At 68.3% G+C, this 57,671-nt stretch carries 42 protein-coding genes and 3 pseudogenes (1 of these 45 running past the window's edge); 28 read left to right on the plus strand and 17 right to left on the minus strand.

Annotated features, from left to right (window positions below; translation table 11 throughout):
* From AB0N02_RS38960 to AB0N02_RS38970, 3 genes and pseudogenes are all read right to left on the minus strand, one after another.
* The coding region (locus AB0N02_RS38960) for a type I polyketide synthase (RefSeq protein WP_363957670.1) at nucleotides 1–4,874 on the minus strand (4,874 nt) is incomplete at its 3' end.
* A 672-nt stretch (nucleotides 4,875–5,546) separates the two neighbouring features.
* A pseudogene (locus AB0N02_RS38965) lies at nucleotides 5,547–5,717 on the minus strand (5,10-methylene tetrahydromethanopterin reductase); the annotation flags it as partial.
* A gap of 16 nt (nucleotides 5,718–5,733) precedes the next feature.
* Complete coding sequence (locus AB0N02_RS38970) at nucleotides 5,734–6,204, minus strand: hypothetical protein (RefSeq protein WP_363957673.1); 471 nt, start codon at nucleotides 6,202–6,204, stop codon at nucleotides 5,734–5,736.
* 374 nt (nucleotides 6,205–6,578) lie between these two features.
* Between AB0N02_RS38970 and AB0N02_RS38975 the strand changes: the two genes are divergently transcribed.
* The 5 genes from AB0N02_RS38975 to AB0N02_RS38995 all read left to right on the plus strand — a co-directional run bounded on the left by AB0N02_RS38975 (nucleotide 6,579) and on the right by AB0N02_RS38995 (nucleotide 11,313).
* Entirely contained in the window at nucleotides 6,579–7,436 is an 858-nt protein-coding gene (locus tag AB0N02_RS38975; protein ID WP_363957676.1) for a universal stress protein, read from the plus strand.
* Between the two features lie 245 nt (nucleotides 7,437–7,681).
* Entirely contained in the window at nucleotides 7,682–9,067 is a 1,386-nt protein-coding gene (locus AB0N02_RS38980; protein ID WP_363957679.1) for a cytochrome ubiquinol oxidase subunit I, read from the plus strand.
* 154 nt (nucleotides 9,068–9,221) lie between these two features.
* Entirely contained in the window at nucleotides 9,222–10,199 is a 978-nt protein-coding gene (gene cydB / locus AB0N02_RS38985) for a cytochrome d ubiquinol oxidase subunit II (RefSeq protein WP_363957682.1), read from the plus strand.
* Nucleotides 10,200–10,319: 120 nt separating this feature from the next.
* The gene (locus tag AB0N02_RS38990) at nucleotides 10,320–10,517 is read left to right on the plus strand and encodes a hypothetical protein (protein WP_363957685.1); all 198 of its coding nucleotides are present in this window, start codon (nucleotides 10,320–10,322) and stop codon (nucleotides 10,515–10,517) included.
* 25 nt (nucleotides 10,518–10,542) lie between these two features.
* A complete protein-coding gene (locus AB0N02_RS38995; RefSeq protein ID WP_363957688.1) occupies nucleotides 10,543–11,313 on the plus strand; it encodes a pirin family protein in 771 nt (256 codons plus the stop codon).
* Between the two features lie 114 nt (nucleotides 11,314–11,427).
* Here the strand turns inward: AB0N02_RS38995 and AB0N02_RS39000 are convergent, their stop codons facing one another.
* The 5 genes from AB0N02_RS39000 to AB0N02_RS39020 all read right to left on the minus strand — a co-directional run bounded on the left by AB0N02_RS39000 (nucleotide 11,428) and on the right by AB0N02_RS39020 (nucleotide 16,431).
* Nucleotides 11,428–11,850, minus strand: a complete 423-nt coding sequence (locus AB0N02_RS39000) for a pyridoxamine 5'-phosphate oxidase family protein (protein ID WP_363957691.1) — start codon at nucleotides 11,848–11,850, stop codon at nucleotides 11,428–11,430.
* Nucleotides 11,851–11,902: 52 nt separating this feature from the next.
* Entirely contained in the window at nucleotides 11,903–12,544 is a 642-nt protein-coding gene (locus AB0N02_RS39005; protein WP_363957694.1) for a response regulator transcription factor, read from the minus strand.
* A 78-nt stretch (nucleotides 12,545–12,622) separates the two neighbouring features.
* Nucleotides 12,623–14,686, minus strand: coding sequence for a phosphocholine-specific phospholipase C (locus AB0N02_RS39010; RefSeq protein WP_363957697.1), 2,064 nt, complete (start codon nucleotides 14,684–14,686; stop codon nucleotides 12,623–12,625).
* A 517-nt stretch (nucleotides 14,687–15,203) separates the two neighbouring features.
* The gene (locus AB0N02_RS39015) at nucleotides 15,204–15,524 is read right to left on the minus strand and encodes a hypothetical protein (RefSeq protein ID WP_363957700.1); all 321 of its coding nucleotides are present in this window, start codon (nucleotides 15,522–15,524) and stop codon (nucleotides 15,204–15,206) included.
* A 448-nt stretch (nucleotides 15,525–15,972) separates the two neighbouring features.
* Nucleotides 15,973–16,431, minus strand: coding sequence for a hypothetical protein (locus AB0N02_RS39020; RefSeq protein ID WP_363957703.1), 459 nt, complete (start codon nucleotides 16,429–16,431; stop codon nucleotides 15,973–15,975).
* Nucleotides 16,432–16,727: 296 nt separating this feature from the next.
* On the opposite strand from AB0N02_RS39020, the gene AB0N02_RS39025 reads away from it, so the two are divergent.
* From AB0N02_RS39025 to AB0N02_RS39070, 10 genes and pseudogenes are all read left to right on the plus strand, one after another.
* On the plus strand, nucleotides 16,728–18,440 hold the full coding sequence (locus AB0N02_RS39025) for a helix-turn-helix domain-containing protein (protein ID WP_363957706.1): 1,713 nt from the start codon (nucleotides 16,728–16,730) through the stop codon (nucleotides 18,438–18,440).
* 648 nt (nucleotides 18,441–19,088) lie between these two features.
* Complete coding sequence (locus AB0N02_RS39030) at nucleotides 19,089–19,631, plus strand: hypothetical protein (RefSeq protein ID WP_363957709.1); 543 nt, start codon at nucleotides 19,089–19,091, stop codon at nucleotides 19,629–19,631.
* 505 nt (nucleotides 19,632–20,136) lie between these two features.
* On the plus strand, nucleotides 20,137–20,775 hold the full coding sequence (locus AB0N02_RS39035) for an AfsR/SARP family transcriptional regulator (protein WP_363957886.1): 639 nt from the start codon (nucleotides 20,137–20,139) through the stop codon (nucleotides 20,773–20,775).
* Between the two features lie 417 nt (nucleotides 20,776–21,192).
* Complete coding sequence (locus tag AB0N02_RS39040) at nucleotides 21,193–21,729, plus strand: MauE/DoxX family redox-associated membrane protein (RefSeq protein WP_363957712.1); 537 nt, start codon at nucleotides 21,193–21,195, stop codon at nucleotides 21,727–21,729.
* 196 nt (nucleotides 21,730–21,925) lie between these two features.
* Nucleotides 21,926–22,315 (plus strand): thioredoxin-like domain-containing protein, encoded by a 390-nt coding sequence (locus AB0N02_RS39045; protein WP_363957715.1) that lies wholly within the window; start codon nucleotides 21,926–21,928, stop codon nucleotides 22,313–22,315.
* A complete protein-coding gene (locus AB0N02_RS39050; RefSeq protein WP_363957718.1) occupies nucleotides 22,312–24,195 on the plus strand; it encodes an ABC transporter ATP-binding protein in 1,884 nt (627 codons plus the stop codon). Before AB0N02_RS39045 ends, AB0N02_RS39050 begins: the two co-directional genes overlap by 4 nt.
* 71 nt (nucleotides 24,196–24,266) lie before the next feature.
* Nucleotides 24,267–24,785 carry a S26 family signal peptidase gene (locus tag AB0N02_RS39055; protein WP_363957887.1) on the plus strand — a complete coding sequence of 173 codons (519 nt, stop codon included), beginning with the start codon at nucleotides 24,267–24,269 and terminating at the stop codon, nucleotides 24,783–24,785.
* A 161-nt stretch (nucleotides 24,786–24,946) separates the two neighbouring features.
* Nucleotides 24,947–25,324: a transposase gene (locus tag AB0N02_RS39060; RefSeq protein ID WP_363957721.1), complete on the plus strand. Its 378-nt coding sequence runs from the start codon at nucleotides 24,947–24,949 to the stop codon at nucleotides 25,322–25,324.
* Nucleotides 25,325–25,395: 71 nt separating this feature from the next.
* Nucleotides 25,396–25,509 (plus strand): annotated as a pseudogene (locus tag AB0N02_RS39065) (IS5/IS1182 family transposase); the annotation flags it as partial.
* 827 nt (nucleotides 25,510–26,336) lie between these two features.
* Nucleotides 26,337–26,762, plus strand: a complete 426-nt coding sequence (locus tag AB0N02_RS39070; protein WP_363957724.1) for a hypothetical protein — start codon at nucleotides 26,337–26,339, stop codon at nucleotides 26,760–26,762.
* Between the two features lie 18 nt (nucleotides 26,763–26,780).
* Here the strand turns inward: AB0N02_RS39070 and AB0N02_RS39075 are convergent, their stop codons facing one another.
* Nucleotides 26,781–26,963 (minus strand): hypothetical protein, encoded by a 183-nt coding sequence (locus AB0N02_RS39075; protein WP_363957727.1) that lies wholly within the window; start codon nucleotides 26,961–26,963, stop codon nucleotides 26,781–26,783.
* 383 nt (nucleotides 26,964–27,346) lie between these two features.
* Here AB0N02_RS39075 and AB0N02_RS39080 point away from each other — a divergent pair, with 383 nt between their 5' ends.
* Nucleotides 27,347–28,549 (plus strand): acyltransferase, encoded by a 1,203-nt coding sequence (locus AB0N02_RS39080; RefSeq protein ID WP_363957730.1) that lies wholly within the window; start codon nucleotides 27,347–27,349, stop codon nucleotides 28,547–28,549.
* Between the two features lie 109 nt (nucleotides 28,550–28,658).
* Nucleotides 28,659–30,272, plus strand: a pseudogene (locus tag AB0N02_RS39085) (ISAzo13 family transposase).
* Nucleotides 30,273–30,358: 86 nt separating this feature from the next.
* Here the strand turns inward: AB0N02_RS39085 and AB0N02_RS39090 are convergent.
* The 4 genes from AB0N02_RS39090 to AB0N02_RS39105 form a co-directional block, all read right to left on the minus strand.
* The gene (locus AB0N02_RS39090; RefSeq protein WP_363957733.1) at nucleotides 30,359–30,757 is read right to left on the minus strand and encodes a hypothetical protein; all 399 of its coding nucleotides are present in this window, start codon (nucleotides 30,755–30,757) and stop codon (nucleotides 30,359–30,361) included.
* 51 nt (nucleotides 30,758–30,808) lie between these two features.
* A complete protein-coding gene (locus AB0N02_RS39095; protein WP_363957736.1) occupies nucleotides 30,809–30,934 on the minus strand; it encodes a hypothetical protein in 126 nt (41 codons plus the stop codon).
* A 516-nt stretch (nucleotides 30,935–31,450) separates the two neighbouring features.
* Nucleotides 31,451–33,241: a serine/threonine-protein kinase gene (locus tag AB0N02_RS39100; RefSeq protein ID WP_363957738.1), complete on the minus strand. Its 1,791-nt coding sequence runs from the start codon at nucleotides 33,239–33,241 to the stop codon at nucleotides 31,451–31,453.
* A 315-nt stretch (nucleotides 33,242–33,556) separates the two neighbouring features.
* Nucleotides 33,557–35,077 (minus strand): FAD-dependent oxidoreductase, encoded by a 1,521-nt coding sequence (locus tag AB0N02_RS39105; protein WP_363957741.1) that lies wholly within the window; start codon nucleotides 35,075–35,077, stop codon nucleotides 33,557–33,559.
* 498 nt (nucleotides 35,078–35,575) lie between these two features.
* Between AB0N02_RS39105 and AB0N02_RS39110 the strand changes: the two genes are divergently transcribed.
* The 4 genes from AB0N02_RS39110 (at nucleotide 35,576) to AB0N02_RS39125 (ending at nucleotide 40,107) form a co-directional block, all read left to right on the plus strand.
* On the plus strand, nucleotides 35,576–36,796 hold the full coding sequence (locus AB0N02_RS39110; RefSeq protein WP_363957744.1) for a low temperature requirement protein A: 1,221 nt from the start codon (nucleotides 35,576–35,578) through the stop codon (nucleotides 36,794–36,796).
* 257 nt (nucleotides 36,797–37,053) lie between these two features.
* Nucleotides 37,054–37,809: an SDR family oxidoreductase gene (locus AB0N02_RS39115; RefSeq protein ID WP_363957747.1), complete on the plus strand. Its 756-nt coding sequence runs from the start codon at nucleotides 37,054–37,056 to the stop codon at nucleotides 37,807–37,809.
* Nucleotides 37,810–37,851: 42 nt separating this feature from the next.
* Nucleotides 37,852–38,289 (plus strand): cupin domain-containing protein, encoded by a 438-nt coding sequence (locus AB0N02_RS39120; RefSeq protein ID WP_363957750.1) that lies wholly within the window; start codon nucleotides 37,852–37,854, stop codon nucleotides 38,287–38,289.
* Between the two features lie 213 nt (nucleotides 38,290–38,502).
* Nucleotides 38,503–40,107, plus strand: coding sequence for an amidase (locus AB0N02_RS39125; RefSeq protein ID WP_363957753.1), 1,605 nt, complete (start codon nucleotides 38,503–38,505; stop codon nucleotides 40,105–40,107).
* Here the strand turns inward: AB0N02_RS39125 and AB0N02_RS39130 are convergent.
* A complete protein-coding gene (locus AB0N02_RS39130; RefSeq protein WP_363957756.1) occupies nucleotides 40,086–40,241 on the minus strand; it encodes a hypothetical protein in 156 nt (51 codons plus the stop codon). The two genes, AB0N02_RS39125 and AB0N02_RS39130, sit on opposite strands and share 22 nt — an antisense overlap.
* Before the next feature lie 18 nt (nucleotides 40,242–40,259).
* Here AB0N02_RS39130 and AB0N02_RS39135 point away from each other — a divergent pair, with 18 nt between their 5' ends.
* On the plus strand, nucleotides 40,260–40,886 hold the full coding sequence (locus AB0N02_RS39135) for a hypothetical protein (protein ID WP_363957759.1): 627 nt from the start codon (nucleotides 40,260–40,262) through the stop codon (nucleotides 40,884–40,886).
* A gap of 83 nt (nucleotides 40,887–40,969) precedes the next feature.
* Here the strand turns inward: AB0N02_RS39135 and AB0N02_RS39140 are convergent, their stop codons facing one another.
* Nucleotides 40,970–43,255, minus strand: a complete 2,286-nt coding sequence (locus AB0N02_RS39140; protein WP_363957762.1) for a polysaccharide lyase 8 family protein — start codon at nucleotides 43,253–43,255, stop codon at nucleotides 40,970–40,972.
* Nucleotides 43,256–43,611: 356 nt separating this feature from the next.
* On the opposite strand from AB0N02_RS39140, the gene AB0N02_RS39145 reads away from it, so the two are divergent.
* Nucleotides 43,612–44,415 carry a siderophore-interacting protein gene (locus AB0N02_RS39145; protein ID WP_363957764.1) on the plus strand — a complete coding sequence of 268 codons (804 nt, stop codon included), beginning with the start codon at nucleotides 43,612–43,614 and terminating at the stop codon, nucleotides 44,413–44,415.
* A gap of 48 nt (nucleotides 44,416–44,463) precedes the next feature.
* Here AB0N02_RS39145 and AB0N02_RS39150 read toward each other — a convergent pair whose 3' ends face one another.
* Nucleotides 44,464–45,423, minus strand: a complete 960-nt coding sequence (locus AB0N02_RS39150; protein ID WP_363957766.1) for a siderophore-interacting protein — start codon at nucleotides 45,421–45,423, stop codon at nucleotides 44,464–44,466.
* Between the two features lie 309 nt (nucleotides 45,424–45,732).
* Here AB0N02_RS39150 and AB0N02_RS39155 point away from each other — a divergent pair, with 309 nt between their 5' ends.
* Entirely contained in the window at nucleotides 45,733–46,131 is a 399-nt protein-coding gene (locus tag AB0N02_RS39155; protein WP_363957768.1) for an SRPBCC family protein, read from the plus strand.
* Between the two features lie 49 nt (nucleotides 46,132–46,180).
* On the opposite strand, the gene AB0N02_RS39160 is transcribed toward AB0N02_RS39155, so the two are convergent.
* Nucleotides 46,181–47,464, minus strand: a complete 1,284-nt coding sequence (locus tag AB0N02_RS39160) for a cytochrome P450 (RefSeq protein ID WP_363957771.1) — start codon at nucleotides 47,462–47,464, stop codon at nucleotides 46,181–46,183.
* Between the two features lie 979 nt (nucleotides 47,465–48,443).
* Between AB0N02_RS39160 and AB0N02_RS39165 the strand changes: the two genes are divergently transcribed.
* The 4 genes from AB0N02_RS39165 to AB0N02_RS39180 form a co-directional block, all read left to right on the plus strand.
* Nucleotides 48,444–49,310: a DUF4132 domain-containing protein gene (locus tag AB0N02_RS39165; protein WP_363957774.1), complete on the plus strand. Its 867-nt coding sequence runs from the start codon at nucleotides 48,444–48,446 to the stop codon at nucleotides 49,308–49,310.
* Nucleotides 49,307–54,376 (plus strand): DNA-binding protein, encoded by a 5,070-nt coding sequence (locus AB0N02_RS39170; RefSeq protein ID WP_363957777.1) that lies wholly within the window; start codon nucleotides 49,307–49,309, stop codon nucleotides 54,374–54,376. Before AB0N02_RS39165 ends, AB0N02_RS39170 begins: the two co-directional genes overlap by 4 nt.
* A gap of 189 nt (nucleotides 54,377–54,565) precedes the next feature.
* On the plus strand, nucleotides 54,566–55,756 hold the full coding sequence (locus AB0N02_RS39175) for an AAA family ATPase (protein ID WP_363957780.1): 1,191 nt from the start codon (nucleotides 54,566–54,568) through the stop codon (nucleotides 55,754–55,756).
* Nucleotides 55,753–57,671 carry the 5' portion of a DUF5682 family protein gene (locus AB0N02_RS39180; RefSeq protein WP_363957783.1) on the plus strand. The gene runs 1,837 nt beyond the window's last position, so only the first 1,919 of its 3,756 coding nucleotides appear in the window; it begins with the start codon at nucleotides 55,753–55,755; the stop codon falls past the right edge of the window. Before AB0N02_RS39175 ends, AB0N02_RS39180 begins: the two co-directional genes overlap by 4 nt.

Raw genomic sequence — 57,671 nt, forward strand, 5'->3', positions numbered from 1 at the left:
ACGTCGTGGAGGGGGATGGTGGTGTGTGCGGCCAGGTGGTGGTCGAAGAGGGTGGTGAGGGTGTCGAAGGCGGTGGTGAAGGCGGGGAAGGTGTCATACAGCTGGCGGCCCATGCCGGTGCGTTGGCTGCCCTGGCCGGTGAACAGGTAGGTCAGGTGGGTTCCGGCGGCGGTTGCGGGGGTGTTGGGGGTGGGGGTGACGATGCCGTTTCCGGTGGTGTTTCCGGTGGCCAGGTCGTGGAGTCGGTGGGTGAGTTGGGTGTGGTCGTGGCCGAGGATGACGGCGCGGTGTTCGAAGGTGGTGCGGGTGGTGGCGAGGGACAGGGCCAGGTCGGTGGGGTCGAGGTCGGGGTGGGTGCGCAGGTGATCGGCCAGGCGGGCGGCCTGGGCGCCCAGCGCGGCGGGTGAGCGGCCCGAGACGACCAGCGGCACCGTCGGCGGCGTCCCCGTTTCGCGTCCCGTTCCAGAGGGGGAAACCGTGGCGGCGCCTGGCTCCGCGTCTTCGGGGGCCTGCTCGACGATGACGTGGGCGTTGGTGCCGCTGATTCCGAACGACGACACACCCGCGCGCCTGACCCGGCCCGTTCGCGGCCAGGGAACGGTCTCGGTCAGCAGTGAGATCCCGCCGTCGGCCCAGTCGATGTGCTCCGACGGACGGTCGGCGTGGAGTGTCCGGGGCAGCATCCCCTGCCGGATGGCCTGCACGATCTTGATGACCCCGCCGACTCCGGCGGCGGCCTGGGTGTGGCCGATGTTGGATTTCAGCGACCCCAGCCACAGGGGGCGGTCGGTCCGCCTGTCCCGGCCGTAGGCGGCCAGCAGCGCCTGGGCCTCGATGGGGTCGCCGAGGGTGGTGCCGGTGCCGTGAGCCTCGACGGCGTCCACGTCGGCGCCGGTCAGCCCCGCGTCCTCCAGCGCCTGCCGGATCACCCGCTGCTGGGCGAGCCCGTTGGGGGCGGTCAGTCCGTTGGAGGCGCCGTCCTGGTTGATGGCGGTGCCGCGGATGACGGCCAGCACCCGGTGGCCGTGACGGCGGGCGTCCGACAGACGTTCGACCAGAAGCAGCCCGGCGCCCTCGGCCCAGCCGGTGCCGTCCGCGGACGAGGAGAACGCCTTGCAGCGGCCGTCGGAGGCCAGCCCGCCCTGCCGGGAGAACTCCGTGAACATTCCCGGGGTGGACATGACGGTCACCCCGCCCGCCAGTGCCAGGTCGGACTCTCCGGAGCGCAGCGACCGTACCGCCAGGTGCAGCGCCACCAGCGACGACGAGCACGCGGTGTCCACCGTCACCGCCGGGCCCTCGAGCCCCAGGATGTAGGAGATCCGTCCGGACGCCACACTCGCCGCGGTACCGGTCAGCGCGTACCCCTCCGCCGCCTGGGACGTCTCGTGCAGGCGCGGGCCGTAGTCCAGCGGCGTCATCCCGACGAACACTCCCGTACGGCTGCCCTTCAGCGACTCCGGCACGATCCCGGCCCGCTCGAAGGTCTCCCACGCCACCTCCAGCAGCAGCCGTTGCTGCGGGTCCATCGCCGCCGCCTCGCGGGGACCGATGCCGAAGAACTCACCGTCGAACCGGTCGGCCTCGTGCAGGAAACCGCCCTGCCCGGTGGTGGAGGTACCGGGCCGTACCGCGTCGGGGTCGTAGAGCGCGTCCACGTCCCATCCCCGGTTGGCGGGGAAGGGCCCGATGGCGTCGGTCCCGCTCAGCACGAGGTCCCAGAGCCTCTCGGGGGTGTCGGCTCCGCCCGGCCACCGCCCGGCCATCGCGACGAGTGCGATCGGCTCGTGCTCCGCCGAGGTCTCGGCACGGGTGACGGCCGTGGCGGGCTCGGTCGTACGGCCCGCCGCCTCGGCGTGCAGGTACCGTGCGAGAGCGGCGGGTGTGGGGTGGTCGAAGGTGACGGTGCTGGAGATCGTCAGGCCGGTCGCGGCGGACAGGCTGTCGCGCAGCTCGACCGCGCCGAGGGAGTCGAGTCCCAGGTCCCTGAACGTACGGCCGGCGGTCACGGTTTCGGGGGCGTCGTGCCCGAGGACCGCGGCGGTGGCGGAGACCACCAGGTCGAGCACGGCCTGTTCCTGCTCCTCCTCGGACAGCCCGGAGATCCAGGTGGCCGGCGCGCCGACGGCCTCTCCCCCCTCGGCTTCCCGCGGCCCCGCCCCGGCCCCGGCCCCCGCCCCGGCCCCGGCCGCGGTGGCGGTAACGGTGTCGCCGGTGGTGTCGAGCCAGTGGCGGTTGCGCTGGAAGGCGTAGGTGGGCAGCGGCAGGCGGCGCGCGCCCTGCCGTACCGCGCGCGTCCAGTCGACCGGCGAGCCGTGCACGTACAGCTGGGCGAGCGCCCGCAGGAACCGGTCGGGCCCGCCGTCGCCGCGTCGTAGCGTTCCGGTCACCAGGCCGTCGAGCGCGCCGGGGACGTCCCCGGCCGCGTCCTCCAGGATCTGCCCGAGTCCCACGGACAGGATCGGATGCGGGCCGACCTCGACGAAGACGTTGTGGCCCGCGCCCAGCGCGCTCCGGACGGCCCGGTCGAAGTCGACGGTCTGCCGGAGGTTGCGGTACCAGTAGCCGGCGTCGAGTTCGGCGGTGTCGAGCAGGCCGCCGGTGACGCTGGAGTAGAACGCGACGTCCGTGCCGCGCGAGCCGTACCGTGGCAGGAACTCCAGCAGCCGGTCCCGTACGGCCTCCGCGTGGGCGGAGTGCGAGGCGTAGTCGATCTGCACGCGCCGTACCGGGACGCCCTCGGCCTGGTAGAGGGCGACGAACTCGTCCAGCGCGTCCGCGTCGCCCGAGACCACGGTGGCCGAGGGGCCGTTGACGGCGCCGATGTTCAGCCGCCCGTCCCAGCGCGCGAGCCTCGGCCTGACCTGTGCGACGGGCAGCGGGACCGACGCCATCCCGCCGCGTCCGGAGATCGCGGCCAGGGCCTGGCTGCGGAGCACCACGATCGCGGCGGCGTCCTCCAGGGTCAGTGCCCCGGCCACGTGGGCGGCGGCGATCTCCCCCTGGGAGTGGCCGATCACGGCGTCGGGACGGACGCCGAACGACTCCCAGAGCCGGGCGAGCGCGACCATGACCGCGAACAGCACGGGCTGGACGACGTCCACCCGGTCCAGCGAGGGCGCGCCGGGAAGGTCGCGCAGCACGTCGGCCGGCGACCAGTCCACGTGCGGTCGCAGGGCGTTCGCGACGGCCTCCAGGTGTCCGGCGAACACCGGTGAGGCCTCGGCCAGTTCGCGGCCCATGCCCGCCCACTGCCCGCCCTGGCCGGGGAAGACGAACACGGTGCGGCCGAGGTCGCGGACCGTGCCCTGGACCAGGCCCGGAACCGGGGTCTGGATCGTCCCCGGAGCCCGCCCGCCCGTGCCGAACGCCAGGAGCCGGTCCCGCAGCTCCTCCCGGTCCGTCCCGACCAGCACCGCCCGGTGTTCGAACGCGGTCCGGGTGGTGGCCAGCGAGAACGCGAGGTCGGACAGATCCCCGTCGAGCGCCGCGGAGCCGTGCAGTCTCCCGGCCTGCTCGCGCAGCGCGGCGGGGTCCCGGGCCGACAGCACCAGGGGTACGGCGGGCGGGACGCCGGGACCGGCGGCCCCCGGCCCGGCGGGAACGCCGGCCACGGATCCGGCGGGGACGTCCGCGGGCGCCTCCCCGAGCACGAGGTGGCAGTTCACGCCTCCGACGCCGAAGGAGCTGACCCCCGCGAGGAGCGGGGCGTCGGGCCGCGGCCAGGGACCCGTCGTCCGGGCCACCCGCAGGTTCAGGGCGTCGAGGTCGATCCGCGGGTTGGGCGTCTCGAAGTTGAGGCTGGCCGGGACCTCGCGGTTGCGGATGCTCAGGACGGTCTTGAGCAGTCCGGCGATGCCCGCCGCGCCTTCCAGGTGCCCGATGTTCGTCTTGACCGAGCCCACGACCAGCGGCTGCCCGGCGGGCCTGGCGGCGCCCAGGGCCGCGCCGAGCCCGGCGGCCTCGACGGGGTCGCCGACCTTCGTCCCGGTGCCGTGCAGCTCGACGACCTGTACGGCCGCGCCGTCGATCCCGGCCCGGCTCACGGCCAGGCGCACGACCTCCTCCTGGGCGGAGGCGTCGGGCACGGTGAGCGCGCTGGTCGCCCCGTCGTTGTTGACCGCGCCGCCGAGGATGACGGCGTACACGTCGTCCCCGTCGGCCAGCGCCCGCGCCAGCGGCTTGAGCACGACGAGGCCGCCCCCCTCGCCCCGGACGTAGCCGTTGGCGCGGGCGTCGAAGGTGAAGCACCGCCCGTCCGGTGACAGACCGCCGAACCGGTCGGCGGTCACTGTGCTCTCCGGGACCAGGTTGAGGTTGATCCCGCCCGCCAGAGCCAGGGCGGACTCACCCGAGCGCAGGCTCTCGCAGGCCAGGTGCACCGCGACCAGCGCCGACGACTGGGCGGTGTCCACCGTGAGGCTGGGACCGCGCAGGCCGAGGAAGTAGGAGATCCGGTTGGCGAGGATCCCGCGGGTAAGCCCCGCGAGGGTGTGCCGGGTGATCGCCTCGTCCCCCCGCTGGTACAGGAGGGTGGCGTAGTCGGAGGCCATGGCGCCGAGGAACACCCCGCCCCCGGCGCCCGCCAGACCGGCGGGCGGCAGCCCGGCGTCCTCCAGGGCCTCCCAGGCCAGCTCCAGGACCAGCCGCTGCTGGGGATCCATGGCCGCGGCCTCGCGGGGGGAGACGCCGAAGAAGGCCGCGTCGAACAGGTCGACGTCGTCGAGGAACCCGCCCCGGTGGCCCGCGATCCGGGGATCGGCGAGCAGCCGTCCCTCCGACGGCTCGCCGATCGCGTCACGTTCCGACCGCAGCAGCTCCCACAGCTCCGCCGGGTTCCGCGCGCCGGGCAGCCGGCAGGCGAGCCCGATCACCGCGATCGCTCCCTCGGCCGTCCCCTGACCCGCTCCGCCCGGTCGGGTCGTTTCCGTTGGCCCGTGTCCTGCCATTGTGAATATCCGCCTCTTGTCGTGCCGTTGTCGCGCCTGAAGCACTTCTCCGGTCGTCTTCGCCGTATGGCCGGTGTCGTGTGATGGAATATCCGTGGCGCCCGCCGTCCCGTGGTCCCCCACTTCCCGGAGTTTCGGCGCAGGCGTGCTCGAATGTCCGTCGAATGCCATGCGGAGGCCGCAATTAAATGGCATGTCAAAGGGAATGCGGTGGGGACGTGTCGTCCGCCGTCGTCCGTCGCCGCAGGAGAACAAGCCTGCCGTCAGGGTCTCTTTCCAGCGGAGGCGGCGCGGCGCGGGCAGGACTCAGGGACAGGCCGGCCCGGCCCGCCTGCCGTCCGGGGGCGGGCACTCGGTTTCAGATAATTCCCTATTCACACCGTCGACGGTCGCATAAATTTCCCGACAAAGTCAAGCGGGATTCTAGGATATCCCCTTAGTCTGGCTGGCCATAAGAGTTTCTTTGCCTTCATTCATTAAGAATCGTAATTGGACGTCCCGACGGGAGGTGCTTAACGTGAAAATAGGCTTCACGGGTTAAAAGGGAAGGTGTGGGAGACGGTTCACGGCCGGGGCGAGGGGGGAGACCGGCCGCGATTTCCGGGAGCCGGGCACGGCCTTCCCGCCGAGGATGTCGAGCCGCTCCAGCACGGTCTTCGGCGGCGGTCCCGCGTGGTCCATCGGGAACAGCCTGCGCCGGTGGTCGCCGAAGGACTCCCGGAAGGTCAGGGTCCTGTCGACGACCTCCTGGGGGCTGCCCGCCGTGAGCGTCCCGGCGGCGCCGTCATCTCCGGCGGACGGGGCGAGGACGGGTCAGGCGCGCGTAGACCAGCGCGGTCGTCAGCCCGTAGGCCAGGTGCGGGAGGACGTCCGAGACCCACGAGGTCGCGTCCCAGCGGCGGGGGTCGGTCACCCCGAGCGCGGCCAGGGGGATGTCGCCCGCGGCCATCGCGGCCGCGGACAGTCCCAGCGCGGCCACCGGCAGGGGAGGGCGCCGGTCGCCGGGAAGCAGGCCGTACAGCGCGCCGACCCCGAGACCGGCCGCGTATCCCAGCAGCGCGCCCAGGCCCGCGCGCCTGTTGTCGCCCTGGTCCCCCGGACCGAGATCGACGCCGGCCCGGCTCGCCAGCTCGTCGGCGGCCTCGGCGGGCACGTCGCTCGCAGGCCGGCCGCGTACGACCATGTCCAGGTAGGAGACGGTGTCCAGTGCGGTGGTGCCCGCCGCCCCGGCGGCGACCCCGGCCCCGATGCTCATGTCCGGCACCCCTGTCTCCGCGACCACGCGTCCCGTGCGGCCGTGCGGGCGTGCCCGGGTGTCCCGGCGATCCCGCCGCCGACGGAACAGGCGATCCTCGCTCCCGGACGCCGTTTCCTGGTGGTCGCACCCCGTCCGTATGACATGCGCGTTCCCCCGAACCTGCTTGCGTGAGCCGGTCTCCAACCGGCTTCCTCGAACCGGTGACCATATGGGTATGCCCGTCCCGGCGGGGCCGTATCCCGCGCCGCGGTCGCGGCGGGGCCGCCCTCCCGGCACGGCCCGGGCCGGAAGTCCCCGGCGCGCGGGTCTTTCGGCCGCTGCGTTTCGGGCAGGGGGGTGATCGTATGAGGGCAGAGACCAAGGAGGCCGATATGGCAGCGCATGTGGTGGTAGGGACAGACGGGTCGTCCTCGGCGGACGCCGCGGTCGAGTGGGCGGCGGACGACGCGGTACGGCGCGGATGCGTGCTGAGGATCGTCCACGTGCGTGAGGAGTGGGGACGTGACGCCCCGGCCGGCTTCGACGACTCCCTGGCGGAACAGGCCCGCGGTGTGCTCGACGCGGCGGCCGAACTGGCGCGGCGGCACGCTCCGGGTGTCACCGTGGAGACCTCGCTTGAGATTGGCAGGGCGGCGGAGGTCCTGCGGCGCGAGGCCGAGGACGCCGAGCAGGTCGTGGTCGGCAGCCGTGGACGCGGAGGGTTCGCCGGGCTGCTGCTCGGCTCCGTCTCCCTCTCGCTGGCCGGGCACGTGGCCACTCCCGTCGTGGTGCTCAGAGGTGAGGGAGTACGGCGGGCGCACGACGAGATCGTCGTCGGTTTCGACGGCTCCCCGGCGTCCGAGGCCGCGCTGGAGTACGCCTTCCAGGAGGCAGCCCGGCGCGGCGCGCGGCTGCGCGCGCTGCACACCTGGCAGCTGCCCTTCATCGCGGCGAGTGCCACCGCCTACACGCCGCTGGTCGAGGACATCTCCGAGGGCGAGCGGCGCCTCGCCGCGGAGACCCTCGCCCCCTGGCAGGACAAATACCCGCAGGTCGAGCTCCAGGAGACGGTGCTCTACGGGCATCCCGTCCTCGCGCTCGGTGAGGCGTCGGCGACCGCGGACCTGGTCGTCGTCGGATCACGGGGGCTGGGCGGGCTCGGCTCGGCCGTGCTCGGCTCGGTCAGTCACGGAGTGCTGCACCACGCCGACTGTCCCGTCGCGGTGGTGCGTGCCCGGGGCGAGGGATGACCCACGCCGATCTCCGGCTGACCGTGGGGATTCTCCGGGGATTCACAGAGGATTCGGCCGGGAGATTTTAGGGATCCCGGGAGGAGTTTGGGGATCCATGGAGATCCGGGGATGAGACCGAGGGTACGAGGAGAGGAACGTTCGGGACGAAAGTCCCTCCTAAGGAGGCCCGCCGGCCCTACGGCGGGCCTTCGGCGTTTCGAGACGCTTGCGGACGACACCACCTGTGAGACGGAGCACCACCCATGGACGTCTTGGACCTGTCGCGCTGGCAGTTCGGGATAACGACGGTCTACCACTTCTTGTTCGTCCCGCTGACGATCGGCCTGTCGGCCATCGTCGCGGGCTTGCAGACCGCGTGGCACCGTACGGGGAATCCCACCTATCTGAGGCTGACGAAGTTCTGGGGAAAGCTCTTTCTGATCAACTTCGCGATGGGCGTGGTCACCGGCATCGTGCAGGAGTTCCAGTTCGGAATGAACTGGAGTGAGTACTCCCGCTTCGTCGGCGACGTGTTCGGCGCCCCGCTGGCGATGGAGGGCCTCATCGCCTTCTTCCTAGAGTCCACCTTCCTCGGTCTGTGGATCTTCGGATGGGACAGGCTGCCGCCCCGGCTGCACCTGGCGTCGATCTGGGCGGTGGCGATCGGCACCACCCTGTCCGGCTACTTCATCCTGGCGGCCAACTCGTGGATGCAGCACCCGGTCGGCTACCGCATCAACCCGCAGACCGGCCGCGCCGAGCTCACCGACATCTGGGCGGTGCTCATCAACTCCACGAACCTGGTCACCTTCCCGCACGTCATCTTCGGCGCGTTCATCGCCGCGGGAATGTTCATCCTCGGGGTGAGTGCCTGGCAGATCCTCAAGAGGAAACACGTCGAGCTGTTCCGCACCTCGGCCCGGGTCGGGATGATCGTCACCCTGGTCGCCGCGGTGGGCGTCGTGGTCAGCGGCCACCTGCAGGCGCAGATCATGACCAGGCAGCAGCCGATGAAGATGGCCGCGGCCGAGGCGCTGTGGGACGACGAGACCTCCGCCGGCTTCTCGATCTTCGCCGTCGGCGACGTCGAGAACGGCCGCAACCACATCAACATCCAGATCCCGTACGGCCTCAGCCTGCTGGCGACCGACACCCTGCACGGCCGCGTCGAGGGCATCAACGACATCCAGACCCGGTACGAGGCCCAGTACGGCCCCGGCGACTACCGTCCCATCATCGGCGTGACCTACTGGTCCTTCCGCCTGATGATCGGCTTCGGGGTGCTCGCCGCGCTGATCGCCTTCGCCGGTCTCTGGTTCCTCCGCGGCAAGCGGCTGCCGAAGAACCCGTGGTTCTACCGGATCGGCATCCTGAGCATCGGCCTGCCGGTCCTCGCCAACTCGCTGGGGTGGATCTTCACGGAGATGGGCCGGCAGCCGTGGATCGTCTTCGGCCTCAAAAAGACGGCGGCGGCGGTCTCACCCGGCGTCTCGGTCACCGAGGCCGCGCTCACCCTGACCGGGTTCACCCTGCTCTACGGGGTGCTCGCGATCATCGAGGTCGGGCTGCTGGTGAAGTTCATCCGGCGCGGCCCGGAGGACGAGCCCGGACCCGAGAAGGCGGACACCGTTCCCGCGCTCTCCTACTGACCGCCCTCCCTCCCGTGGAAACGCCCAAGGGGAACGCCCCGAGGGAACGTCCCACGGGAACCCCTCCTCCTCCGACAACAGACTTCTTCCGAAGATCCGATCTTCCCGGTGAGGATCACGACCTGAGGACGAGGATCCTCACTAAGGACCGCTCATGGAACTCACCACCGTCTGGTTCCTGCTCATCGCCCTACTGTGGACCGGCTACTTCGTTCTGGAGGGGTTCGACTTCGGCGTCGGCATCCTGCTGCCCTTCCTCGGAAAGGACGAGAGCGACCGTAGGACGATCCTGGCCACGATCGGGCCCGTCTGGGACGGCAACGAGGTCTGGCTAATCGTCGCGGGAGGTGCGACCTTCGCAGCCTTCCCCGAGTGGTACGCCACCCTGTTCTCCGGTTTCTACCTGCCGCTGTTCCTCATCCTGGTCGCGCTGATCCTGCGCGGCGTCGCCATCGAGTACCGCGGCAAGAGCGACAGCCCACGCGGCTGGGACCGTGCCATGTTCTTCGGGTCACTGCTGCCCGCCTTCCTGTGGGGCGTGGCGTTCGCCAACATCGTCCGGGGTGTCCCGCTGGACGCCGATCACGAGTACACCGGCACGTTGCTCACCCTGCTCAACCCCTACGCGCTGCTGGGCGGTCTGGCCACGCTCGCGCTGTTCACCCTGCACGGCTCGCTGTTCCTGACCCTGCGCACCACCGGCGACCTGCGGACGCGGGCCGCCGCCCTCACCAGGGCACTGGCCCTGGCCGCGCTCGTCGCGGGCGGCCTCTTCCTGGTGATCACCCAGCTCATCACGGGCAAGCCCGCCACCTGGATCAGCGCCGCCGTGGCCGCCGCCGGGATCGTGATCTCGCTGGCGGCGACTCTGCGCAACCGGGACGGCTGGGCCTTCGCGGCCAGCGCGGTGGCGATCATCGCGGTCACCGTCACGCTGTTCGGCAACCTGTGGCCCAACGTGATGCCCGCCCTGAACCCGGCCAACAGCCTGACCGTCCACAACGCCTCCTCGACGCCCTACACGCTCACGGTGATGACCTGGGTCGCGGTGATCTTCACTCCCGTCGTCCTGGCCTACCAGGGCTGGACCTACTGGGTGTTCCGCCGCCGCATCACGCAGCACAGGGTGTGACCCTCCGGCTGAATCAGGGGATATCGCGGAATTTTTGCGATCGATCCGAATAGCCGCGCCACCGTGCGGGGCAGACCGAGGGAGTACGGGGTTGGGCCGCAAGACGGAAGGGGCGCCGCCGTGGAAGACCTCAGGTATGAAATGATCATGGCGCTCAACGCGGCCGACCTCGGACCTCCCATCTGCGAGCAGGCCGCGGCCATCTGCGCCGAGATCGCCGAGCAGTACTGCGCGAGACTCCACCCCACGACGACCGCGGCCGTCATCTCGATCGAGGCGTTGGAGAACGGGCGACCGGTGCCCGCCGACCACCGATGACCGACCCGGGGGAACGATGAGCGAGATGACCGCGCCCCTGCCGCCGACGGTGGACATCCGCCGCCGTGACGACAGGTTCAAGACCAAGCTGTCATGGCTGGACTCGAAGCACTCGTTCTCCTTCTCCAGGCACTACGACCCGCTCAACACCCACCACGGCCTGCTCCTGGTCAACAACGACGACGTCGTCCTCCCCGGAACCGGCTTCGAGACGCACCCGCACCAGGACATGGAGATCGTCACCTGGGTGCTCGCCGGCTCCCTGGTCCACCAGGACTCGACCGGGCACTCGGGGGTGATCTATCCGGGCCTGGCGCAGCGGATGAGCGCGGGCACCGGGATCCTGCACTCGGAGAAGAACGACTCCTGGCGCCTGCAGGGCGGCTCCGAGCACACCGACCCCGTGCACTTCGTCCAGATGTGGGTGCTGCCCGACGAGGGCGGCATCACCCCCGGCTACGAGCAGCTGGAGATCGACGACGAGCTCATGCGCGGCGGCCTGGTCCCGGTCGCCTCCGGCATGGCCAAGCACGACGGCGCGTCCGCGATCCGCATCAAGAACAAATACGCCGCGCTGTACGCGGCACGGCTCGACGCCGGTGACTCGGTCACGCTTCCCGAGGCGCCCTTCCTGCACCTGTTCGTGCCGCGGGGCACCGTCACCCTGGAGGACGCGGGAGTCCTGGCCGAGGGCGACGCCGTACGGTTCACCGCGACCGGCGGGTACCGGGTCACCGCGACCGAGCCGGCCGAGATCCTCGTCTGGGAGATGCACGCCACCGTCTCCGGCTGGTAGGCCGGGCAACGGGCCGCCTCACCCTCACCCGGCCTCGCCCTCGCCCTCACCCTCACCCGATCCCGTTCGTGACGGCTTCTCGCGTGGCCCTCCTCCCCGCCGGAGACGGCGGGATCAGCCGAGCGGATCCTCGTGCCGCACGCGAAGGCCGCTGATCTGCTCGGTGCGGATCGTGATGAAGTAGTCGCGACCGCCGGGTGACCACGGAGCCAGCGGAAGCCCCTCCAGCCGGAGGATCTCCTCGGGTGCGTAGACCGCTCTCGCGTGGCCGACGACGGTGACCGACCACCCGGTGCGCGTCGCGACGTCGAACTCGTCGGCCTCGAAGGCGACCACGGTGCCGCTCGCCGCCGTCGCGAGCTTCGAGCCCGCCATGACGCGGATGACGATGTCGGCGCCGTCCAGGCAGAAGGCGACGGGCTGTACCGCGGGCAGGGCACGGTCGGTGAACACGATCCGCCCGATTCCGGCGGTGGAGAGCAGCTCCCGGCACTCCTGGCGGGAGAGCGCCCGCGAACCGGGGGAGTCGAGTTTCATGCTCACCACTTTGCGTGAGAGGACACGCTTCCGATCAGAGGCGAAAGTCCCGTCATTGCTGGCGGTCCGCCTTCATCCGCGCCGCCAGCGCCGCCACCTGGGTACGGCGCTGCATGCTGAGCTTGGACAGCAGGTTCGAGACGTAGTTCTTGACGGTCTTCTCGGCCAGGAACATCCGCTCGCCGATCTGCCGGTTCGTCAGTCCCTCACCGATCAGCTCCAGGATCTGCCGCTCCTGGTCCGACAGGGCGGCCAGCGGGTCCTTGACGCTCGTCTGGTCGCGCAGCCGCCGCAGCATGGTGGAGGTGGTCTGCGGATCCAGCAGCGACTGGCCGGAGGCGACCGTCCGCACCGCGCCGATCAGGTCCGAGCCGTGGATCTGCTTCAGGACATAACCGGACGCGCCCGCCATCACCGCGTTGAACAGGGCTTCGTCGTCGGCGAACGAGGTCAGCATCAGGCAGGCCAGCCCCGGAATCGCCGACCGCACCTCGCGGCACACGTCCACCCCGCTGCCGTCGGGCAGCCGTACGTCCAGCACCGCCACGTCCGGCCTGAGCGCCGGAATGCGGGCCACCGCCGACTCCGCGGTTCCCGCCTCACCGATGACCTCGATGTCGTCCTCGGACTCCAGCAGCGCAGCCACGCCCCGCCGTACCACCTCATGATCGTCTACGAGAAACACGCGAATCATGCTCCGACGTTAGTCCCTTTCGGCGCCGGCCGGGTAGGGGCGAAGGTCCCTGCCCGGCCGGTGGGCCGGTCAGCCGGTTCAGCCGGTGACGCTGGGACGGCCGTTCTCGACATGGCCCATCAGGCGGCGCGCGTACGAGGGGTCCTCCTCGCAGGTGATCTGGAGGTCGTACCATCCCTCCGAGGCCTCGACCGGCCAGACGACCTGACGGTACTGGCCCGCCCGCAGCGGCACGGTCTGCTCCTTGTCGCCGTAGGCGTTGGCCCGGACCTTCAGGGTCAGGCGGCTGTCGCCGAGGTTGGTGATCTCGATCCGGACCTTCCGCGGGTCGATGTCGATCACCTGCTGCACCTGGACCCTGGCCGCCTTACCGGACAGGGATCCGGCGAACTCACGGCGGAAGCCGTTCGGCCCGGTCAGGACCAGGTCGTAGCGGTCCTTCACCTCGACGCCGCGGGTGGTGACGCCCAGGACGTCCAGCTGCAGCGGCAGGGCGAACTCACCCGCGTAGGGGTAGAGCGTCAGGTGCGCGCTGTCCCGTCCGGCGTTGGCCAGGGTCACCTCCAGCGAGGTGCCCAGCAGCCTGACCCACGAGTTCAGCTGGTACGGCAGCGGCCTGGCGGGACGGGTGCCCTCCTCCTGGACCGGCAGCCGCTGCTGGGCGGGGGGAGTGGGGCGCCAGCGTCCGCTGAAGGCGGGCACCGGCGCGGGCCTGGCGGGAGCGGGCCGCGGACCGGCGGCACCGAAGTCGAACGCGGAGGTCAGGTCGCCGGAGACCGTGCGCCGCCAGGGGGAGACGTCGGGGAAGCTCACGCCCAGCCAGGTCTCCAGGAACCGTACGGTCGAGGAGTGGTCGAAGATCTGCGAGCAGGTGTACCCGCCGACGGTCCACGGCGAGACGACCGTCATCGGCACCCGGACGCCCAGCCCGATCGGGTTGCCGTTGTAGAACTCCTCGGTCCGCTCGGCGGGCGGCAGCGGCGGCGGCATGTGGTCGAAGAAGCCGTCGTTCTCGTCGTAGGTGATGAACAGCGCCGTCGACTGCCACACCTCGGGGGTCGAGGCGATCGCGTCGAGGATGTCGTAGGTGATCTGCGCGCTCTGGATCGGGGACGACGCCGAGGGGTGCTCCGAGTCGGCCGCCGACGGCACGATGTAGCTCACCCGGGGCAGCCTGCCCGACTCCACGTCGGCCCGGAAGGCCTGCGCCAGCGTCTTGGCCGGCACCCGGCGCAGCGCCCGGTCGAACAGCGAGCGCTCCTGCGGGGTCAGCAGCGCCACCCCCTCCTCCAGGCGGGCCAGCAACCGCTGCCGCTCCGGCTCCGACGCCGACCGCACCGCGCCGTAGAAGGAGTCCATGCTCCGGAAGTCACCGAGCAGCGCCTTACGGGCGATCTGCCGGAACCGTGCGAAGAACTCCAAGTTGCTGTCCTGGTAGTTATCCCATTCGTGGTAGACGCGCCAGGAGTGGCCGGCGGCCTCCAGGACTTCTCCGGCGTTGGCCCAGGTGTAGCCGGTGTGGGTGTCCTCGCTGTAGGCGGCGTTGTCGATGGCGCGTTTGGCGGTGCCGGGTTCGTAGCCGGTGTGGCCGCTGACGTGGTAGTTGCGGTTGGGGCTGGTGGAGGACAGTACCGAGCAGAAGTAGTGGTCGCAGACGGTGAAGGTGTCGGCGAGTTCGTACTGCAGGGGGATGTCCTGGCGTTCGTAGTGGGTCATGGTGGCCGGGGTCTTGGCGCCGATCCAGCCGTTGTGCCAGCCCTTGGCGGCGGCGGCCTGGCCGTCGTTCCAGCCGTGGGCCAGGGCGGAGATCCACTGCAGGTCCTTGCCGACGAGCCCGGCGGCCTCGCGGACCGAGAAGGGCAGTACGTCGCCGCCGGGGGAGGGCTGTTGGAAGACGGTCTTGCCGTTCGGCAGCCGGATCGCGTTGCGGTCGCCGTATCCGCGTACGCCGCGCAGGGTGCCGAAGTAGTGGTCGAACGAGCGGTTCTCCTGCATGAGGAACACCACGTGCTTGATCGCGGACAGGCCGCCCGCGGGCACCCGCATCGCCATCGCCCGGTGAACCGAGGGGGGCAGCATCGAGGCGGCGAGCACTCCTGCGCCGACGGTGAGGAACCGCCGCCGCGAGGGACCTTCGGACATGAGGGACTTCCTTCCAACGAAGAGACCGGGGAAGGCTCTCAACGCGAGGGAACCGGCCCTTTATCGGAGGGTGTCGATCAGATGACGCGAACGACCTGTCGTCCTATGGGGCATATAGAAGACTCGTATCTTGTGCCCCACCCGTGATGCGGAGTCACGGACCGCTGCGCCCACCGGGCCATGTCCGCCCTCCCGTGGTGCTGTCGCTTCGCCGAAGCACCCCGCCCGCACCTGTCCACGTCCCCACCAGCCGAACGCACGACGGATGATCCACTCCCGCTTCGTCCCTGGCGGCCTTTCACGGCACCGGGCCCACACGCTCGGCCGACTCTTGGCCTGCCTGATCCCGCCGGGAATCACGACGATTACTCTCTCCGAGTGGCGCTACGCCGGAAGCGGCCACCGACACGGCGAACCCTTCTGGGCCGAACTGACCCGGCAGCGCATCGACACGGCCCGCAAGTTCGCACGGACAAAGTCGTCGGCGGGGACGGTCGAATCGCCCGGCTGACCTCGCTCAGAGGCTGACGCCGGAACGGCGGGCGAGAGTGCGCAGACCGGAGAGCTTGCTGTGCCTGTCCCGGTGAAGCAGATCAGTGATCACTTGCCGGGGGCCGGTTCGCTGTATCTCCGAGGGGGCGATCTTCTCGGCGATCAGCAACGCGCGCACCGCGCGGTCGGTCTTCCCCCACAGGGTGTATGCCTCCGCTATGCCCGTGTAGTAGCTGGCGCGACGTTCCAGCGTCGGTATCTCGTCGGGGGAGATGGCTCTGGCGTGTTCTACGGAGGTTCCCGCGTCGCCGAGAACGATGGACACGCCGATCTTGTACGTGGCCATGTGCCCCTTGCCGAGCACGAGCTTCGGCGCGGGGCGGCCTCCTCCGCCTCCTTCAGCATCCCGAGAGCGCTTTCACGGTCCTTCAAGTCGACGGCCTCAGCCAACCCGGTCTGCTGGATTTTCCCGAACTGGTTGTCTGCCGTTCCGTTGCTCACCCGAACCTCTCAGGCACCTCGGTAGCCAGCACGCCCGCAGCTACACTGCAGGCCAACGGTCCCCGCCACGCGCCACGGGGGACCGGTCTGGGTCTTGCCGAGGTGCCCGTACACACTCTCGACCGCCTTCAGGAGGCTCCGGGCAACAGCGCGGCACCTAACCGTCTACCGCTCGACGCCGCGAGTGCTGGCCGTCGAACTGTCACCGCCCCCGTTTGTTCACGATCGGTGTGAGCAGAAAGGCACCGCGCCGTCCGGCCAGGACAGACGCGAGGGCCCACACACCGGCCCCGTCAGTAGACCTCACACATGGGGTCGCCGTTGGAATTCTTGAAACAAACTACGTCTTCGTTGCTGTGAATCCTCGTCCAGACGCCTCTTGTCTTCCATCCCACGAGCCTTCCATTCACCTTGACCACGTAGTCGCGGTCGGCGAAAGTGACTGCGTCGACGTCGACGTTCCCGCCGCCCCTGTGCTTGCCAGGAGCCAGCGGCTTCTGATCGCACGTAGCGTGCCACGGGGAGTCGGTCGTGCCGCCGTCCTTGTTCCATACGTCGCACCAGTGTGGGCCTTTGGTGCCCAGCACCTCGGTCGTGAGGATGGTCCACGGGGAGTTGTTCTGCGCCTCGCCGCACGGCGTCAACCAGTTGCACCCGCCGGCCAGAGCAGGCGAGGGCGACGCGAGAACCGTGACGGATGCGACCAGCGTGCCGATCATTGGCATCGCGAGTCGCCTGATCGTGTTGTTCAAACCTTCCTCCTTGATCATCCGTTCTGCTTTTGCCGGCCCGACATGCCGTCAGGGGCTGCGCAAGGCCTGACCGGTCACGGTTGTTACCGGTCAATCCCCTGTCGGCATAGACCTGGTCGGCGCCAACGCTTTCCCGTTGTTGCCGGTGGATTTCGGCGCTTTGAGATTGCTGGGCCACGTGACTCTGGCACAAGCTGTGCGCGTCCCGGCTGGTGCCTGGGATGCGGCGACTGGTTTGACCTGCGCGGCTTCGCCGGGCTGGGACACGAGGATTCTCGACGGGGTTAGGTGAGAAGGTGTCGGAACTGGCCGCGCTCTTGCACTCGCTGAAGGAACACAGCGGCTGCAGCTACGCGGAACTCGCTGGCCGCTGTGGCGTCAGTGCCTCCACATTGCATCGGTACTGCCGGGGTCAGGTCCTGCCGGACAGCTACGGAATGGTGGAGCGGATAGCGCTGTCCTGCGGGGCGAACAAGGCGGAGTTAGCGGAGCTGTACCGGCTGTGGGCCCAAGCCGACGCCGTCCGCCTCGAAGTCGGCCTCGAGCCCATCGCCGACGATCTCTGGACCTCGGCGCCGAGCCCGGCGCCGACTCCTCCACCCGCCGCGGATCCGGCGGCGGGTTTCGCAGCAGCGGTGTCGCGCCCGCAGGACCCGGCATCGGCATTCGCTGTGTACGGCCGGCGCCCTGTCCTCAGCGGCCGCTGGCCGATGCATTTCATCGCCCTTGCCTGTGTCCTGGCCGCCGTGCTGGTCATCAGTGCGGCCGATTCTTCTCCGACTGGGCAGACGGCTGGGCGCCCGACGCCGCAATGGACTCCCGGCCCGGCCTGGTCGCAGCCACCCACCCGGGTAGCCGCAGGGTTCTACGGCGTCACGATCAACAGCAGCAGCGGGGCCATGCCGACCTTCCGGATCGGCGGGATCCGGTTATGGGACAGCGAAACTCTCTGGTCCCTGCTCGAACCGGCGCGCAACCAGTTCGACTGGACCGCCCTGGACCGCCTCGTCGGCTCCGCACACCGTGCGAACCTCCCCGTGCTCTACACCTTCGGTGGCACGCCCCAGTGGGCGGCACCGAGCGCGCCACTCGGCCCCTACCCCGACGGGTCACGCACGGCGCCCCCCGATGACCTGAAGGATTGGGTCCGCTTCGTCAAGGCCGTCGCGACCCGATACGCGGGCCGGATCGACGCCTACGAACTGTGGGCATTCGCGCCCTCACCGCACTTCTACACCGGCGATGCCGCGACGCTGGCCCGCATGACGCAGCAAGCCGCCGCGGTCATCCGCCGAGCCGATCCAGCCGCGACCCTCGTGTGCCCCTCGATCGGGAACCTGTGGGAACCTGCCTCCCAGCAGTTCCTGCGCGACTTCGCCGCAGCCGGCGGGTACCAGGCGTGCGATGCCGCAGGTGTGAAACTCGCCCCGCAGCACGACGGTGACACTCCCGAAAGCCTCGTTCGTCTTGCGGCCGTCATCGATCGCACGTTCCATGAGGCCGGAGTACATCCGCGGCTGTGGAGCACCGGGACCGTCTACCGGATCCCCCAAGATCACAAACTGGACCAGGCGCACGCCATCGCGTACGCGGTGCGCTTCTACCTGATCGGGATGTACGTGCGATACGACCGCATGTACTTCTACAACTGGGGCGGCACGAAGATCCCGCTCGTGCTCCAGGCCGTGGGCGGACCACCAACCGCCGCAGCCCACGCGGTCGACACGCTCCAGCGCTGGCTGACCGGCGCTCGCATCACCTCCTGTGGTCACAGCGCGCCCGACGGGCTACCAGAACAGGTCTGGCAATGCCAGTTCGTGCTGGACAGCGTGGTCGGCCAAGGACCTGTCCGGGCCATCGTCCGCTGGACCGAATCGGGCACCGTCTCAATGCCGGCCGATCGCGGCGCCGACACCGTCCGATTCTTGGACGGACGCTCGATGCCCGCTCCACATACTCTGCAGATCACCGAACAGCCAATACTGATCACGATCCAGCCGGGCCGCTGACACCCCGGCGCGTACCAGTGATCACCGTTCCACAGGTGGTCGAAGGTGGCCGTCGTCGTGTGACGCGCTCTCTTCGCCCGCGTGCGTCAGCAGTTCGCCCTGCGGGCCGGTGCGCGACCGTCATTAGGAGCGGAAGCAGGGCGGCAGGCTGCTTTTCCCGATTCGGCGAAAGTGCATCTTGAGCCTGGTGGAAGCGCGCTGGATACAGGACAGGGCCATGGTGGTACGGATGCGGGTTGGTGAGGTAGCGGTGGGGCCGGTCGCATGGCCGTAGGTCACCCCGGAGGGGCGCCCCGTTCAGGGGCAGTGCAGCCGGCGCCACCGCGGCGGCACGAAGCGCTGCTGCCTCACCACCGGCTAAAGGGCACCCGCCTTAGGAGAGCGATCGTCTTTCCCTGTGCTCATTGGTCTGAGCTGCCAAAACCGCACATGTAGTGATTAATTTTCATTGACCGTTCCGTACATGCTCCATCGAGGTGTATTGACTGTCTTTGCCGCTGTGATGGATCACTCCGGCAGTGGGGCGGCGCCGGTGAATCGCCATCGCCGCACAGGCGATTGGCCATCGCCCAGCCGACGATCCGCCAGGAGAACACGTCCAAGATCACGGCCGGGTAGAAGAAGCCCTGCCCGGCCAGCACACAGGTGATGTCAGCGGCCCGGATCCGGTTCGGCTCGTCCGCCTCGAAGTTCCTGTGGACCAGGCCCCAGGCGGCCCAAGCGCGCCGATCGGTGATCGTGGTGCGGCACCTGGTCGAAGACACCAGTGCGCACTATGTGCTCATCGTCAAGCACAACCAGGACGCGCTCTTGTCTGCCGCGATGGCCCGCCTGGCCATCGGCATCGATGCCGACCACGAACACACGGGCACTGGCCATACCGAGACCGACCGGGGATACGGCCACAGCGAGCGCCGCACCATCCGCACCGCCCCGGCTGGCGGCCTCGACTTCCCTCACGCCGCCCAGGTGATACGCATTGTCCGTCATGTCGGTGATTTGGCCGATCGGGTGTCAGCAAGGAAGTGGTGCACGCCGTCACCAGCCTGCCCGCCGAGTTGGCCGGAGCCGCTCACCTGGGCTGCTACATCCGTCGGCACTGGAGCGTGGAGACCCGGTCGCATTACGTGCGAGACATTACCTTCGGCGAAGACACCGGCCGGGTCCGCACCGGGGCGTTACCGCAGGTGATGGCGACCTGCAGAAACCTCGCTATCGGCGCGTTCCGACAAAAAGGGCACGTCAAAATGGCCCATGCATGGGGGTGTTACCGCAACGACGCTCACTGCCTGCTCACTCTATTCCAGCCATGAACGCAAATCATTCACAGACGAGCACATCTTCAACATGCCGGGGCCGTGGCCATGTCTCAGGCCGTATGAGAATAAAAGTTAACTAGAGTGATCGACAAATCGAAAATACCATGTTACGAAGATGTTGCTCCACCGCTGTGAACCGTATTATGTGCGCGCCAATGCTGGCAAGAGGAGAGAGCATGTCCCGTGATAAGAGCCAGGTCATAATCAGAGTCCTAGGCCCCATTGATGTCGCAGTGCAACCACAGTGGCACGGAAAGTTTCCAAAGCAGACTAAGCGGGTTCTAGCCCTCTTGGCCGTTGCGGGAAAAACGCGTCTGTCAACCGAACGATTGGTGACAGAAGTGTGGCTTGGGCGTTCTCCAGCATCAGCAAGGGATATGATTCATCGCCAGATCATCCGAATCCGCTCCATCCTCAATGACAACGAGCATGCGATACTACGAGCCGACCCCTCTGGCTATTGGCTGGATCGCACCAACTGCAAAGTCGACGCAGAGCAATTCGTTCTACTGATGGACCAAGGTCGCGAAAAGTACGTGATCGGGCACCCTGAGCAAGCAGCAGACGCTCTAGAGAAGGCGTTGAGACTTTGGCGGGATATAAAAGCACTTCGAGACGTACGAGATAACCATATGCTGGATGAGTTCGCCAACTACCTTGAAATGCGACATCTAGAAGCGAGCGAACTGCTGGTGGACAGCTATCTTCGTTCTCAGCGTGTACATCAAGCACTACAGGAGTTGGTGCGTCTGACCACTCGGCACCCCGGGAGGGAGCCATTTTGGGCACGGCTCATGCTAGCCCAGGCTCTTGACGGAAGCTTCGCAGATGCGAGTATGACATTCAAACGGATTCGCAATATCCTCTGTCGCGAATATGGGCTCGACCCTAGTCCATTTCTTTGTCAGGTACATGAAATGATCCTCAGATGTCCCAGTAAGGTCGAGCTCCTCAGTTTTCTGACACCCGGTTACTACAGAACTACACTATGTAAGTCGGTGGCTAGTCCGCCATAGAGTCAGTCTCATACGGCATCGTTCTGAGCAGGAGGCTACTACAAGAGGAAGGATATTCGACGTGTACAAAAGGCTAGAAAGGATGGGGAGCCGTCTGCTCGGTCTGTTCGTTCCACAGATCGACGCGTCAGCTGCGGCCGTGAAGTGCTGGCCAGCCTGCTGGCAGTGCGACACCGACAGCGGCGGCCCTTGTCGATGCAATGCACCCTGCTGCGAGAAGGGTAACGGCAGCGGTTACGACTGCAACTGTCTTGCATGCCCGTGATGTACCGATTGTCCTAATGGCAATCACCTGACAGGCTGTGGGTGCGGTCTTATCAAGCCTACTTCGGCTTCAAAGGCCGCGCCCACAGCTCAAAGTAGTACACCGACGTTGCGAGAGATTCACATGCACGCAAAGTGCACTGTGGAGGTTCAGTGAACTATCTGTTGACTAGTGTCCGCTTCTTGATTGGGCTCATATTCTTAGTGTCCTTTGTAAGCAAGATTGCGGGCCGGCAACGCTTCATGGCCTTCAATTCTTCACTCCGCGACATGGGAATATTGCCTTTACCTGTCGTTCGACCAGTAGCATTCATGGTTCTTGCCGCCGAGGGTTCGGTCTGGGGGCTGCTAGCGATCCCCACGCTGGAATCAGGGGTTTCGGCAGGGCTCATTCTTGCAACGTTGCTGCTGATAATTTTCATGACCGGTATCGCGATTACAAAGTACCGGGGGAAGTCGGCGACCTGTCCATGTTTTGGAATATCTGATGCATCTCTAGGATTGCGACACATAGCACGGAATGGCGTCCTTGCCCTGGTGTCATTGGCAGGTATCTCAGCCAGTCTCATGGAACTCGACGATACATCTGGCTGGAAATTTATGTTAGCAGCACTGGCGGGTCTCTTGTTGGGCACACTCGTCATCATGTTCGATGAAATTATCGAGCTATTTCTGCCAGCAGCTGATTAAAAAACCTTTGTATGCGTGGACAGTAAAGGGGAGTCAAATGTCCGTCATAGTATCCGCGCTTGTGCTCGTAGGAATGATAAGCACCATCAATCTGGTATTGAGCGTAGGGATCATTAAGCGGTTAAGAGAACACACGGAAATCCTCTCCACTCCGGAGGCTTCTAACAGACGAGCCTCGTTAGGGGTCGGGGAGGAGGTGGGAGAGTTTGAGGTCTCAACCGTGGATAACCTGCCTCTGAGTCGCGAGCTCCTCTTCAGTGACACGTTAGTGGGTTTCTTTTCCCCGTCCTGCCAACCCTGTAAGGAGAAGCTTCCGAAATTCATTGACTACGCGCGGAAGATGCCTGAAGGGCGCAATCAGGTAATCGCGGCGGTAGTGGGCAATCACGATAACGCCCACGGCATGGTAGAGCAGCTGCGTGATGTGGCCCAGGTAATCCTGCAAGTCGATAACCAGGACAACTTTGGATCGGCGTTCGAAATTATGGCCTTTCCTACCGTACTCAAGGTACGGCGAGAAGATAATGGACGCCTGGTAATCACAGATGATCAGGTGGATCTTTCTCAGTCAGCCATCTCCGCATGAATTCTGATGATCCGGTATCGGAACGTCAAAGAGGACTTCTGGCCATCCTGCGCGGGATCATCGTAGTATGCTCTATCACTGTCCGGACTACGCCTAGCGCGACCTTGTCTTACATTGCGTTGACATTGATCGGCAGTGTGGCACCAGTGACGGCAGCTTGGCTGTTCAAACTGTTGCTGGATGGCCTCAACCGTGATCATACAGATACGATACTTTGGCTTGCTGTAAGCGTGGCGGCGCTCGGTGTGGTCACGGGGGTGATTCCACAGGCAGCGCGATATGCGCGGGCTACCCTCAACCGCGAGGTTGGGCTGGTTATGCAGGATCGGCTCTTTCTTGCGGTTGAGCACCTCCCTGGTATCGGCTGGTTCGAGAATCCGCTCTTTTTGGACCGGTTGCGGTTGGCCCAACAGGCAGGGCAAGAGTCAGCATCGCAAGCCATGGATGCGACTTTGGGCCTTCTTCGTGCCGGCTTGATTATCACAGGGTTCCTGGGAACACTTTTTGTGATCAGTCCAGTCATGTCGCTGATCGTTATGGCCGCTGGTATTCCGCTGCTCGTGTCTGAGATGATACTGTCTCGCCGACGGGCCAAGATGTTATTAGATATTGGCCCCGTTGAGCGTCGAGAATTCTTCTACATGAATCTACTTTCTAGTGTGGAGGCCGCGAAAGAGGTCCGTCTCTTTGGCATCGGCTCGTTTCTTCGAGAGCGGATGCTGGTTGAGCGGCGCATTGCGAATATCGCAAAGCGGGCTATGGACCGCCGAGAGGGAATGGTGCAGTCGGTCCTCAGTCTGCTCTCTGCTCTGGTAGCCGGCGGAGGTCTGCTCTGGGCGATAGATGCGGTACGTCGAGGAGCTCTGTCGTTGGGGGACATCACCATGTTTGTGGCGGCGATCGCTGGGGTACAGGGAGCGCTGGTGGCATTCGCCGGGGACACCTCACGTGGCAGCCATGCCTTGTTTCTGGTGGATCATTATCTTGCAGTTATAAAGGCTGAACCAGACCTCCCTGTAACACCGAAACTCTGTACTCTGCCGCATTTAAGCCATGGCATCGAGTTGCGCGATGTATGGTTCAGGTACTCTGATAAACATCCCTGGATTCTGTGCGGCGTGAATCTAAACATACCGTACGGTAAAGCACTTGCACTTGTAGGCCTAAATGGGGCTGGTAAATCTACGCTCATTAAACTATTGTGCCGATTCTATGATCCAACCAAAGGTACTATCCTTTGGGATGGAGTAGATATTCGTCAGGTTGACATCGGTGAGTTGCGACAGCGTATCGGAGTTCTGTTCCAGGATTACATGAACTACGATTTGTCGGCGAAGGAGAACGTCGGCCTTGGTGATCTTTCTTCGCTTCGAGAAAAAGATGACGCTCGGATTCGGAGATCAGCGCAGCGGGCTGGTATTCATGAGAAACTTGAAACCCTTCCCAGGGGATATGAAACTCTTCTGACCAGAATATTTTTCAATGAGGCCGACAAGGGCGACTCCTCAACCGGGGTCATACTTTCTGGTGGACAATGGCAGCGCCTTGCATTGGCCCGCGCTTTTCTACGTGATCGACGCGAGTTAATGATACTCGACGAGCCTTCGGCTGGGCTCGATGCCGAAGCAGAGCATGAGATTCACACCAAGCTAAAAGTTCATCGGGCCAACGACACAAGTATTCTCATCTCTCATCGGCTCAGTGCAGTACGTGATGCTGACCTTATAGTTGTGTTGCGTGAGGGGGAAATCGTTGAACGCGGGGATCATAATTCGCTGGTAGCCGCCGGGGGGGCATATTCAAAGCTGTTTAAGCTTCAGGCTTCCGGCTATGAGACATCGACGAGCGTTGGCGATTCCAGCTCGATTAAAATCGATTGAGAGCACGCAAGGGTAATTCCTTGTCTCATCTGGAGGTAGTGCTGATCACAAAGCGATATTTCATATCTATGATGGCAGGAGTTGGCTCGACCGCTGTCATCGCGTTCTTCGCTATGCTTTTGCGTCGATCTCTCCTAGTAGTTACTGTGCGAGGGCGTAGTATGGAGCCAACTTTCCATGATGGTGATCGCATTCTCGTTCGTCGAGGAGGAAATCTCGCTCATGGCAAAATTGTGGTTGCTGAGCGCCATACCCCTTTTTGGCGAGAACGAAAGGGTGATTGCCGGGCATATTCGTCCATGCCTATTGGTGGCGAGGATGCGACGACAAAGATTGGTGACCGTGAATGGATAATCAAACGAATCGCCGCACTGTCTGGGGATACGTTTTCTCGACAGGTGCATCATGAATCTTCTGAATTATCGAGTTCGATCGTCCCTCACGGCATGTTGGTTCTGCTCGGTGACAACCCTGAGGTGAGTATTGATTCACGTCAGCTGGGATATTTTTCTAGTGACCGTGTTCTAGGGACCGTAATACTGCATCGGCGAGGTCGAACTAATCGGCCGCGACAGTTTACTTTAAGGTAGACGCCCGTTTTGAGAATTTTCGCTTAAAGCCGATGCGGTTCTCTGAATGCGTACTAGGGCCTGTTCTGAGTTCGGATCATGAGGTTGTGGATTCTCCCGCGCGATGCCGTCCGGTCCTGGTAGGGCACAGGTATGGCGCGTGGTGACCTCACCGCTGACGAGTGGTCCTTGATCAAGCCCCATCTGCCGCTGGGGGAGCGGGCCCGATCCCGGATCTGCGGCGGCGGTTCAACGGAGTGATGCGGCGATTTCGCACCGGCGGTTCATGGCGGGACCTGCCTGGGGAGTACGGCTCGTGGTCCACCATCTACGACCGGTTCCGGTCGTGGGCGAACGCGGGCGTCTTCCAGAATCTGATGGAGGTCATGATCAGCGAGGCCGCCGCCCGTGGACAGGCAGACCTCGACCTGGTCAGCGTGGACTTCACGGTGGTCCGCGCTCACCACCACGCCGCAGGGATGAGGGGCGACCCGGAACTGCTGCAGGAGCTGGAGAAGGCCGCCGATGAGGAAAAGGGGCTGCGCGAACGGCGCAGGTAGCCGGGCCGGGCGGCCCAGAGGAAGACCGGGCCCAGGCTGATGGCCGCCGACGCCGGCGCAGGGCTCGGCTGCAGGCGGCCGGGCTGGGCCGCTCGCGAGGCGGGCTGACCAGTGAGGTTCACCTGTCCGCCGATCGCCGCTGTCGCCCGTTGTCTTTCCTCCTCACTCCCGGACAGGCCGCCGACAGCCCCTGTTTCACCGCTGTCCTGGCAGGTATCAAGGTTCGCGTCCCTGTCGGCCGGCCCCGTACCCGCCCCGGCGCGATCGCCGCCGACAGCCCACTCCTCCCGCGCTAACCGCGTCTACCTACGCAGACGGGGCATTCGGACGGTCATTCCGGAAAAGACCGACCAGGCGGCCAACCGCGAGAAGCGGGGTTCACACAGAGGCCGTCCCATCCGCTACGACGAGGTTCTGTACAAAGAGCGCAATATGGCCGAGCGCTGCATCAACCGGATCTTCGGGCGCTCGATAACGGTACTTGCTCCCGATACCTTTGGTATGGTGCTGCCCTTCTTATACTCGGCGTGGTGCATCTTTTTGCTCTCCTTATTGCTGCCGCCCACCTCGTCACTCTCATTCTGGTACGAAGGGAACACCTTAGAAAATGCTTTATCGTCACGGTCTCCGTGGGTCTGCTGCTTGCTCCGCTGGCTCTACTTGCGTCCACTCAAGCTTCCTCAATAAGTTATTTGTAGCCCCCCGGATGCGGCGAACTCTTCTATCTTGCTGCTACTTTTAGCGGATCGAAGATGCTCTTGATTCCAATGGGCCTGGCTGTGATAGGAGGAATTCTCTTCACGATCTCCAGGGGGCCCGTGGATGTGCGCGTACTAGTCTTGCCTTGGCTGATATTGCTTGCCGCAGTACTCATATTGATCTCGCAGTTTCATGCGTATTATCAGAATCGGTACGTGATAGTCAGCCTACCTGCGGTCGGACTTTAGCTGCTGCTGGCATCGTTCGGCTCAAGCGTGGAACGTGGTTGATAGCAGTTATCGTAATCATTGTCATGCTGATTACTGTGCAGACCCGCCTACGCAATCCGGAGAACTGGCCTGATCAATTACGGGAAGCCACGGATGTCATCCAGCGAGAGAGCCGATCCTCAGACGCTGTCGTGTGGCTGCCCACCAACCGCCGAGCACTTGCAGTAGTATACCCACATGGCTTTGGCGGGCTGCGTGATATCACTTTGGCTATCTCGCCAATCAAGGCCGAAAATTTCGGTGGGGTGGAAGTAAGCCCCAGTAGTATTTCCATAGGGCTCAATGACCCAGCGGTAACACGTGTCTGGCTTGTCGATGGCGAGATCCCTTGGCGCGGCCCCTCCCTGGATTCGCTGAACCTCTCCAAAATAAATAGCTTAGAGCGGAAATTCCGTCGTATCGGCTTCTGGTGGTTTAATAGTCTGTCTCTCACACTCTATGAAAAGTGATTGGATCTCGTCGTTCGCTCAATGCATTGAATCCACAGCACAAGCTGCAAACCCTACGATCTGCCGCGACCGGTGTTCTCCATCGGAGATCACCTTGGCAGCAGTCAGGTTCCGAATCCGGAAATGCTCATCAGTGGTTCCCGCTGGAGGCGAAAGGACTGCATTAATCACCTCGATCTGTGCTCCCAGTTCGTCGATCATCACCTCCAGATAGTTGAGTCCAGGTGCAAATCTTACTCTTGGCTAGCTCGGCTAGTACCGCGCCGCGGTGTTCCCCCGTCGATCAAATCTTCTATTACAGGCCGAGCAGATTTAGCGGAGATGTTCCAGGCGTGATATCGGTCGGATACGAGCCTGTGGAAGAGTTGGTGGCAGGTTCACTTCCATAGAGGCTCCCTGAGCCAGGTGGGCAGTCCGTCACGAGCGATGTCGCTGCTGTTGCAGGGTGGGTCACTCCCGTCCAAGGGTAGCGAGTGACTGTTTACATCATTCTCGCGGCATGTAAACTGGTTTGCCCGTTTGGAACGGTGTTGCGTTTGTGAGATATCGTCGGATACCCTGCCATTGATTGTTAGAATCGCTGGATGCTGACTATTCGGGAAGTGGAGCAGCAGGTCAGGCGACGTATGGATTGGCTCGATGCCCTCCGTGGTATCGCCGCTGTGGTGGTGGTCTTTGAGCATGCCTTCAAGTTCCTGTTACCTGAGGCGCGATCGCCGGTCAAGGCGGTTTTTGAGCCCGGCTGGTACGGGGTAACGATGTTCTTCTTAGTCAGCGGCTACATCGTGCCGGCATCGCTGGAGCGGCGAGGTAGTGTGCGGGCTTTTTGGATTTCTCGTTTCCTCCGGTTGTATCCACTGTTCGGAGTGTGCGTGGCGGGTGTGGCGCTGCTGATAGCAGTCGGCTGGGACGGCCTGCATATCTGGTGGGGCTCGCGGCCGATCTCCATGGCGCTGGCTCATCTAATGATGATGCAGAACTTGCTGTATGTGCCGAACCTGGTCAACGTGCTGTGGACGCTCTCATACGAGATGGCCTTCTATCTGTTGGTGACTGCGCTGTTCAGTCTCGGCATGCACCATAGGAGCACTGCGAGCGCGCTCAGCTTCACTGTGGTGGCCGTGCTGGGCGTAGGCACGCTACCGGTTGCGCTGCTTTCTTCCGGTGGATCAGGACGGATGCTGACGGTGGTGCTGGTGGTGGCCACGCTGGTAGCGGTGGGCCTGACGGCGGTGCTTGGGGGGTCAGGTGTGATACGGCAAGCGGGCGCGATCGTCATCGGGATCACTGTGCTGGGACTGCTAGCGGTCAACCAAAGTTATCCCGGCCCTGGACAGGGGTTGCTGATCCTAGCCACCATGTTCGCCGGCACGGCGCTGTATCGGGCCGAGCGGGGTGAGATCCCTTGGAGACAAGCGGTATGGGTGGCACTGGTGCCGCTGGCCGGGATCTGGTTGGCGCGCGGTGAGTTCGGTTTTCAGATAGCGATAGCCGCAGCTTGGATCACCTTTATTATCGGGATGACGCTGCGGCACCGTAAGGTACCGCAGGCCCTCACTTGGCTGGGGCTGATCAGCTACTCGATCTATCTGCTTCACCCTCTACTATTGGAAGGTGTCGAGCGGTTCTGGCCTGAGCCGCTAGCGATACCGCTTAGTTTACGGCTACTGGCGCTGGCAGGCGTGATGGGGTTGCTGTTCGGACTCAGCGCGCTGACATGGCGCTTCGTGGAGGCTCCGGCGCAACGGCTAGGCAAGCGCCTCATTTCAGAGAAGCCTTCGCGGTGAGATCATAAGGTCATTCGAAGGCAAGTCGACTCGTACCGCAGGGTCGCTAAGGAATTGCCGATGAATAACCCGTATTGTTCGTGCTCGTATCGAGATGCGATGTCCGGGTATGGGCGTCGTGGTGGAGACACAGGAGGTGCTGGCGGCGAAGTTCGGCGAGATCTTTCCGCATCTGGATGAGCGGCAGCGGCGGTTGCTGATGGGCGCCGAGGCTCGCGCCTTGGGGCACGGCGGGATCCGGGCGGTGGCCCGGGCCGGGGGGCGGGAGGCCACGGTGTCGCAGGGCGTGGTCGAGCTGGCAGCCGGGCAGGCGCCGCTGGGTCGGGTGCGGCATCCCGGCGGCGGTCGCAAGTGGCTGACCGAGATCGATCAGGGGTTGCGTCCGGCGCTGGTGGAGCCGTCCGAACGAGGGGACCTGGTCTCGCCGCTGCGGTGGACAACCAAGTCCACCCGCAAACTGGCCGCCGAACTCACCGGGCAGGGCCGTCGCGTCAGCGCCGACACTGTCGCCGCCCTGCTGCGTGCCGAGGGGTTCAGCCTGCAGGCCAGCGCCAAGACCCTGGAGGGTGCCCAGCACCCCGACCGCGATGCCCAGTTCCGCTATCTCAACGAGCAGGTCCGCGCGTATCGCGCCGCCGGACAGCCGGTGATCAGCGTCGACGCTAAGAAGGAACTGGTGGGGCGTTTCGCAACGGTGGTCGGGAATGGCGACCGGCCGGAGAGCCGGTGCCGGTGAGCGTGTATGACTTCGCCGAGCAGGCCCTGGGCAAGGCGATTCCGTACGGGATCTACGACATCACCGCCGACGCCGGGTGGGTGAGCGTGGGCACCGGTCACGACACCGCCGTGTTCGCGGTGGCCTCGATCCGCCGCTGGTGGCACGGACAGGGCCGGCATGTCTATTCGCGGGCCGACCGGCTGTTGATCACCGCTGACGCGGGGGGCTCCAACGGGTATCGCACCCGGGCATGGAAGAGCGAGCTGGTGGCGTTGGCCGCCGAGATCGGGCTACCGATCACGGTGTGTCACCTGCCGCGGGCACCTCCAAGTGGAACAAGATCGAGCATCGGCTGTTCGCGCACATCACCATGAACTGGCGGGGACGTCCGCTGACCAGCCATCAGGTCGTGATCAACACCATCGCCGCCACCACCACGGTCGGCGGGCTGCGGGTGCACGCCGAACTCGACCCCGGCCCCTACCCGTTGGGAGTGCAGGTCAGTGACGCCGATCCGACCGCCCTGCCGCTGACCCGGCACGCCTTCCACGGTGACTGGAACTACACCCTGCACCCCACCTCCGATCACACGGGCACCGTGTATTCGGCCGAAGGGTGGGACCCTCGGGTCCTGTCCGGTCCCGCCCTGACTGGAATGACCTGCCCTGGTTCGGAGCGGCTGACCGTCGAATTGCCGGCCCTGGACCAGCGGCGGGCCCGGATCCGGCCAGGCCGTCCACCCACCATGGCGTTCACCGACCGGGTCCTGATGATGGTGCTGCACAGGCGGCTGGGCTTGGAACCCGAGCCGCTGGCGTACTGTTCGGCACCAGCCGCACCAGCCGCACCATCGCCTATCGCATCGTCTGCAGCATCGGCGAACTGCTCGACCAACACGGTGCCTACATCCTGCCCGACACCACATCCCCGGCGGCGCTGAAGGCTCTGCATGCCCAGGTCGCGGCGCACGGCGACAAGGCCGCCAACATCAAGACAACGAGTTAATTATCGGCAAGTCCTTAGCTCGGACTTGCCCACCCCACCCATGCCGTACACCACCTGGCGCACCACTACCGGCGCCCCCTCGCCGGTCAGCAGCGTCCGCAGCCGCTCCACTCCTGGTCGCGGCCGACAAACTGCTGGGCCTGCGGCGCTTCCAGATGGCGCACCGGTTCGTGTGGCGATACCTGGACCTGCCGGGTGGGCAGCAGGCTGCCCGGCTCCAGACGGGGTGCGTAGATCGGCGATTGGTCTCCGGTGGTGATTTGGCCGGTGTTGTCCCGCTCGGCTGCTACTGCTCCCTTTCCCGATGCGGTGACCGTGGTGGTGATAGTGCGGCCGGTGGCGGTATCGGCCTGCTCCATCAGGGCCCGTACCTGAGCGGCCAGGTCCGGATCGGTTGTCAGGAGTTTGCCGATCTGCACCCGCAACACCGCCTGCAGATCCACATTGTCCGGATCGGTGGTCAGTTCCGCCACCGCCTCGGACACCTGCTCTCCTTCGGAGGTCACGCCGAAAATGCGTTGCAGTAGTGTGCGTCCCTAGCCGACCGTGGCATCGGCGGCCTCCTCATTGGCCCTGGCCAGCACCGCACCCCCGTAGGCGCCGACCGCTGCCGTGACATACGGCGACACCGCATGGGCCAGGCTCGCCGGATCCCCGCTCATGCTTTCCAGCCTCCTCAGACGCCATGACGACTCCCCGGCGGCATGCCCGTGGCATCCCTCACCATGAACGACTCTAATCACCAAACCCCAGCTAACACCGGCAAAGCGTCAACTTCGATCTACCCTGCGTCATCCGGTGGCAAGGGCCGACGAAGTCGGTCCGCGGCAGTTGAACGCCCTGACAAGCTAAGGGCCGTGCCGAAGTGGGTGATCGTCACGGCCGCCACCACGATGACACAGGCGAAGAGCTTTCTCGTCTTGCCGGGCCTGTCGCCTGGAGTCTGTAATGAAACTTCTCGCCGATTGACGCGTGACCGCGTCGGGCGATCATCTGTCCCTGCGGTGCTTCCGGCGGTCTTGCCGCTTGTTTTCGCGGTTTGATGGCCTGCGTTCGCTCTGTTGTGACTGCGGAACGTTGGTGTTTCTTCCGTGTTGCGCGTGCTGGAAAGTGTTGTTCTGGCCGTCTACCGTTGGTTGTTATCCCACTCGTGGTAGACGCGCCAGGCACGGTCTAACTCAGGGGGCGCTGCGGCCTTCGATTCCGGTGACGCCTATTGTGCCGCTGGTGCCGCGCAGGCCGAAGCCGTACCGGAACTGGTGCCGTTTCTGCGGGGTCGCGAGCACATCGCCGATATCGGCGGTGTCCAGAAGCTGCCATGTCCCGCCGCTTTCGGCATAGGAGACGATCCTGTTTCCGGACAGCAGCAGCGCGAAGCGATCTCCCTGGTTGAAGAACCGCATCCCACCGACGGTGTTGGTGAATTCGCCGTTTACCCGGACATCGATCCCCGACTGCTTGCGGCTGTTGTTGTACCAAGCGGTCACGTAGTTCTTCTCGTCCTTCACCCAACCTACGAAGACGCTGTCTTCCTGCTTGCCGGATTCCACGAACGTACCGATCGTCAACACGCTGAGGGCCGCGCCGGAGGGCGGCAGGCCGCTCTTCTCGGCACCCAGGCCGAAGAGGCCGAAGAAAGGTTCGGAGCCGGACCCGGTGAACCGGCCACCACCGACGACGGTCGTCGGCAACGCCTCATCGCTTTCCGGCTTGAACGGGATGTACTGCCGGGAGGTGTCGTCGGCGAACCTGTCGGCGACCTCGGTGTCCGGGAACTCCACGATGCCGGAGGATGTCGGCACCCGTATCGCGCTGCCTCGTTCTCCGAGCCACGTCGGCGCGAACAGCGCTCCGGACGTCACGACCAGTACCGCGACCACGGCCGCCATCACGAGCGCCGGTCCCCGGGGACGTCTCCCGGGCGACGCGATGCCTGTGGCCGAGGCCGACGGCGAGGTCGGCCTGGAGTCCGGCTCGTCCTGCCCTCTGACCGGCCGGAGCTTTGATCCGGTGACCGGACCGGCCGGCGCGACCGGATCGGCCGACGTGGACAGATTGGCCGGCGTGACCGTATCGGTCACCGTGGGCGGATCGACGAGGGGATGCCCGTCGGGTCGGCTGTTGGACCGCCCCACCGGACGCCGCCCCCGTCGCGGGAGACCGGCGTCGCCACCGGTGAGGTCGTGCAGCAGGCGGCCGGCCGCCGGGCGGGCCGCCGGATCCTTCGCCAGGGAGGCGGCTACCAGGGGGTGGAGTGGATCGGGTACGCCCGAGAGGTCGGGCTCGTCGGACAGGATGGCGTGCAGGATCGCCGCAAAGGTCTGTCCGGGGAAGGGCACCCGCCCGCTGGCTGCGAAGACCATCGTGCCGGCCCAGGAGAACATGTCGGAGGCCGAGGTGAGCGGCTCGTCCGTGAGCTGCTCCGGTGACATGTAGGCGGGGGTTCCGGCCAGCTGACCGGTGCTTGTCGTGTGGTCGACCACATGGGCGATGCCGAAGTCGATCACAACCGGTCCTTCCGGACCGAGGATCACGTTGCCCGGCTTGAAGTCCCGGTGCACGATCCCGGCCTGGTGGATCGAGGCCAGCGCCGTCAGCGTGGCGACCGCCAACCGCTCCAGCCCGCTGCCGGTCCGCGGCCCGTCGGTCCCGACCAGCGCGCTGAGTGAGGGTCCCGAGACGTACTCGCTGACGATGTACGGCCGCTCGCCCGCCATTCCGGTGCCGATGACCTTGGCCGTGCAGAAGGCGGCGACGCTCGCCGTGACCTCCGCCTCGCGCAGGAACCGCCGCCGGGCCGTGGGATCGGCCGTCAGCCGCGCGTGCAGCATCTTGATCGCCACCTGCGCCCCGTCGGGCGCCTCCCCGAGATATACCGTGCCCTGCCCACCTTCGCCGAGCAGCGCCGAGATCCGGTAGTCATCGATGAATTCCGGTTCGTGAGGCCCCGGCGCATGAGGAACCGTCACCGCTTCACCCCGCACAAACGAATGACCACCCTATGCCGCGCTCATTGTAGCTCTTGGCCGCACTCCATCGCCGGATATCGTCAATTTTCCCTTACCGTCCGACAGCCACAGAACCATGAGATATGTCGGGCTGCCTTTTCGTCTTGGACTTCGCTTCGTCGTTGACGAATCAGGTTCTTTTATGTATGGCATAACGGTGTCGCGGTCGGAGAGTTCCGAGCTTCATATTCGGTCTGAAAGCGGGGGCCGGACCGCCGAGGTCGAAGTGCAGGCGTACGGGTCTGAAGCGCGGGCACGCGAGAGAGACGGTGCACGCTAGTCGGGATGGGTTTCGGCCTGCTTAGAGCCGACTCGTTCCTGGATGCTCTGGAGTACGTGATGTGTCGCGCGGATGGAGCCCTCCTGCCAGCCGTTGATGTGGCTCATGTGCTCGCCCGCGAACCAGTACGGCCCGTCCGGCGGCAGGAGCACGGGATAGACGTCGCGGCGCGCGTCCGGGTCGTCACCCCACTCCGCCCACGCTCCTCCCTGGAACGGCACGTTCGACCACGCGACGGAGACGGGGCGCTGAACCAGATCGCGGTAGCCGGGGAACAGGTGTTCGCCGTCGGCGACCGCCGCGGCGGCGCGCTGTGCCGGCGTCATCGCCGAGAAGGACTTCCCGATGGCGTTCGTCCAGATGTAGGAACCGACAAGGATGCCCTTGCGTCCGTGAATATCCGAACTCGGGTACCACATCTGGGTGATGTCCCGGTTGGTCCATGAGATGCCGCCGTAAATATGGTGATCCTGCTCCCACCATCGCCGCTCCGACTGAAACGCAATCTTGACGGCGGGCACGTAGAGCTTGGCGCCCGCTCCCACGGCCCATTTCACCTTGGGTGAGAAATCGCTGTCGATGGCGCCGACGACCGGTAGGGGAACCGTCACGATCACATGATCGGCCTCCCATGCCTGCACCCGTTGGGTGGTACGGTCGCGCCAGGTGACACGGGCGCCGGACCCCAGCCGCTGGAGCTTCGTCACCTGCGCGTTGAGCGTGATGAACTGCCGGGTCCGCTGGTAGAAGGCGCGCGCGACGGCGTCCATGCCGCCCGTGGGCTCCATGATGGTCGCCTGCTGGTCGTAACGCTCGGCGAATATCACGCGCCACGGCAGCCCCGTGCCCTTGGCGATCTCGACGAGGTCGAGCGGCTCAAGGACGCGGCCCGGCGTGGGTCCTCCCGGCGGCTCCGAGTATCCGGCGCTCGACGACCCGCGATACCGGTAGTCCTCGTCGAGCCCACCGAGAATCTGGATGAAGTCGCGCACGCGGGCGAGATCCTCTTCCGAGATCTGCCGGTCCAGGTCGTGGCGGAGTGCGCGCGCCGCGAGCTCCGCGACCGCCCCCCGCGTGTCGTTGATCACACGGCGAGCGCGCTGCGGCTGTCCGCCGAACGCGTTGATGTCGTGAAAATAGGCGTTGCGGTTGTCGTTGACGAACACCTGCAGAGGGATTCCCAGGTCGCGGCAGTATCCGAGAAGTGCCGTGTGATGATGGGGTATCCGCGCGGGTCCGGCGTTGAAGTAAAGGTGCGGATCCCGGTCCCAGTTGACGCGCTGAGTCGAACCGTTCTCGATGATGGTGTCCCCGCCGCGGTAGGTCCTGATCCGGCCGCCGACCCGGTCCTGTGCCTCGAAGACCCGCACCTCGTACTGCGCGGCAGAGAGTTCGAGCGCGGCGACCATGCCGGAGATGCCGGCGCCGATCACCGCGACCTTGACGCCCCGCCCGCCGCCACGTTGGGCGAGGTCCGGCCGGCCGGCATAGGCCTCCGGCACGGGTAACAGCCCCATCGCCGTCAGCGTCCCGTACGCGGCTCCCACGCCGCCTGCGCGACCGACCAAGTTCACGAACGCCCGGCGTGTTAGTCGGTCACGGTGCATGTGCCCTCCGAAACAGGGGGTGAGCGCATCGGGTTTGGGGGAGTATCGCCTAATTGTGGAGGACGCTACACGGGAGTCCCCTTTCAAGGATCACTTTCAGGATGACCAACATTGACATTTGAATGTCGTGCTCTTGCCGTGCTTCGTGGCGGCCGTCGCGTACCATGCGCCGCGTACTTCTGAAGCTCGGCCCCCCGGCGTTCGGCGGGCTGTATTCTCGGAGCTGAACACGGCAGGCCGGTCTCGCCGTGCGGGTGCCGTCCCTACGGCAGGCGCGTGTGCCGTGATCTCGATGCCGTGTTGTCACGGATCGGAACGCTGCCCTGTCCTCCGGCGAACCCGACGTTGCGGAGCGACAGGAGCGAGCCCTTGCCACCAGCCGGCACCACCGTCCGGATCCGGGTCCGGATGAGCGCTCGTGCCATCGACGAGCCGCACCGCGTTTCGAGCCAGCTCGAGCTGCTGTTCGATCTCACCTTCGTGGTCGCGGTCGCGGCCGTCACCGCCCAGCTCGCGCACGGCATCGCCGACGGTCACGGCCTCACCGGACTGGTTCCGTTCCTGCAGGTGTTCTTCGCGATCTGGTGGGCGTGGATGAACTTCACGTGGTTCGCCTCGTCCTACGACACCGACGACGTCGCCTACCGGCTACTGACCATGCTCCAGATGGCCGGTGTGCTGGTCCTCGCCGCCGGCGTGCCCGCCGCGGCGGAGCACTCCGCCTACGGGATCGTGACGCTGGGCTACGTCATCATGAGGATCGGGCTCGTCGCCCAATGGCTGAGAGCCGCCTTCGAAGACCCGGCCGGCCGTCGCACCGCGCTGCGCTACGCCGTCGGCGTCGCCGTCGTGCAGATGGGATGGATCCTTCGCTTCCTCCTCGTGGAAACGGGTGTCCTGCCCCCGTCCTCCGGACTGCCGTTCTTCGTCTTCCTGGTCGTCGCCGAACTCGCGGTGCCACGGTGGGCGGAACGGGTCAGGGCCACCAACTGGCACCCGCACCACATCGCCGAGCGTTACGGCCTGTTCACGATCATCCTGCTCGGTGAGAGCGTCCTGGCCGCGAGCAGGGGAGTCGAAGGAGCGCTCGAAGCGGACGAGATCAGGGGGGCCTTCGTGGTCATCGCCGTCTGCGGCCTCGTCCTGCTGTTCGCCCTTTGGTGGCTCTACTTCCTCATGCAGGCGGGGGAAGGGCTCAGCGACCGCCGTCATCGGTCATACCTGTGGGGATACGGTCACTACGGCATCTTCGCGGCCCTGGCAGCACTCGGTGCCGGGCTCGAAGTGGCGGTGGAGCAGAGCGGGCACGACGTTGTGGCGTCACCGGCGGCACTCGGCTACGCCGTCGCCATCCCGGCCGGTCTGTATCTCGCCGTGCTGTGGGCGCTGCACGCGCTCGTCGCCACGGAGCCCGTCGTTCATCCCGCCGCGGTCCTGGGCTGCGTCACCGTCATCTTGTCGCTGCCACTGGCGGCGTCCCGGATCGGCGTGGCCGCCGTGGTCGCGGCGATCACGGCCACCTGCGTTCTGCTGGTCGCCGTCACGATCACGACCGCGGCCATCGGGAGCCGCGCCGGAGCGCGGGCCCTCTCCTCCTCGCCCGGCAGGCGTCGGGACCCGGGTCTGTAAGCTGGGCCGTAAGCGAGTCACGGCGCCACCCGGTGGTCGCCTGGCCTCGGCGGCCACCGCTCGGCCTCCCGCCGCCGACCTCATCATCGTCACAGATCAGTGGGTATATCCGGAGTGCGGATCCTGATCGTTGCCGACGACTTGGTCCGCGGCCTGAAAAGAATTCCGGGGCAGCCGTCACAAGCCCGGAGGCTGCCCTGTCTTAGCCGGCGACCGGATGACACATTAGTGTCCCCGGCGGACAGAAAGGGTTTGCCATGAGGATCGTCGTGGTCGGCGGGACCGGCCTGATCGGGTCGAAGCTGGTGACGAAGCTGGGTGAGCACGGTCACGAGGCGGTGGCGGCGGCGCCGAGCACCGGCGTCAACACCCTCACCGGCGAAGGACTGGCGGAGGTGATGGCGGGTACGCGGGTGGTGATCGACGTGTCGAACTCGCCGTCGTTCGAGCCCGCCGCGGTGCTGGAGTTCTTCGAGACCTCCACCCGCAATCTGCTGGCCGCGGAGGCGGCGGCCGGTGTCGGCCACCACGTCGCGCTGTCGGTGGTGGGAACGGAGCGGATGCCTGAGAACGGCTACTTCCGGGCGAAGGCAGCCCAGGAGCAGCTGATCGAGAAGTCGGGGATCCCGTTCTCGCTCGTGCACGCGACCCAGTTCTTCGAGTTCGTCCGGAGCATCGCCGACGAGGCCACGGACGGCGACACGGTGCGGCTGGCGCACGTGTTCTTCCAGCCCATCGCGGGCGACGAGGTCGCGCGAGAGGTCGGCAAGGTCGCGGTGGGCTCGCCGTTGAACGGCAGGGTCGAGATCGCCGGACCCGAACGGTTCCGGATGGACGAGTTCTTCCGCGACGTACTGGCCGGCTGGGGCGATCCGCGGCAGGTGGTCACCGACCCGCGGGCGCACTACTTCGGAAGCGTGCCGGGCGAGCGGACGCTGGTGCCGGAGGAGGGCGCCGTCCTCGGCCGGATCCGCTACCGCGACTGGCCCGGCCGTACCGCGACGGGCCAGTAGGACACCCCACCCGGACCACCCTGGATACGAGAGGTCGTTCCCATGTCCGACCGTGACCCGGTGACCACCGGACCCAAGCCGAGATCGAACGCGTGGCAGACGGCGCTGACCGTACTGCAGGAGGCCGAACCGCCCTTCATCCCGCAGGGCGCGCACGCGATGACCGTGGTGGTCGAGTTCCCGCCCGGCGACCCCGGAACGCCGCCGCACCGCCACTCCGGGCCGGCGTTCGGTTTCGTGCTGGAAGGCGAGATGCTGCTGGAGGTGGAAGGCGAGCCGGAGCGCGTCGTACGGGCCGGGGAGGCTTTCTGGGAGCCGGGCGGTGACGTCATCCACTACCAGGACGGCAACAACCGCGACGACGTCCCGCTGCGGTTCACCGTCACGATGCTGTGCGAGCCGGGCAAGCCGATGCTCACCCTGGTGGACGAGGAAGAACTCGCCCAGCGCGAGGATCGCCGCGCCCCGCGCCCGGCCTGAACGCTGTACGGCCGCTCCGCTGCTCACCCAGGCGACCGCGCTGTGCCCCTACGCCAGGATGACCCGCCCGGGCATCCCCGCCACCGTCGACCCCGCCTCCCGAGCACGCGTCTCCGCTCCCGCCGTGAAAGGCCATCACAAGCGGCATAACAGCAAAAAGTGTGAATTTGAAATATTTTCATTAGAAAGCATGAATCGCTACGCTGACCATCCATGACTCCCACACATCCCACGCGATGGCTGGCTGCGATGACACTTGTCGCCGGACTGTCCGTGGCGGCCCCGGCGTACGCCCACGAGGCGGCCCCGCCACCTTCCGGCACCGTCCTGCGCGGACTGGACCTCGACCGGGCGACCGTCCTCGACATGCAGCGCGCCATGGACCGGGGACGCTTCGACTCGGCGACGCTCACCCGGTTCTACCTCGACCGCATCCGCACGGTGGATCCGCTGCTTCACGCGGTCATCGCGACCAATCCCGCGGCGTTGCGCGAGGCGGAACAGAGCGACCAACGGCGGCGCCGCGGTGCACGCGGCCCCCTGGAGGGCATTCCGGTCCTGCTCAAGGACAACATCGACACCGCCGGGCCGCTCCACACGACCGCCGGATCGCTGGCACTGCTCGGCTCCCGCCCGGCCCGTGACGCCTTCCTGGTCCAGCGGCTGCGCGCGGCGGGCGCGGTGATCCTCGGCAAGGCGAACCTGTCGGAATGGGCCAACTTCCGTTCCACCCGCTCCTCCAGCGGATGGAGCGCGGTCGGCGGCCAGGTCAACAACCCCTACGTCCTGGACCGTAACCCCTGCGGATCGAGCAGCGGCTCGGCGGTCGCCGTCGCGGCGAGCCTGGCCGCGGTCACCATAGGCACCGAGACCGACGGCTCGATCGTCTGCCCGGCGGGGCTCAACGGCGTCGTCGGCATCAAGCCCACCATCGGCCTGGTCAGCCGCGCCGGAGTGGTCCCGATCTCCCTGGCACAGGACACCGCGGGCCCCATCACCAGGAACGTCACCGACGCGGCCGCCGTGCTCTCGGTCATCCAGGGCGTGGACCCGCGCGACCCGGCCACCGTTCCGGGAGGCGGGCGCGACTACCTCAAGGCGCTCAGGCCGGATGCGCTGGCCGGCAAACGCATCGGCGTCTGGCGCTCGGCCGCGGGGAACGAGCGGGAGGTGCTCGCCACCCTGGACGCCACCGTCGCCACGCTCAAGGCGCGGGGCGCGACCGTGGTCGACAACCTCGAACTGGAGGGGCTGGACCAGGTCGGCGAGGTGGAGTTCCCGGCCCTGATGACCGAGTTCAAGCACGACCTGAACGCCTACCTGGCCGGGACCCCCGGACGGCACCCGGGCGACCTGGCCGGGCTGATCGAGTTCAACAAGCGGAACGCCTCGACCGAGCTCCGTTACTTCGGGCAGGAGCTGTTCGAACAGTCGCAGGCGACCACCGGTGACCTGAACGACCCCGAGTACCGTGCGCTCAGGGAGAAGGCGACCTCGCTCGCCCGTAAGGCGATCGACTCCGTGGTGGCCGAGAACCGGCTTGACGCGGTGCTCGCGCCGACCAACAACGGAGCCTGGCTGACCAGCCTGACCAAGGGCGACGACTTCACCGACTTCGTCGCCACCTCCACGCCCTCGGCTGTCTCCGGTTACCCCGCGATCACGGTTCCCGGTGGGTACGCCAGGAACGTCCTGCCGCTGGGCGTCACCTTCTTCGGCGGCCGGTTCTCCGAGCCGACCCTGATCGCCCTGGGATACGCGTTCGAGCAGGCGGGCCAGGTGCGCAAGCCACCGACCTACCTGCGGACCCTGCCCTGACGGCTCCTCCCGCCGAACGGCCACGCCGCCCCGCCCACGCCGGCGGGGCGGCGCGTGGAGACCAGGGCGTGCCGGGAGTCCCCCAGGGCGGCTCGGCGGTCCAGGTACGCCGTACGCGGTACCGGCTTTGACAAGATCACGATAATGGCCGGATGGCCGAACAGTACATATCAGCCTTCGCGATCGACGCCGACGTCTTCCTCGGCATGGCCGGCTCCCACGACGACGCTCTCGTCCGGGCCGCCCTCGGCGGGATCGAGGAGTTGACGGAGGCCGGTGGGCTGCTGCGGGCCACCGAGGCGGCCGAGGTGGAACCGGCGCTGCGGGAGATCATCACCGGCCGGCTCGACCCGTCCCGTCCCGGCGGATACGTGTGGCTGCTGGAACTCCTCGGCCCCACCGCCGGGGACCCGCTCGGATCGGTGGTCCTGCCGGGACGCGGCTGGCACCGGCTGCGGAAGGCGTTTCGCGCCTGGGGCCTGACGGCCCTCGCCGATCTGTGGGGGCGGTGCTGGACGTTTCCGTGGCGCGACGCGGCGCCCGACCCGGACCCCTGGCCTTTCCCCGTGCTGGCGTCGAAGGCCGACCTCGACCGCCTCCGCGCCGAACTCGCCGGCTTCGACCTCGACCGGATCCACGCCGATCACAGGCTGCTCCCCGGCGGAGACGACGACGTCGAGGAGGTCGCGTGGCTGGTCGGGGACATGCTTCCCGCCTGGGTCGACGGCGCCCGCGGCAGGGGACGCGAACTGCTCGTCCTCCGCGACGGCGGCAGGTGACCCGAAGCGACCCCTGTCGCCGCCTTCCTCGCCGCGCACCGATCACCGGGCTGTCTGGTCACCGGGCTGTCTGGGCCGGGCCGCTAGCCGAGCCGTACGGTGACCGTCTTCGAGTCGCCGTCCCCGTCCGCCAGCCCTCCGAAGGCGAGTGTGAGCCTCGCGCCGGTCGTGGTGTCCCTCAGGAGCGGATGCCCGTGGAGCACCTCGGTCACCGGCCGTTCCCAGGCGACGGTCAGCTCACTCAGGTCGCGCCGGGGATCCGACACGGTCAGCGTGGCCGTACCGTCGCCGATCTCCCTGACGAGGACCGTGCACGGGGCGGAGACGGTCAGGTCGCCGGCGGCTCCGTCGTTCCAGAAGTTGACCGCGGTGATCCCGAGTGACGGGACCCGGACCCCCTGCTGACGGGCGGTGTTGACGAGCACGTGCGCCCAGCCGGGGTCGGCGGCGCGGGCCCGGGTCTCCGCCGGGCTCGCACCCGGCATGAGCAGGTAGACGTAGTCGGCCGAGTCGGGATCGACACCGTGGTCGAGCCAGAGGGTCACGTAGCTCCGGGTCACCTGGTCGGGGCCGCCGGCGCGCTCCTCGCGGAGCGTGGACAGGCGGGCGCAGGGCAGGACGTATCCACCGTGTCCCGCCAGGTGCGCCCAGCCCTCCCCGTCGTCCACGGTGAGGAGCGCGTCGGTTCTGCGGTTGTCCACGACGGTCTCGACCGGAACGCCGTCCCGGCCGGTGATCCCGGCCCCCAGGCAGACCACCGCGTCGTCCAGGAAGAACCACGACTTGAAGGCCTCCATGGTGCTCTCGAAGCCGTTCAGGTGCTGGCCGGCCGTCGCGTACACGCCGTCGGTGGCGCCTCCCACCCAGCGGCCCGGCGGGCAGGTCTCGCCCCAGCCCGCGCCAGCGCCGTCGGCCAGCCGCCGAGTGGAGACGGTCGTGCCCGGCAGCCGGTAGGGGTCGACGGTGGCCCAGAAGGAGTCGGAGTACTGGTCGCCGTGGCCCTCGGCCCACCAGTAGAGCATCCCCGAGCCGGTGTGCCAGCCGCGCAGGTTCTCGCCGTTGCCGTGCTCGTAGTGGCCGATCCGGTGGGAGGCCATGCTCAGCCCCGCGCACCAGCCGGGCCTGCGATGGACGGCGCGGGCGCTCATCGCCAGCAGCCGGTGCCCGGCGGGCTCGTCGGCGGCGGGGATCGTGTCGTCACCCAGGACCGCGGCGAGGCGGGCGTGAAATCCCAGATCGCCGCTCTTCTCGGCCGCCTTGAGCATGGGTTTGCAGGTGTTCCGCCGCGCCCACCCCTTGACCATGCTCTGCCAGCGGGCCCGTTCGTCGGCGGAGGCCGCCTCTCCCAGCAGCAGGATCGCGGAGGCGATCGCACGCCCCCTGGCGTGGTCGCCGTACGCCTCCCTGGCGATTCCGCGGCCGCTGACGAGGTCCATGCAGAAGCCGTCGTGGACGACCGGTGCGAACGACCTTTCCACCATGTCGCAGACGATCTGCCGGTTCGGGTCGGTGATCTCCCAGGGCGAGCCGCGCAACACCGCGAACAGTGTCGCGAGCCCCGACAGCAGCGACACCCCGTATGTGCCCTGGTAGGGGATGTAGGTGTGCTGGACGAACGAGCCGTCCCGGTAGAACCCGTCGCCCTCGCAGACATAGGGGAAGACCGGGGAGAGCGCCGAGGCGGCCAGCGCGGCCTTCCTCGCGTCCGAGGTGAGCATGGCGCGCAGCAGCGTCACCACGCACAGGTCCACCCGGTTGGCCGCGGTGCTGGTACCGCTGTAGTCGTCCAGGAGACACTCGGGGACGAAGTGGTCCACCGCGTCCCGCAGCGCGTCCCTCTGCGGGTCCGTCAGGTGCGGGCCGATCGACACGGCCGCGTCGAGGAGCCTCCTGGGGACGCCGATCTGCCAGTGCCACCAGTTGCCGACCGGTTCCGCGTCCGCGGCGTACACCTGCCGCCGGTAGTGGTCGATGCCGGCGGCGACGGCCTCGGCCAGGCCCGCGTCACCGGTCAGGCCGGTCCCCGGCAGGACGTACGCGTGGGCCATGGCCTGCAGCCGCCTCGGAGTGGCGATGTAGGAGGGGAACGCCAGGTCGGGCCAGAGCGACGTTTCGGTGGGGGCCATGGCGTCCCGGTGTCCGGCCGCCGCCGTTCCCGTCTCCGCCAGCCGGGCCCGGTACGGCTCGGCCGTCGCGTCGAACCCCGAGCCCGCCGTCACGTCCTGCCACCGGCGGCGCAGCGGGGCGAAGGAATCCTCCTCCGCGAGCGCGGCGCGCTCCCCGGGGTGGGCGGCATAGGCGGAGATCAGCACTCCAGCCGCGGCGACGCCGCTGAGCTGGAGGAATAATCGTCTGGAATGCCGCTTCACTCCAAGATTATTACGCGGAAACCCGGTGGTTTGACTGAGCGTCACGCGCGTGCCGCGCCCCCTCACCTCACAGGGGGAGAGGGCGGCCCTGGCTCCGCCGCCGGAAGCGTTTCCCGGAGCCCCGGAGCCCCGGAGTCCCGGACGCCGGTGGCCGCCGGTTCCGGACGGTGACCGGGACTTCTGGGACGGATGGTTTGACATCCCTGCGGAACCATGGAAACTTAGGTAAGGCTTACCTTATTTTTTGAAGACGTGTGCCCCTCCACGCGCCGTGCCGCAGCGTGGCGGCGGAGTCGGCCGTCCCCGGCCGCTGTGGCACCCCCTCGGACCGAGGGCATCGCGAAGGGAAACTCAGCATGGGCCTGCCGCAGAGCACGATCGTGCGTCACCCCCTCACCTACCGGTTGCTCGAGGTCAGGCGCGTCGTGCGGATCACCCCCTCCACGGTGCGCGTCACCTTCGGCGGTGACGCGCTGGAGGGTTTCCGGGAGCAGTCGCCCACCGACCACGTGAAGCTGTGTTTCGCCGAGCCCGGCGCTGACCTGCCGGTGCCGCCGGTCATCGAGAACGACATGTGGGTGGCTGCGCCGGTCGAGCCGATCACCCGTGACTACACCGTGCGTTACCACCGTCCCGACGTCCGCGAGCTGGATGTGGACATGGTCGTGCACGGTGGCGGCGTCGGCTCGGCCTGGGCCGAGCGGGCCGAACCCGGCATGCGGCTCGGCGTGCTCGGGCCCCGGGGGTCCGAGGTGGTGCCGATGGTGCACGACTGGTACCTCCTGGCGGCGGAGGAGACCGCCCTCCCCGCCCTGGGCCGATGGCTGGAGATGCTGCCCGCCGGGGTCAGGGTCATCGCGTTCGCCGAGGTGTCCGGGCCGCGGGAGGAGCAGCGGTTCGCCACCGCGACCGATCTCGATCTCACCTGGCTGCACCGTGGCGACGCCCCTCCCGGGACGAGCGACCTGATGGAGCGCGCCATCCGCGCGGCAGAGCTGCCCGGGGGGACGGGGTTCGCCTGGGTCGCCGGTGAGGCGGGCTGCCTCAAGCCGATCCGCCGTCATCTGCGGCGGGAACGCGGCCTGGCCAAGGAGCAGGTGGACGTGGACGGCTACTGGAAGCGCGGGATCGCAAACCACGACCATCACGAGGACGACTGAACACCGGGCCCGTCACCGGATCCGGGCGGACCTCGGGCCTCCGCCGGCTCAGCCGGTGGGGGCCTGCCGCTCGGCGCGTCCTATCCGCCAGTAGCCCATGAACGCCACCGACTGCCGGTCCAGCCCGCGCTCGGCGACCAGATGGCGGCGCAGCGTCCTGATGACGGACGCCTCACCGGCCAGCCACGCGTACACCGGCCGGGCCGTACGGGTCTCCTCCGGCACCTCCCACAGTTCGTCGACGTCCACGTCCACGTCCGTGAATCCCCGGGAGGAGGACGGCTCGGGCAGCAGCCGGTCGGCGGCTGCCCGTACGGCGGGCACCAGCCGGCTGCCGTGCTCCGCGCCGTCGCGCGGCAACCAGGTGACGGTCACGCCGTCCGGCGCGTCGACGTCCAGGACGTCGGCCCGGTGCGGCACCTCCAGCAGCGCCTCGCCCGAGCGGTCGCGGGGCATGCCCTCCAGGATCGAGGCGATCGCCGGCACGGCGGTTTCGTCACCGGCCAGCAGCACCGGGCCGTTCCCGGAGGGCAGGCGGAACTCGATTCCCCCGTGATCCCCGTCGTAGCGGGCGTCGGGGCCGAGCAGTGCGACCTCGTCACCGGGCCGTGCCCGGTGCGCCCAGCCGGCGGCGTGACCGGCGTCGCCGTACGCCTCGTCTGCGGCACCGTCTGCGGCGCCGGCTGTGACACCGTCGGTGACACCGTGCATGACGATGTCGATGTCCACCTCGCGCAGCTCGGGTCTGACCGCCCTGGCGGTGTAGGTGCGCACCGGGTTGCGCAGCTCGCCGGGGAGCGAGCGCCAGCGGGTGTACCAGTCGGAGCCGGTCGGCAGGTGGGCCAGCCCGTGCCCCGGCAGCGGGAGGATGAGCTTGATGCGCTGGTCCAGGCCGTTGTCGGCGAACAGGCCGAGATCGTCACCGGTGAAGGTCACGCGCAGGAACGAGGGACTCAGTCGCTTCAGCCCGCTCACCCGCACGTGAAAGATACGGTAGGAGTCGATCATCGGTCCGGCTTCCCTCTCTCTGCTTCTCTGCGCACACCCCGCCGGCGGCAAAGATAAGGTAAGGCTAACCTATGTTTGGTTTGAGTGGTATGGGGGTGTCCGGGAGTGCTCGGGAGACGCCGATCTCGCGGTGGACGCGGCGCTCGTCCGGGTCCGTCGTGGCGAACGGATCCGGCCGGGCGGGCGAACCCATCCGGACAAGTCGCGGTGTGTGAAGGTGCATGAAACGGTCTGCTGTTCCCCGGTCGTGATTAGAGCCGGGTCTTTCGGACACGGAGTCCGGTGTCGACCGTGAGGAAGGTGGATCCGATGAGTGAGCACGAGCGTTCCCGCAGGATTCCGGCGGCTCCGGAGCTGGTCTTCGACCAGGCGAGCGACCTGGACCGGATCGATCGATGGATTCCCCAGGACCTGCACGTGCGAGCGGAGGATCCGCCCGCGGTGACGGTGCACGAGGACGAGACGGGACGGGACGCCCGTGCCCTGTTCCGGGCGGAGCGCGACCAGCTCCGGATGGAATGGGGCACCCGCGACGACGACCGGTACGCCGGGTGGCTGCAGGTGGCGGGCATCTCGCCGCAGGAGAGCGAGGTGACCGTGCACCTGTCGTTCTTCGAGGAGGAGCACCCGCCCTCCGACGAGGACGTCGCCCGCGCGCTCGACGAGAGCCTGAAGCGCCTGGCGGACCAGGTACGGCAGGCGGCCTGAGACACCGCGGGAGTCGCGCCGTCCCGGCCGCCGGCCGAGGATCCCCGGGTCAGTCCTTCCGCAGCCGCAGCGGCAGCCGGGTCAACCGCCACGAGCCCGGCATCGGCTGGCGCTCCAGCCGGTCCGGTTCGACGGCGAGGGCGAGATCGGGGAAGCGGCGCAGCAACGCTCCCAGCGCCACCTCGCCCTCCTGCCGGGCCAGTGCCGCGCCCAGGCAGTAGTGCAGGCCGTGCCCGAAGCCGACGTGGTTCTCCTTGCGCCCGTCGGGTTCGCGGGTGATGTCGAGCCGTTCCGGGTCCTCGAATTCGCGCGGGTCGTGGTTGGCCCCCACCAGCACGGCCATGACCGCCTCGCCGCGCCGTACGGGCATGCCGCCGACCTCGACGTCCTGGGCCGCGTAGCGGATCCGGGTGCCCTGCACGGGGCCGCACCAGCGCATCAGCTCGTGCACGGCACGGGGCGTCAGCGCGGGGTCGCTCCGCAGCAGGGCGAGCTGGTCCGGGTGGGTGAGGAGGGCGGCGGTCCCGTTCCCGATCAGGTGGGCGGTGGTCTCGTGCCCGGCCAGGACCAGGGTCAGGACCATCGTGACCATCTCGGTGTCGCCGAGCCGGTCGCCGTCCTCGTCGTGGGCGCGGATGAGCCCGCTGAGCAGGTCGTCGGCGGGCGCGGCGCGGCGCCGTCCGATCAGTTCCCCCACGTACGCGATGATGCCTCCCAGCGCCGTCGCGAGGTTCCCCGTCTCCAGGGTCGTCAGCGACCTGCTCCAGTCGCGCCACAGCGGGCGGTCCTCCTCGGGGATGCCGACGAGTTCGCAGATGACGGTGATCGGCAGAGGGTAGGCGAAGTGCTCGATCAGGTCGACGACGCCGTCCACCGCCCTGTCGCCGAGCCTGTCGAGAAGATCATCGGTGATCTCCTCCACGCGTGGCCGCAGCTCCGCGACACGGCGCGCGGTGAAGGCGCGCGACACGAGTTTTCTCAGGCGGATGTGGTCGGCGCCGTCGGCGTCGAGAACGCTGTCGAGCACGTACGGCGCGTACTCGGGGGGAACGCCGCGGACTTCGAGGCCTTTCTCGCGGATGTTGCCCACGTCGAGCCCGGGGACGCTCGCCGGGTTGTTGACGAACCGCGGGTCGCTCAGCACCCGTTTGACGTCGTCGTAACGGGTGGCCAGCCAGATCCGCGTGGTGGCGTCGAAGAGGATCCCCGGCACCAGGGGTGCCCGCTCGCGTATCCGCGCGTATCCGCCGAAGGGGTCGCGCAGCAGTTCGGGATCCATGAGGCTCACCGGGGGGACGGCGCCGGTCCCGCCGGAATCCGCTGAAGTGCTCAATGTCCCTCCTCGGGTGCGGGGCGTCTTCCGCCCGCTGACTTCTCCTGGTGCTTCCAGCATCCGTTCCTGAGCGTCAATTGCCCATGCCCCGGTCCGTCTTAATGAGTTTGTCCTGATGGATCCGGTTTGTACGCCGTTGTGCGTGCCCGGCGGCCGTCTTTGGGGGCGTGCTCGCCTCCGTCGTTGAAAAGCCGCCCCGAAAAACCTTCCGGCCGGTGATTGGATCACACGGTCTGTGATCGGACATATCCTCATACCGCCTTTCGGGCTGGGGTGTCGTCGGAAGGCTGTCGCAGGTGGCGTCACCCCGAGGGGCCGATTAGACGCTCTCCGTCCTCGGCGTCTAAGAACGTGAGTAAATTTCAGAGCCGACCGAATGTATTTTATTTGCTAAATCATCTCAAATTGTTATTTTGGGTGATGGGTGGGTTTGTTGGGGACGGGAGCAGGGAGACGGGGAAGATGGGGGAGTCTGGCAAAGGGGCGGATTCAGGAGAATTTGGAATACGGTGGACTGCTGTTTCCGGCCATGCCGGAAATCATCCGGTCGTGTCGGTCGTGTCGTATGGTCAGGCCGCCAGGACCGGCCTCGGTGGCTGACGAGCTCGGCTCGCCCGTCCGTCCGCCCCGTGATCGACGGTCACGGCAGCGCCGTTTCATGACCGGGCGGGCCGTCGTGGCCGCTCCGTGAGCGCGTGCGCCCGGTGTGCCGGATCCTGTGACCGCGCGCCGGGCGGGCGGGCCGCGGACCATGCTCGCGCCAGGACTTGCCGAAGGCACTTTTCCCACGTGGGAGAGCGGGCCGGGGAACGTCCGCGGCCCGGCCGGAAGACATCCGGCCGAGGACGGGACGGCCCCGGCCGGGCCGCCGAGTACGCGATTGTCGGCGGGGGGCGTTAGCGTTCCGCGCATCACCGTCACAGGTGCGGAAACCCCCTGTGGGCGATGTTGATCCATGTGTGTCGAGAGGTAGGAACCGTTGGGTTGGCTGTCGGCGGGCGACGGGTACGAGGTCGCCCTCGTGGAGGGCCGGGTGGTGGCGAGGGCCACCGCGGGCCGGGCGGCTGGGCGGCAGCTGAAGTCGCTGCCCAAACAGGTGCGGGAGCACCCCGAGACGGAACGGCTGCGCCGCTTCGCCGAATGGCTCGACCGGCACGCGGCGGCCTGCGTGGCGCAGGTGGACACCTGGATGGTGTCGTCCCTGCCCGTTCCCACCGGGCTGGTGGCCGAGGTCTGGCCGGACGAGGCGTGGCAGGCGGTGCTGCGTGACCTCGTGGTCGTCGGCGACGATCCGGAGGAGGCGGGTTTCCTGCGCGACGTGACCGGCTCCGGTGAGCTGCGGGTGGTGAACCTGGACGGCGAGACCGTCCGGCTCTCCCCGGAGGCGGTCACCCTGCCGCATCCCGTTCTGCTGCCCGACCTGGAGGAGCTGCGCGAGTTCGCCGCGGAGCTGGGCATCGTCCAGCGCGTCGAGCAGATCCACCGGGCCACCTGGGCCAAACCGGCCGACCTGGGGGAGAAGGCCACCGAGGTGACGGAGTTCGCCGGAGGGAGCTTCGCCTCCCGGTTCGGTCTCGCCGCCCGGGCGACCCTTCTGGGCTATCGGGTGTCGGGGGGCTACGTCACCTGCGCGGTGCGCGACGCGGGCCGGGCGGCCGGGGCGTCGGTGTGGATCGGAGAACCCTACTGGGACGGTGACACCGAGACGGGCGCCCTGACCTGGGACGACCGGGAGGGCAGACGGCTGCCGCTGCGGGAGGTCGGTCCCGTGGCGTGGTCGGAGGGAATGCGGATGGCCTCGGCCCTGTACGCCGGGCGGACGGTCGAGGAAGGGGGGAACGCATGAGCGGCGCCATGCCGTCGGGGGAGAGTGGGGCCGGCGGGCCGCTCCAGGCCGGAACGGAGGCCGGGATGCGGGAGCTGCTCGAGGCCGGGGCGGTCTTCCCACCCGGGACGGAGGGCGGTGGCGAGCGGGCGGTGCCGCTCACCACGCGCGCCTACCGCCACCCCGGGCTGGAGGGCCGGGTCGTGGTGCGCCTGGTCGCCGAGGAACTGGGCGCGGCGGAGGACGCGGCGGCGGGCTTCCTCGGGCTGGAGCCCGCCGGTGAGCCGGTCGTGGTCGGGCTGGGCCTGAGGCGCTCGCTGGGCTTTCCCGAATGGGTGCTGGTGCACCACCCGCAGGACGGCCACCACGCGCTCGCCGTCGTGCCGGAGCTGGAGCGTACGGCCAGGCAGGCGAAGTCCAAGCCGAAGGCCGCCCTGGACGCCTACCTGCGCCTGGCCGCGCAGCTGGCCGGGGCCGTTCCGCACTTCCTGCCGACGTTCTTCGAGCAGGCGGGCCGGATGTTCCTCGCGGTGGACAACCCCACCTACGCGGCGCAGATGTTCGGCCAGGCGCGCAGGGCCGAGGCGGAGCACGGCCTGCGGGTCGACGAGGACCGGCTCGACGCGGTGTTCCTGGAGTTCGCCCTGGCCGGGGCGCTGCCGGTGAAGGCGCTGTCCGGATACGCCAGGGAGCTGACCGCGCGGGTCTCCCCGGACGAGGCCCTGCGCAGGTTCCGCAGGCTGTGCGTGCGCCGTACGGCCGGCGGCCTGTCGCCGTCGGCGCAGATGGCCGGTGACCTGCGCCGCCTGGCCAGGGCGGCCGGCCGGGACGCCGAGGCCGAGGAGCAGGACTACCTGGTCGAGCTGCTCACCCTGCCCGCCACCGCGGGAGCGCCGCTGGGCTGGTGGAAGGCGCACCGCGCCGCACTGGTCGCCCTGGGCCTGCGGGATCCCGCCGTCCGCGGGACGCTGCTGAACCTTACGCCCCGCAACGGCGACATCGAGCTCCCCGCCTTCTGGCTGGAGGTCCTGGAGGAGTCCGGGGCGGCGGCGGGGCTGGGCGACGGCGGGGTTCCGGAGCGGGAGCGCCCGGCGGACGGGACGGTCGGCTGGCTGGGACGCTTCCTGGAGATCTGGAGCCCAGGCTGGCGGGGAGAGTCACGGCTCCCCGGGCTGTACGCCCTGGTGGAGCGCGTGGCCGCGCGGCTGCGTGCCGAGCTGGCCGAGACGGACCGGGGCCTGGTGGCCAAACCGGACGTCGACCTGCTCGACCTGCTGCTGACGCTGGAGGTGCCGGTCGCCGAGCCCGAGGAGGACATGCTGCTGCTCCTTGAGCCGTGGGCGCGGGGCGAGGGCGGGCGCGACCTGCTCGCCCTGGCGGCCGACCCCCGGTTCACGGCGGCCTTCCAGCGCGCCGCCGACCGGTTCGGCGACGACGAGGACGGCCGTCGGGCCGTACGCCGGCTGGCGGCCTCCCCGGGCGGCAGGCCGATGCTGGCGGAGTGGATGAGGACGGTCGCCCGGCGCTCGTTCGCCGCGGGCCTGCCCCAGCTGCCCGACGCCCTCAAGAAGCTCACCTGGCTGCCGGCCGAGGCGCTGGTCCTCGCCGAGGAGGAGGTCAGGGCGGTGGCGCAGAGCGACCTCGCCGCCGAGCTCGCCCGGACACTGCGCGGCGGCCTCGTCGACGAGCTGGGCTGGCCCGCCTGGGAGGAGGCGATCGGCGCGCTCGTCAGGCCGAAGGAGCTCGGCGAGCTCGAGGTCGCCGACGCGTGGCCCCACCTGATCGTCTCCGGCCGGTCCCAGGCCAGGGTCATCGGCCTGGAGGGCACCGTGCTCGTCCACGACCTGCGCAGGCCGTCGGCCGACGTCTACGGCGCCCCCGGTTTCCACTACGTCGACGGCGAGCTGCTCGTCTACTGGAACACCTACGGCGGGACCGACGAGCTGCGCGGCTACTGGCACTCCTCCGCGGGAGCGCTGCGACCGCTGGAGGCACTGGCCAGCACGTGGACGCTGCGCACCGACACGGTGACCCTGCCGCTGCCCGGCGGCGGGCGCACCACCGGCGCGGGCGTCCTGCACCAGGGAGACACCAGCGTGCCCGCCAGGACGCACCTGATCGGCGACGGGATCTCGTTCTGGGTGTGGGACGAGCAGGGGGAGGGGTGGCGCGAGTACGACCCGGTCACCATGACCCACGGCAGGCCGAGCATGCCCGGCTTCCTCGCCGACGCGCTGGTCTCGGCCCCGCCGGGCGGCGTCTTCCAGAGCGGCTGGCTGCTGCCCGTTCCCTCGGACGAGCCCACCCCGGCCGCGGTCCCGGTGAACGGCCTGATCGGCTGGCGGGTGATCCGGCTGCCCGACGGATCACGGCGCGGTGAGGACCTCGCCGGGCGCACCGTCGTCCTGGAGGGCGGCCCGGACGGGCCGGGCCTGCCCGCGGGCGTCATCACCTTCCCCGGAGACGACCGGCCCCGCGCCCTCGTCGAGAGCTACCCCCGGGTCAAGCTGGTCGACCCGGAAGGAGTCGCCGTCGCGGCCGTCTCCACGGGAGGAGTACCCGGGGCGTTCGCCGCGGGCACCGCGATGCTGCCGCCGGTGCGTTACTGGCGGTGCCTGCGGCCCCGCGACCCGGAGGGCTCCCTGGCCCTGCGCCGGATCGACGACGAGACGGCGGCCGCCCTGCTGAAGGTGGCGGTCTGCGTGGAGTCCGAGCGATCCGGCCACTCGGCCCAGCACGGGCAGGCCGGTCATCCGCCGCACGCGCCGCACCTGTCGCACTCCGTCCACGCGGTGCAGCACGCACGGCCCGCGCGGACCGCACAGGAGGAGCTCCAGGAGCTGGTCCGCACGCTGCTGCCCCAGGTCGGCCATGAGGCGCTGATCGCCGGGATCGCCGGGGTGGCGCGGTTCGCCGCGGCCCAGCAGATCACCCTGGACACCGTGGCGGCCCGGCTCGCCCTCGCCCTCGCCGGAGGCCAGGAGGAGGAGCAGCCCACCGGCCCGTCCGACCAGGTGCTCGCCCGCGCCCTCAACGGCCTGGGCGTCTCCGGCCCCTGGTGGTACGGCGAGGCCTGCCACGACGCCTTCCGGCAGATACGGGCGATCGGCCGGGCGCTGCGGATCGCCACGGAGTGGGGTGCCCGGGAGCCCGTCCGGGAGCCGGACGTCTCCGGCGCCGTGGTCAGGCTCCACTTCGACGGGCCTCAGCTGCCGCACACCTCCCTGGAGTGGGAGCCGCTGCTCGACCGGTGCGCGGCGATCGCCTACCGCGCCTCGTCCGTGGCGTTCGAGCCGCAGCACGCGGAGGCGCTGCGCGAGCTGCTCCACGAGGTGAACGCGCTCGGGCTGCCCCCCGCCGCCGAGTCCGCCCCGTGGCGCCGCATGACCCTGTACCTCGACGACGGCCACCTCGTCGACGCCGCGGGAGAGCGGCGGGACGGCACCTGGCGCGGAGTGCTCCGGCTGGAGAACGGCGCCTTCGCCGCCTTCCACGACGCCGACCCCGACGCCGGCGGTTGCCGCTTCTCCGCGCTCTTCCACGATCCGGCGGGCCGCTTCGAGGTCCCCTTCCCCTACACCGTGCGCTCTCACGGCCTGCTCGGCGACACCCGGGAGAACGGCTGGCTCACGGACTTCCTGGCGCTGTGCTCCGAGCACGGCCCGGCACCCTGGCGGCCGGAGGCGGCCGAGGAGTTCGCGAGGCTCACCGGGGTGACCCAGACGACGGCGCGGCTGGTCGTGGCGGGCCTGCCGTACGTGGACAGTCACGATCGCGTCTTCCTGCCGACCGCGGTGCGGACGGCGCTCGGGCTGAAGGCGGCCGACGCCGCCGTCGCCAGAGACGAACTGCGCGAGATGGACGCCGACATCCGGCGGGAGGTCGTCGCGGCGCTGCTGCCCGCCGACGCGGCGGCGCTCTGGACGGATGGTCCGGACGTCGCGGCCGCCGCGGCGGTGTGGAACGCCAGGATAGGACGGCGGGCCGCGGTCCCCGAATGGATCGTCGCGGAGGCGGCCCGCGCCGTGCGGACGGCCTGGGAGCCCGGCCGGGCGCTTCCCGCCCTGCTCGACCCCGCCTCGGCGCCGGAGCTGAGCGTCGACCTGCGCTGGAGGGTGCATCGCGACAGGGTCTCCCCGGTCGAGGAGGGAGTCACGGGGTTCACCGAGTCCACACTGGTCAGCGTCGTCGCCCTGACCGCCTGGCTCGCCCACAGGCTCCCCGAGGGAGACCCCGTGCGCGCCGCGCTGCCCGCCGCGCTGGCCGCGCTGCGGGACCGGCTGGCGAACCCCGACCTGCTGCTCAGCCTGGGCCGTTACGTCAACCTTCCCGGTTTCCGCAAGGTCGCCGGGACGCCCAGCGAGGTCGCCGAGGACTGGGAGCGCTACGGTGCCGTGATCATGGCCACCTACGACAGCCAGCCCGCGCCGGGCATCCGGATGTCTCTCCTGGACGACTCGGGGGACGACCCCTATCTACCGGCCCTGCGCGCCCTGGCGGGCGACGCCGGGGAGCCGTTCCCGGTGGAGCTGGCGCTGCGCGTCGCCCGCGACCCGCGCTTCGCGACGCTTCTCGCAGGTCAGGGCGACCCGGCGGCGGGAGAACGGGCGGCGGACGGCACCTGGTGGCCACAGGATCCCGGCCGCTCCGTGCCCGCCCTGGTCTCCCAGGTGGCGCGAGAGTACGGCCTCGGTCAGGACGCCGCCACGCTCTACCTGACGTTGCTGGCGATGCCGGATCCCACCGACAAGAACGTCGTCCGGTGGACCGGCTGGAAACCCGCCCGGTTCAAGGCGGCCCGCGCCGAACTGGCCGTCACCGACCTGGTGGTCGAGGCCAGCCGTGCCAGGGCGGGACGCTCACTGTTCCTGCCCGGCGCCTGGGTCGACGCCAAGGCGCCGAAACTTCCGCTCGAACAGTGGAAGACCGCCCTGTTCGACCTGGTCAGCGGGGAGGCCGCCCAGCTGGGGGTCATCGTCCCCATCGAGCCGGCCGCCGCCCTCTACGCCAGGGCATGGCAGCGGGTCCGCGACGGAGACGTTCCCCGCTTCGAGGAGCTCCGGGTACGGCGCGGCAGGCGTACCTGAGGCCGTGGGGCGGATGCGGCGACGACCCGCACCCGCCCCACCCCCTGCCCGGAACCGGCCCGGTCACCCGGGCTCCCGGCCCCGGCGGCTCCCGGCGGTTCCCTCCGGCCGACGGCAGACATGATTCACCCGGCACGCCCGGCCCCGGCCCCACCGGGGCGGACGGCCCGAGACGAAGGACTCCCCTCCATGACCACGACGCGACAGGCGTCGCCCCCCGCGGCCCCGTCCGGCAGGCAGGCCCTGCCCGCCGAGGATCGGCACGCCATCGAGCTCGCCTTTCTCGCCGCCCACGACGACGGTCCCCGCCCGCCCGGCTGGGCGTTGACCCCCCGGGCGGTGGTCACGTTCATCTGCGGCAGCGGCGGCGAGACCCTGGAGCTGCCGAAAACCCGGCGAGCGCCCGGAGCCGACGGCATCGAACCACCGGCCAAGCTCACGGTGGAGCCCAAGTTCGTCGGTGAGCGCGCCCTGGTGGAACGCTGTGTGGTCACCCTCGCCGGTGAGCGGGGCCTGCTGCTGGTCGGCGAGCCGGGAACCGCCAAGTCGATGCTCTCCGAGCTGCTCGCCGCCGCCGTCTGCGGCACGAGCGCGCTCACCGTGCAGGGCACCGCGGGCACCACCGAGGACGCCTTCCGCTACGGCTGGAATTACGCCCTTCTGCTCGCCCAGGGACCGAGCCGCCAGGCGCTGGTCGACTCCCCGGTGCTGGCGGCCATGCGCACCGGGCGCGTCGCGCGGGTCGAGGAGATCACCCGCTGCCTGCCCGAGGTGCAGGACGCGCTGGTCTCGATCCTGTCCGACCGGCGCGTGAGCGTGCCCGAACTCGCGAGCACCCCCGACGCCCTGGTGGCGGCCGTTCCCGGCTTCACCGTGATCGCCACGGCCAACCTGCGTGACAGGGGGGTCTCGGAGATGTCGGCGGCGCTCAAACGCCGGTTCAACTTCGAGACAGTGCATCCCATCGCCGACCCCGCGGCCGAGACCGCTCTGGTGCGCGGCCAGGCCACGGCCGTGGTGCAGCGCGCCGGGGCCGCCTTCGAGGTGGACGACGCCGTGCTCGACGCGCTGGTGACCGTCTTCCGTGACCTGCGCTCGGGCCGCTCGGCCGAGGGATGGGACGTGGAGCGCCCGGGAACGGTGATGTCGACCGCCGAGGCGGTTCAGGTCGCGGCCTCCCTCGGGGTGGCGGTGGCCTACCTGCCCGGCGCGGACGTCCTCGATCTGATGCCCGGGCACCTGCTCGGCGTGGTGCGCAAGGACGACCCGGCCGACCACTCGCGGCTGCTCGGTTACTGGGACGGCCCGGTGCGACGTCGCGCGGAGGACGGCTCGGCGATGTGGCGCAGGCTCTGGGACCTGCGGGAGAACCTGCGTTGAGCGACGACCGGGAAGAGGACGTCCTCGGCGGGGATCCGCGCGAGGCGGTGGACGTTCTCGCCGCCTCCGCCAGGCCGTACCTCCTGGGGGTGCGCCACCACAGTCCGGCGCTGGCGGCGGCCGTTCCGGCGTTGCTGGACGCCGCCGGAGCGGAGGTGGTCTGCGTGGAACTGCCCGCGGACTTCCAGCCCTGGCTCGTTCACCTGGCGGACCCGGCCACGATCGCGCCGGTCGCCCTCGCGGGCACGGGGAAGGACGGCGGACTCGGGTTCTACCCCTTCGCCGACTTCTCCCCGGAACTGGCCGCCGTCCGCTGGGCCAGGGAGCGCGGGGCCGAGGTGCTCTGCTGCGATCTTCCACTGTCGGCCACGGACGGCTCGGCGAGCGGTCCGTCGCCGAGCCCGTCGTCCCGGCCGAAGCCGTCCGGAGGAGAGAGGTCCCGGGAGGACGCGCCCGAGGCCGAAGGGGCTCCGGCCGGGACGACGGGCCGGGCCGGGAGCGCTTTCGCCGACGGCCTCGCCGCCTCCTGCACCGGCCGCGACGGGGACGACATGTGGGATCGTGCCGTCGAGGTGCTCGCTCCCGGAAGCCGGCCGGAGGCGGTGCGCCGGGCCGCGCTGGGGGTGGGCTGGGCGCTGCGCCGGGACGCGGAGGTCTCGGGTGGGGTGCCCTCCCGGGATCTGGCACGCGAGGCGTACATGCGTGAGGTGCTCGCCGGAGCCGTCGCCCGCGGCCTGCGGGTCGCCGCGGTGGTCGGGGCCTTCCACGCCCCCGCGCTGCTCCTCCCGCCGGAGCGCGGCACCGGCACGTCCGCGGCGTCCTCCCAGGCCTCCGCCTCCTCGGCCTCCGCGTCCCCGGCCGCTCCGCCCGTCACAGCCGAGGCCGCCGCGTCGCCCGTGACGACCTCGGCCGCCTCCCGCACCGCCGTCCCGTCCGCCACGTCGCTCGTCCCGTACGCCTTCGACCTGCTCGACTCCCGCTCGGGCTACCCGGCGGGCATTCGCGATCCGCGCTGGCAGCAGGAGGTCTTCACGGCCGCTGGCGATCCCGAGAGGATCGGGGACGCCGCCGCCCGGGCGATCACCGCACTGTGCCGGGAACTGCGCGCGGCCGGGCACACCGCGGGCACCGGGGAGGCCGTGGAGACGCTGCGGCTCGCCTGCGACCTGGCCCGTCTGCGCGGGCTGCCCGCGCCGGGCCGCGGCGAGCTCCTGGAGGCGATCACCACCGTGCTCGGTCAGGGCGAGCCCCTGGGGCGGGGCAGGGCACTCGCCCGCGCCCTCGAGACGGTCCTCGTCGGCACCGATCGCGGCCGGATCGCGCCGGGCACGCCCCGATCCGGGCTCGGCCCCGCGGTGGAGGCCGAACTGGCGGCGTTGCGGCTGCCCTGCCCGGACAGTCCCGACTCGCGGGAGCTCCGCCTCGACCCGCTCCGCTCCGATCTGGACGGCCGCCGCGAGATCCTGCTGCAGCGCCTGCTGGTGTGCGGCGTCGGGTACGGCAAGCAGGTCGAGGTGAGCGGAACGGGCGACGCGACGGCGCTCACCACCCGGTGGCGGCTCTCGTGGACCCCCTCCGTCGCCGCGCTCCTCGACCTGGCGGGCATCCGCGGCGTCACCGCCGAGCTGGCCGCCTCCGGGACACTGCGCGAGACCTTCCGCCGCGAGTCCGCCGAGGGCGGCCCGACCTGCGAGCTGATCCTCGCGAGCCTGCGCGCCGCGGCCGTCTGCGACCTGCCCGGCCTGGTCGCCGATCGCCTCGCGGACGCCACCGCCGTGCTTCCGGCGACCGCCGGGCTTCCCGATCTCCTGCGGGCGCTGGACCTGCTGGAGGCGCTGCGGCGACAGCACCTTCCCGGCACCACGCCGGAAAGCCGGAAGCAGGCGGCGGAGCTGGCCGAAACCCTGCTGGAGGC

It is taken from the genome of Streptosporangium sp. NPDC051022 (assembly GCF_040683035.1).
Taxonomy (GTDB): Bacteria; Actinomycetota; Actinomycetes; order Streptosporangiales; family Streptosporangiaceae; genus Streptosporangium.

Excerpts from the sequence above, each read along its gene's own strand:
- AB0N02_RS39110 (WP_363957744.1), top strand. The coding sequence starts at position 35,576 with ATGAGCGCTCGTGCCATCGACGAGCCGCACCGCGTTTCGAGCCAGCTC.
- AB0N02_RS38995 (WP_363957688.1), top strand. The coding sequence starts at position 10,543 with ATGACCGCGCCCCTGCCGCCGACGGTGGACATCCGCCGCCGTGACGAC.
- AB0N02_RS39170 (WP_363957777.1), top strand. The coding sequence starts at position 49,307 with ATGAGCGGCGCCATGCCGTCGGGGGAGAGTGGGGCCGGCGGGCCGCTC.
- AB0N02_RS39075 (WP_363957727.1), bottom strand. The coding sequence starts at position 26,963 with ATGATCGACGAACTGGGAGCACAGATCGAGGTGATTAATGCAGTCCTT.
- AB0N02_RS39095 (WP_363957736.1), bottom strand. The coding sequence starts at position 30,934 with ATGAGCGGGGATCCGGCGAGCCTGGCCCATGCGGTGTCGCCGTATGTC.
- cydB (WP_363957682.1), top strand. The coding sequence starts at position 9,222 with ATGGAACTCACCACCGTCTGGTTCCTGCTCATCGCCCTACTGTGGACC.
- AB0N02_RS39150 (WP_363957766.1), bottom strand. The coding sequence starts at position 45,423 with ATGATCGACTCCTACCGTATCTTTCACGTGCGGGTGAGCGGGCTGAAG.
- AB0N02_RS38980 (WP_363957679.1), top strand. The coding sequence starts at position 7,682 with ATGGACGTCTTGGACCTGTCGCGCTGGCAGTTCGGGATAACGACGGTC.
- AB0N02_RS38970 (WP_363957673.1), bottom strand. The coding sequence starts at position 6,204 with ATGAGCATCGGGGCCGGGGTCGCCGCCGGGGCGGCGGGCACCACCGCA.
- AB0N02_RS39050 (WP_363957718.1), top strand. The coding sequence starts at position 22,312 with ATGAATTCTGATGATCCGGTATCGGAACGTCAAAGAGGACTTCTGGCC.
- AB0N02_RS39145 (WP_363957764.1), top strand. The coding sequence starts at position 43,612 with ATGGGCCTGCCGCAGAGCACGATCGTGCGTCACCCCCTCACCTACCGG.
- AB0N02_RS39135 (WP_363957759.1), top strand. The coding sequence starts at position 40,260 with ATGGCCGAACAGTACATATCAGCCTTCGCGATCGACGCCGACGTCTTC.
- AB0N02_RS38975 (WP_363957676.1), top strand. The coding sequence starts at position 6,579 with ATGGCAGCGCATGTGGTGGTAGGGACAGACGGGTCGTCCTCGGCGGAC.
- AB0N02_RS39125 (WP_363957753.1), top strand. The coding sequence starts at position 38,503 with ATGACTCCCACACATCCCACGCGATGGCTGGCTGCGATGACACTTGTC.
- AB0N02_RS39000 (WP_363957691.1), bottom strand. The coding sequence starts at position 11,850 with ATGAAACTCGACTCCCCCGGTTCGCGGGCGCTCTCCCGCCAGGAGTGC.
- AB0N02_RS39120 (WP_363957750.1), top strand. The coding sequence starts at position 37,852 with ATGTCCGACCGTGACCCGGTGACCACCGGACCCAAGCCGAGATCGAAC.
- AB0N02_RS39055 (WP_363957887.1), top strand. The coding sequence starts at position 24,267 with ATGGCAGGAGTTGGCTCGACCGCTGTCATCGCGTTCTTCGCTATGCTT.
- AB0N02_RS39115 (WP_363957747.1), top strand. The coding sequence starts at position 37,054 with ATGAGGATCGTCGTGGTCGGCGGGACCGGCCTGATCGGGTCGAAGCTG.
- AB0N02_RS39080 (WP_363957730.1), top strand. The coding sequence starts at position 27,347 with ATGCTGACTATTCGGGAAGTGGAGCAGCAGGTCAGGCGACGTATGGAT.
- AB0N02_RS39030 (WP_363957709.1), top strand. The coding sequence starts at position 19,089 with ATGTCAGCGGCCCGGATCCGGTTCGGCTCGTCCGCCTCGAAGTTCCTG.
- AB0N02_RS39105 (WP_363957741.1), bottom strand. The coding sequence starts at position 35,077 with ATGGGGCTGTTACCCGTGCCGGAGGCCTATGCCGGCCGGCCGGACCTC.
- AB0N02_RS39175 (WP_363957780.1), top strand. The coding sequence starts at position 54,566 with ATGACCACGACGCGACAGGCGTCGCCCCCCGCGGCCCCGTCCGGCAGG.
- AB0N02_RS39005 (WP_363957694.1), bottom strand. The coding sequence starts at position 12,544 with ATGATTCGCGTGTTTCTCGTAGACGATCATGAGGTGGTACGGCGGGGC.
- AB0N02_RS39015 (WP_363957700.1), bottom strand. The coding sequence starts at position 15,524 with ATGGCCACGTACAAGATCGGCGTGTCCATCGTTCTCGGCGACGCGGGA.
- AB0N02_RS39155 (WP_363957768.1), top strand. The coding sequence starts at position 45,733 with ATGAGTGAGCACGAGCGTTCCCGCAGGATTCCGGCGGCTCCGGAGCTG.
- AB0N02_RS39035 (WP_363957886.1), top strand. The coding sequence starts at position 20,137 with ATGATTCATCGCCAGATCATCCGAATCCGCTCCATCCTCAATGACAAC.
- AB0N02_RS39010 (WP_363957697.1), bottom strand. The coding sequence starts at position 14,686 with ATGTCCGAAGGTCCCTCGCGGCGGCGGTTCCTCACCGTCGGCGCAGGA.
- AB0N02_RS39070 (WP_363957724.1), top strand. The coding sequence starts at position 26,337 with ATGCTGATTACTGTGCAGACCCGCCTACGCAATCCGGAGAACTGGCCT.